Genomic DNA, 56,473 nt, shown 5'->3' with positions numbered 1-56,473 from the left:
GGCCTTCATCGTCTCCCGGGCGGTACTGCCCGCCATGGCGGCGGCGGGCTACGGGCGGCTCCTGCACCTTTCGTCGACGGCGGGCAAGGAGGGCGTGATCAACATGCCCGCCTACTCCGCCAGCAAGGCCGGCATCCTGGGCCTCGTGAAGTCGCTGGCCAAGGAATTTGCCCTCACCGGCGTCACCGTCAATGCCCTGGCCCCCGGCAACGTCATGACACCGCTGTTCCAGGAAGTCCCGGCGGAACAGCAGGCGGCACAGGCCGCCAAGATCCCCATGGGCCGTTTCGGCACACCCGCCGAAGCCGCTGCACTTATCGAATTCATCGTCTCGCCCGCGGCCTCCTACACCACCGGAGTCGTGTTCGACCTCTCCGGGGGCCGCGCCACGTACTAGCTGCGCTAGCACCTTAGCCCACCACATTTCTCCACGATCCCCGGATCAGAAAGACGGCTCTTCCGATGACCCCCTCAGCATCCCCGGCCCCCCGCACGCTCCGCGTTGGAATAGCCGGCTGCGGCGCCATTTCGCGCAACCACCTGGCGGCCTTCCGTGCCCTCGACAACGTGCAGATCACGGGCGTGTGCGACGTCGACCTGGACCGGGCGCAGGCCACCGCCGCCGCCTGGGGTGTTCCGGCGGCCGTCGCCACCGTGGGCGAGCTGCTGGACCTGGACCTGGACCTCGTGTCCGTCTGCACGCCGCACCCCACCCACGAGGACGTCGTGCTGCAGGCTGCCGCCGCCGGGGTCCACGTGCTCTGCGAGAAGCCGATCGCCATCGAACTGGCCTCCGCGGAGCGCATGGTTGCCGCCTGCGATGCCGCGGAAGTGAGGCTGGGCGTCCTGTTCCAGCGCCGCTTCTGGCCGGCGGCGCAGCGCATCCGCGCCGCGATCGACGACGGCACGCTGGGCCGGCCCATCATGGGCCAGTGCTCGGTGATGCTGCACCGTGACCCCGAGTACTACTCCCGGGACGCCTGGCGGGGGACCTGGGCCAACGACGGCGGCGGAGTCCTCATGACCCAGGCCATCCACTACATCGACCTCCTCCAGTGGTTCATGGGCGACGTGGCCGAGGTCTACGGCAGGATCAACACCTACAAGCACGGCCATCACATCGAGGTGGAAGACTCGGCCGCCGCCGTCATCACCTTCACCTCCGGGGCCATGGCCACCCTGGAAGCCTCGACGGCGGTATCCCCGAGCCTGGGCGTGCAGCTGCGCGTCACGGGGGAGACGGGCGCTTCCGCCTCCCTCACCGAATTTCCGGAAGGCAGCGACGGCCGCGTGGACTTGTGGGCCGTGGCGGAGACGATCAGCGCGGAGCCCGCCCACCCGGAAGGCGTCCACCCGAATGTGGACCTGGCCACCATCAACGGCCAACTGATCCCGCACCACACCACCCAGGTCCGTGACTTCGTCCAGGCCCTCCGCGACCGCACGGACCCCGCCATCACCGGCCACGACGCCACCAAAGCCCTGCGGATCCTGCTCGCCGTCTACGAGTCCTCACGGTCCGGGCAACCCGTGCGCTTCGCCGCTCTACCGTCCACCAAGCAAACACCGGCGCCTGTCGCCGGCTAAGGAACAGTCATGGAACTCAACACCCGCCGCGCCGCCCAAACCCTGAGCGCCCAAACCCTGAGCGCACAGCCCCTGACGCTGGGCCGCAACGGCCGCACCCCGAAAACCCTCCGCAACCGCCTCGCCTCCGCCCCGATGGAGCGCAACTACGGCACCACCGAGGGCGCCATCACAGAGCAGTACATTGACTACCTCGTCACCCGGGCCAAGGCCGGCCTCGGCCTGGTCACCACGGAAGCCACCTTCGTCCGAGCCGACGGCAAGGGCCGCACCCACCAGCTGGGCCTGCACACCGATGCCATGATTCCCGGGCTGCGCCGGCTCACCGACGCCCTGCACGCCGAGGGTGCGCTCGCCGCCGTCGAACTCAACCATGGAGGCCGTACCGCGCAGGCCGCCGTCTCCGGGTTCAAGAACCTGGCACCGTCGCCGGTCCCGTGTGCGACGGCGGGCGGGGAGGTTCCGCGGGAACTCACCGCCGCCGAGTGCTATGAGCTCGCGGACGCCTACGCCCAGGCCGCCCGCCGGGCCGTGCAGGCAGGCTTCGACGTCATCAACATCCACGGAGCCCACGGCTACCTGATCCACCAGTTCATGTCGCCGATTTCCAACCACCGCACCGACGAGTTCGCCGCCCCCGAACGCTTCATGAACCTGGTCATCGACGCCGTACGGGCAGCTGTCCCGGACACGATCGTGGGACTGCGCGTCTCGGTGGTGGAGGGTCCTGCCGAGGGAATCAGCGCCGAACAGCAGCTCGGGATCATCGCCAAGGCCCACCTGGAACACCTGGACTTCCTGGACATCTCCGCCGGCAGCTACGAAGCCGGCGAATGGATCGTGCAGTCCGGCGAATGGAAGCCGGGCATCCTGGCCGACTACGCCAAGGCGTACCGCCAATTCGGGCTGCCACTTGGCATGGCCGGCCGGCTGAACTCCCCGGAGATCATCGAGGAGGTCCTCCGCGAGGGGACCTGCGACTTCGTCAGCCTGGCCCGCGCCATCCACGCCGACCCCGCCTTCGTGGGCGGTGTCCTGCGCGGCGAGCGCTACCGGCCCTGCATTGCCTGCAACGTCTGCATCGACAACCTCGGACTTGGCCAGGTGACCTGCACGGTCAACCCGGCCGTGGGCCGTTCCCGCGTCCCCGTCCCCACCCCCGCCGTCCGCGACGGCTCCCGCGTTGTGGTGGTCGGTGCCGGGCCCGCCGGCCTGACCGCCGCCCGCGAACTCGCCGAAGCCGGCGCCCACGTGACCGTGCTCGACGCCGCCGCCCGCCCCGGCGGTCAGTTCGCCCTGGCCGAACGCATGAAATCCACGCCGGACTTCCACCGCTTCGCCGAATGGTCCGCGGAGGAGAACGCGCGGCTCGGCATCGACGTCCGTCCGGGCACTCGCGTGGACACCGACGCCCTCGGCGAGCTGGTGCGTGACACCGCGGCAGACGCCGTCGTGATCGCCACCGGCGGGCTACGGCCGGCCGCCGGGTTCCCCGGTGACGACTCCCCGAACGTCCTGGACGTGCGGGCGTGGCTCGCCGCCCACGCGGACATCCTCGACGGCAGCGCCGCCGCTCCGGAGGCCGTGACCATGTGGGGCGCCGATTCCGTCGCCATGAGCGTTGCGGACACCCTTGCCGACCGCGGGACTGCGGTTCTCCTGGTGGGACCGCAGGAAGTCATCGCCCCGGAATCGGGCCGCCGCGCCAAGATCCTGGCCGTGCCCCGGCTGACCGCCAACCCCCGGGTGCGGATCCGCCTGGGCGCGGCCATTGAGGAGTACGACGGCGCCCGGGTCCGGATCAGCGGGCCGGGCCTTCCGGCCGGAGGCGAATGGCTGGCCGCTCCGGGACCTGTCCTGGTCTCACGCTCAGTGGTCCCGCTGGATGGCTCGGTCCCGGCCGACGTCCGGGACGCGCGACTGACCGGCACCGCCGGAGTGCCGGTGACCCTGGCCGGGACCGTCGTGGACCAGACGCCCGCGATCGCCTCCAACGCCGTCAAAAGCGGTTACGACGCAGCCCAGCGCATCGCCGCGCTCCTGACACCCGGCACCACTGGGAGCCCTACCGAGAACACGACTGAGAACAAGACGATGAGCCTGAACGGAGCAGCATCATGACCCACGGCACCCGGCGACCATTGGGGCTCGCCCAACTGTCCCTCCTGAACACCGCCCCGCCGCAACTGCTCGGCATCGCGGCTGCAGCAGGCTTCGACTTCATCGGAGCCCGGGTCCGTCCCGTGACTGCGGCCGAACGGCCTTACGACCTCCAGCCCGGCTCGCCGATGTTGCGGGAAACCCTGGCCCGGATGCGGGACACCGGCGTGAGTGTCCGTGACATCGAATTCCTGCTGCTGGACGGCACCGACCAGCGGGACGCCTGGCTGCGGATGATGGAAGCCGGACAGGCCTTGGGGGCCGTATCCCTGACCGTCGCCGGAGCCGATCCGGACAGTGCCCGGCTGGTCCACACGCTGGCCCGGATGACCGACGACGGCCGCGGTTTCGGAATCACCCCGACCCTTGAGGCGATCTCCTACCAGCCCGTGGCCTCGATCGCCCAGGCCGCGGACATCGCCCGGCAGGCCGGCTGCAGGATCGTGGTGGACACCCTGCACTTCAACCGGTTCAACGGCTTCACCTCTGTCACCTCTGTCAACTCGGTCAACGGCCGGGATGGCCGGGACAGCGGGGAAGCCGGGCAATGGGAGCAGCTGCGCGCCAACGCGGACCTGGTGCCACTGCTGCAGCTGTGCGACGGGCCGGCCCGGCGGCCGGCCAGCCGCGAGGATCTCGTCACCGAATCCCGCTCGGAACGCGAGGTGCCCGGCGAGGGCGACTTCGACCTCGCCGCCGCCGTGGCCGCCCTCCCGGAGTCCCTCCCGCTGAGTGCGGAGACGCCGTCGGACCGCCGCGTGGCCGAACTCGGCGAACTTGGCTGGGCGCGCCGGCTCAAATCCGGCGTCGAGGCGGTGCTGGCGGCCGCCAGCACCCTCCGGGACGCGGAAATCCTCCAGGAAGCAGGCCTCCGATGAATGAAACGAAGGACGACATCACGACGGCGGAACTGGCCCCCGGCGTCCGCATCCCGCTCATCGGGCTGGGAACCTGGCCCCTGACCGGCGAGGACGCCGCGGCGGCGGTGGTCCAAGCGATCGGCAGCGGCTACCGGCACATCGACACGGCCGAGAACTATGCCAATGAGGCCGCCGTGGGGGAGGGGATCCGGCGCAGCGGGATCGAGCGCAGCCGGCTGTTCCTCACCACCAAGTTCAACACCGAATGGCACAGCCGGGACGGCGTGCGCGAGGCCTTCGGCCACGCCGTGAAGCGCCTCCGGACCGACTATCTGGACCTTTTCCTGGTGCACTGGCCCAACCCGGCGCAAGGTCGGTTCGTCGAGGCCTGCGAAGGACTTCAACGCCTGGTGGAGGAGGGCTCCATCCGGGCCTGGGGCGTGTCCAACTTCAAACCGGCCCACCTGCGGCTCGTTCAAGCCGCCGGGCTGAAGGTTCCGGTGAACCAGGTGCAGATCGACCCCGAACACGGTCAGCCCCGGCAGCTTGCCTACCACCGGGACCACAGCATACTGACCGCCGCCTACAGCCCGCTCGGCCGCAACGGCGCCTTCCTCAGCCACCCTGCCGTGACGGGCCCGGCCCGGGACCTCGGCAAGACCCCCGCGCAGATCGTGCTGCGCTGGCACGTTCAACACGGCCGGGTGGCCGTGCCCAAGTCAGCAAGCCTTGACCGTCAGCGCGAAAACCTCGACGTCTTCACCTTCGGCCTGAGCCAGGAGCAGCTCGACGCGATCGACGCACTCGACACCGGGGCGCCCCCGCGCCTGGACTCCGACACCTTCTTCCACTGAAAGAGAAACACCATGCCTGCATCCCTAGACACCCATCATGACCGCACCAGCCTGGACTGTGACGTCCTGGTGGTGGGCTCCGGAGCCGGCGGCCTGTCCGCCGCGGTCACGGCCGCCTACCACGGGCTGAAAGTCATTGTTGTTGAAAAGGCCGATGTCTGCGGCGGCGCCACCTCGTGGTCCGGCGGCTGGGCCTGGACCCCGGGGAACCCGCTGGCCAAGGCCGACGGCGTCAACGAGGACCGCGAACTCTTCCGCACCTACCTGCGCCACCGGCTGGGCGGGAACTACCGCGACGACAAGGTGGACGCGTTCCTTGAGGCCGTCCCGCACATGGTCGGCTTCTTCCACGACAAGACCAGCCTGCAGTTTGTCCCCGGCGCCAAAATCAAGGACATCTACGGCAGCACGCCCGGTGCCGGCACCGGGCACCGCTCGGTGGGGCCCAAGCCGTTCAACGCCCGGCGGATCAGGCCCGAGTTGCGCGCCAAGATGCGCCACCAGCTCTACGAGACCTCCTTCCTGGGCATGGGCATCATGGCCGGCCCGGACCTCACCAAGTTCCTCTCCGCCTCCCAGGGCAACGTCCAAGGACTCTTCCACGCCGGCTGGCGGGTGGGCCTGCACCTGCTGGATCTCCTGATCCACCGGCGCAACATGCAGCTGGTCAACGGCACCGCGCTCACCGGCCGGCTCATGAAATCCGCCGATGACCTCGGCGTGGACATCCGCGTCTCCACCCCCGCGAAACGCCTGATCACGGACGCTTCCGGCAAAGTGACCGGAGCTGTGGTGAGCTCACCGGAAGGCGAGCTGCAGATCAACGCCGCGCGCGGCGTCGTGCTGGCCGCCGGCGGCTTCCCGAACGACGTCACCCGGCGCGCCGCGCTGTTCCCCAAGACCCCCACCGGGCGCGAGCACTGGACGCTGGCGCCGAAGGAGACCACGGGCGACGGCATCACCATGGCCCAGGCCGTGGGCGCCAGGTTCGACACCGACATGAACTCCCCGGCCGCCTGGTGCCCGGTCTCCCTGGTCCCGTACCGCAGCGGACGCACCGGGACGTTCCCGCACATCATGGACCGCGCCAAACCCGGCAGCATCGGCGTGCGCGCGGACGGACGCAGGTTCGTGAACGAGGCCAACGGCTACTACGACTACGTCGAGGGAATGCTCAACGCGACCCTGGACGGCGAACCCGTCGAGGCCTGGCAGATCGCCGACGCCGCGTTCGTGCGCAAGTTCCCGCTGGGCATGGCCAAGCCGCTTCCCGTGCCGCTCTTCCCCTTCCTGCGCTCCGGCTACCTCAAGAAAGGCCGGACCATCGAGGAACTCGCCGTTGCCTGCGGCATCGACCCGGAAAGCCTCGCAAAGACCGTCGCAGACTTCAACAAGAACGCCCGCAAGGGCGTCGACCCCGACTTCGACCGCGGCGCCAGCGAATTCAACCGCTACGGCGGGGACCCGAAGAACACGCCCAACCCGTCGCTGCGCCCGCTCGAAAAGGGGCCGTTCTACGCGGTAAAGATCGTGCCGGGATCCTTCGGCACCTTCGCGGGACTCGCCGCCGACTCGCGCGCCCGGGTACTGGACACCGCCGGAAGGCCCATTGCAGGCCTCTATGTCGCCGGAAATGACCAGGCATCCGTCATGGGCGGCCATTACCCGGCCGGCGGCATCAACCTCGGACCAGCCCTGACGTTCGGCTACATCGCAGGCCGCGACCTCGCCAACGCGACACACTACGAAGACGACAGCAGCCTGGCCCCTGAGCGTACCGCGGGGGATGAGGAGCCCGCGGACCACGTGACCGCCTCGGCGTAGGGCCGGCCCTACCCACCGCTGCGGCTTCCGTGCAAGCATGGGGACTCAGCGATGATGCACCGTGAGGGGACTCGATGAAATCCAACGAACTGCTGCTGGACGCCTTCGGCCGCATCCATGAGACCGTGGCCGCCGCGCTGGAGGGCGTCGACGACGAGACTCTGGTGCGCCGGCCGGCGGGTAACGGAAATTCGATGGCATGGCTGATCTGGCACCTCAGCCGGGTCGAAGACGCGCAACTCGCCTCCGCCGCAGGCCTGGAACAGGTCTGGACCTCGCAGGGGTTCGCCGGCAGATTCGACCTTCCGCTGCCCAAACGCGACACCGGCTACGGCCATTCGAGCAGCCAGGTCGACGCGGTGCGGGTTTCCCGGCAGCTGTTGTTCGACTACTACGACGCCGTTCACCGGCAGACCGTGGGGTTCCTGACGCCGCTCGGCGACGAGGACTTCGACCGCATCGTCGATACGCGATGGGACCCGCCCGTCACGCTTGGGGTGCGGCTGGTCAGCACGATTGCCGACTGCCTCCAGCACGTGGGGCAGGCGGCATATGCCAGGGGTTTGAATCCCGCCTAAGCCCGAACTCCGGGCCTCACGGCGTAAGCGGGCCCCGAAGGACGCGAAGGGCAACGGCGGCGTCACCTTCGATGATGGCAGTATCCTCGAGCTTGGATCGGCCCCAGAGGCCGAGATACATCCCAACCGCCGGGGCCGTAATTGATGCCACGGCGGGACCCGGGCCCAGGGTCCAGCTCGCGGCCCCGGGCACGTGGAAGGTTACGGCCTTGTCCGGGGGCGGCATCCGGCCCAGTCGAAGTTGGCGCGGGGTGAACATCGTCAGGACCTCGGCGATCCCGTCGAGCATGAAGTCTTCGCCAAGAGCGGGGCTTTCCAGGCCCAGCGCCTGGCATGCGTCGATGAGGTGGATGGCGTGTTCGTGGGCTTGGCGTCGAAGCCAAAACCCGGCCGTGCGCGGCGGTGGTCCAAAAGTCCAGCACCGTGTCTCTGGATCAAGGGCCATGAGCGTCTCGAAGAAGGGTCCAACGCCGTCGAGGAACCAGGCTGCCGCGCCTTCGACAGGCGGGGCCGGTTCCGCAACGAACGTGCCCTCACGAACCACTGCGGCAGCCCACCGCTCAATTGAACCGAGATGCCCGAAAAGTTCCTCGAGAGTCCATCCGGCGCAGGCCGGAACGGAGCGGGCCAGCACGTCCACCGGCTGGCGGGCGAGCGTGCTGAGGCGGTCAAGAGAGCTGGCAAGCTCGGCCTGGTAGCGATCGGGGACCATGGGATGAGCCTAACGCGACACCCGGCGAGGGCCCCACGCGCGCTGCCTGGGACCGGGGCGTCATCCGCGATGCCCGCAAGGATTGCGGCACGCCGACGCTCCCTCCTCGCGGTGTGGGCCATCGACGCGTAGGCTGCCTCGCATGCGTCCCACACCACAGCCGCAGCCATGATCGCAGACCCCGCGCCTGCGCTGCTCACCGAGCGATTTGCGGCGCAGTCCGTGATCGAGGAACTCCTGGCAGTCCAGGCGCTCGTACCGCCGCGTTCGCGGCTCCGGCGGATATTCGGCGCCAGCCCGTTGAACGACGCCAGCTGGCCCTGGTACAAGGGTGCACTGGGCGAGATTACCGTGGGACGGATTCTGGCCGGGCTGGGGCCCGAATGGCTGGTGCTGCATGCCGTCCCGGTCGGCTCAGACTGGTCGGACATCGATCACGTGCTTGTCGGTCCGGCCGGCGTCTTCACCCTCAACACCAAGAACCATGCGGATCAATCGATCTGGGTGGCAGGGCAGACCCTGATGGTGTCAGGAAAGAAGCAACGCCATCTCTACAACGCCGCGCACGAGGCCGCCCGGGCCTCGAAGCTCCTCAGCACCGCAGCGGGCGCGGCAGTCGAGGTGACCGGCGTCGTGGTGATCGTTGAACCCCGGCGGCTCACGGTTAGGGAGAAGCCGCGCCAGGTGATGGTGCTGAGCGAACGGCAGCTCCTGGGCTTTCTCCAGCGGCGCCACCCCGTCTTGAACGCTGAACAGGTACACGGTATCGCCGCCGCGGCCATGCAGCCCCGGACCTGGCACACGAAGCCGACGGCGCGCGGCAATCCTGATGAACTCAAACGGAATTTCGCCGCCCTCCGGGACCTGGTGGATCAGGCACGACGGCGCCGGGTCGCCTGGGCGCTCGGCGTGCCGGCCGTCGGCGTCCTGATGCTGACCGGAGGCCAGTGGGGCGCCGCGATCATGCACGCTTTGACCAACCGGTAGGGGAGACCCTCCAGCGCGGCGCTTGCGTCAGCAGTCCCGCGCGGCGACATCTTCACAGCAGGAGCGTATCCTCGGCCTAACAGATTTGAAGGAGAACGCGTCATGGCTGACTGGCAGGACACCCTTCCGCTCTGGGCCGCCGCCTGGGCCGCCGTCCGCGGACAATCCTCAGCACCGGATGGCTCCGGAATCGTCACCGCACCGGACACGGAGCCGGCCCCTCCGGAGTACATCTTCGCCTGGCCCGGAACCGACGCGGACCGCGCCGCAGAGACCGTCCGCGAGCATCCGGGGGCGGTCCTCACGCTGGTCACCGCGGAGTCCGGGGACGCGTTGGACTACGCCGCAGCCCGGGGCCTGGAACCTGTAGACCACGCGGTGCTGCTCACTGCCCCCACGGCTGAGATGAACGCTGCTCCTGAATTACCCGAGAACGCCGAGCTGGCCCAGGCGCCCCTGGAGCGGTACGACGTCGTGGAAATATCCGTTTTCGACCACCCCGTTGCCGGCGGCCGTATCAGGATCGAGCAGGGCCTGGCCGTCATCGGCGGCCTGCAGACCCTTACGCCGGAATCCGCGAAGAGCCTTGAGCCGGCGGTTGTGGCGGCACTCGCGGACGAGGCCTATGTGCACGGCGCGGACACCCTCTACACAGTCCTCGCCCCGCACCGGGTGGCCGACTACACCGCCTCGGGATGGACCGTGGCCGCCCATATCGTCAACCTCAGCGCACCCGAATGAACGACCGCCATTGACGGCCCGAGCCGGCGAACCTTAGCCCTGACCTCCGAATCGGCGGGGCACATGATGAAACGACGAAAGCCGCTTCCACTGAGGTAGCGGCTTTCGTGCGTTGGGCGAGGATCCGGGCCCAGCAAGTAGGCATCCGGGTGGGCCCGCACGACGGGCAAGTAGCGCCCGCAAGAAAGCAAGAGTCACCCCGTGGAAGTCGAGTAGGCCTCACTCGCGCGCCGTTCCTGCCCGACTTCTAGGCTCCTGAGTACTGGGTTAATAAAGTCAATGTAGTGGTCAGAAACGGGTCTCAACCATGCATGATCAAACAGTACCTTCGGTGTTGTCCGGCCATTCCGCTGGCCGTCTGCGTGGTGGGCGAAGGGGCGAGGCGCCACATGCCCGGAAGGAACGGGCGGCGAGGCTCCTGGCAAAGCAGTCCGTGCACCGCCCGTGGTCCCGACACGCATGGGCCGCCCTCGTGTCGGCCTCGCTCACACTGGCCGGGCTGACCGTCAGCGAGATCGCCGCTGCGGACGTCGGGACAATCTCCACCGATTCGCTGCGGACAGGCTGGGATCGAGACGAGCCAGGGCTCTCGCCGTCGGCGGTCGCATCATCGAACTTCGGTAAACTGTTCTCTGCGACCGTGGACGGGCAGGTCTACGCCCAGCCCCTTGTGGTCGGCGGCACCGTGATCGCCGCGACGGAAAACAATGCCGTCTACGGACTGGATAGCGCCACGGGTGCGAAGAAGTGGACGCGCAAACTCGGGCCGGCGTGGCCGGTGTCGACCGTCAGTTGCGGTGACCTCACCCCCAATATCGGAATCACGTCGACGCCGGTCTATGACCCTGCCACGAAGAGCGTCTTCCTGCTGGCGAAGACAAACGACGGCGCAAGCAAACAGCTCCCGCACTGGTACATGCATTCCCTCGACGCGGTCACAGGAGCGGAGCGGCCCGGATTTCCCGTGACCATCGAAGGCGCCCCGACGAACGACCCCACCCGCCCGTTCAACCCCATGACCGCGATGCAGCGGCCCGGGCTGCTGCTCCTGAACGGCGTGGTCTACGCCGGATTCGCCAGCCACTGCGACTACACCCCGTTCGTCGGCTACGTCGTCGGTGTGTCGACGGCCGGGCGGCAGACGACGATGTGGGCGACCGAATCCGGCAACGCCAACGCGGAGGGCGGCATCTGGCAGTCCGGCGGCGGACTGGTGTCCGACGGCCCCGGCCAGATCCTGCTCACCACCGGCAACGGCATCTCGCCGAAGGCCGGCCCGGGCACGAAGCCTCCCACTACCCTGGCGGAGTCGCTGGTCCGGCTCCGCGTCGGCACCGACGGCAACCTGAAGCCCACCGACTTCTTCAGCCCGGCCGACAACGCGAAACTGAACCGCAACGACGCCGATCTGGGGTCCGGTGCGCCGGTCGGGATACCGGACGGCTACGGCACAGCGGCGCACCCGCACCTGATGGCGCAAATCGGCAAAGGCGGCCAGTTGTACCTGCTGGACCGCGACAATCTGGGCGGCATGGCGCAAGGGCCGGGGGGAACTGACGCCGTCCTCGACAAGGCCGGTCCGTACAGCGGAGTATGGGGAAAGCCCGCGTTTCTCGGGACCAGCACCGGCGGATACCTCTACGTCGTCGAGAGCAACGGGTATCTCCGGGCCTTCAAACTCGTGCCAGGCGCCACCGGCGGCGTCAGCCTCGCCGCCGTCGGCACCTCCGCCGGAACCTTCGGGTTCAGTTCCGGTTCCCCGGTGGTGACGTCCTCCGGTACGGACGGCTCGTCCGCCTTGGTCTGGGTGGTCTACGTCAGCGGAGGCACCGGGGCAGACGCGGAACTGCGCGCCTACCGTGCACTCCCGGATAACACCGGGAACCTCCAGGAAGTGTTCAGTGCCCCTCTGGGTACGGGGGCCAAGTTCTCCTCCGTGGCCACTGACAAAGGCCGTGTGTATGTAGGTACCCGGGACGGGCACGTCCTGGGCTTCGGCGCTCCGACAACATCAGCGGTCGGGGCGAAGGACACCGACCTCGGCCAGGTCAAGGTTGGTTCCTCGGTGACCGGAAGCGTGACGATCACGGCGTCGCGGGCGGTAACGATCAACTCCATCACCGCCGGTGCCCCGTTCAAGGTCGGCACCACGCTCACGCTGCCCCGGAAGCTGTCCAAAGGGGCCAGCATGACGGTTCCCGTGACCTTCTCGCCCACGGTCGCGGGACAGGCCGATGGCACGCTCACCGTCAAAACCGCCGACGGCGAGACCGACCTCCTCGGCGTCCACGGCGTCGGCACGAAGGAGGGCCTGGGCGCGACCCCGGCCCTGGTCCAGTTCACCGACGTACCCACCAAGACGGTCAGCCGGCAGACGGTCAACATCGTCAATACCGGAACGACCGTCGTCAAGATCACCGGCGTCACCTTGCCGGTCAACGCACAGCTCAGCGTCGACCCGGCCACGGTGCCTGCCGTGGGTCAGACGATCCAGCCCCTGGCGTCGGTGGCCGTATCCATGATGTTCAGTCCCACGACGGCGACGCCGGTCACCGACTCGCTCGTCGTCGCCAGTGACCGCGGCAAGGTGACAGTCAAGGTAACCGCGACCGCCGTCGAAGGAGCGGCGCACCTGCAAATGCCGCGCTCGCTGGACTTCGGTGACGTCCCGGTCGGGACCTCGGCCACACGGGCGTTCCAGATACAGAACACCGGCAACGTGCCCATGACCATCACCAAGGCGAAGGCGCCGCAGGGAGCCTTCTCGACCACCACACCCATTGCCGAGGGACTGAAGATTCCCGCGGGTGAATCCGCATACCAGAGCGTCACCTTCACGCCGTCGGCCTTCGGCCAGGCCGGGACGACGGACACTTACTATCTGATCACCGCCGACGACGGCCAGGGCGCGCTGAAGGTGATGCTCACCGGGAACGGCACCGACGACCCGATTGCGGCCTACGCGTGGAAGACCAACGCAGGACGTCCGGGGTCAATCCTCGGCCGCTCGCTGACCCTGGAATACGACGTTGCAGGAGGGAAATGCCAGGACTATTTCCGAGGGATGATCTGCTGGTCGCCCAAGACCGGCGCACACGCGGTGGTCGGCGAGATCAGCAGCCGGTTCAGGGCCGCCGGCGGCGCAGCGGGCATCCTGGGCTTCCCGACGACCGATGAGCAGCTTTCCCCGGACGGAGCAGGGAAGTACAGCAACTTCTCCGGTTCGGGCGGCGCCTCGATCTACTGGTCGCCGACAACCGGGGCGCACTATGTCCTGGGTGCGATCCGGGCCAAGTGGAGGGCGCTGGGGGCTGAAACAGGAGCTCTGGGCTATCCGATCACCGACGAGAAGGGCACCCCGGACGGGGTGGGGCGGTACAACCACTTCTCGGGCGCTGGCGGGGCATCGATCTACTGGACACCGACGACCAAGGCGCACTCGGTCACAGGTGCGATCCGGGCCAAGTGGGCGTCCCTGGGCTGGGAAACGGGCCTGGGCTATCCGACCACGGACACGACCGGTTCTGCGGACGGCGCGGGGCGCTTCAACCACTTCTCCGGGGCCGGCGGAAACTCGATCTTCTGGTCGCCGGCCACCGGGGCGCACTTTGTCCTGGGTTCGATCCGGGCCAAGTGGGCGTCCCTGGGCTGGGAAACCGGCGCGCTGGGCTACCCGATCACGGACGAGAAGGGCACCCCGGACAAGAAGGGGCGGTACAACCACTTCTCCGGTTCGAACGGTTCGTCGATCTACTGGTCGCCGGCGACCGGGGCGCACAATGTCCAGGGTGTGATCCGGGCCAAATGGGCATCCCTCGGCTGGGAGACGAGCCGGTTGGGCTATCCGACCAGCGACCAGTATTTGATTTCCACCGGTCGGGTGTCGGAATTTGAAAACGGCCGGCTTACCTGGAACTCGACCACCAAGAAAGTGATCGGTTAGCGGTCCGCGGCGTCAGTACAGGAACTCCCGGATCAGTCCGGCTGTCTCCCGGGCCCGTTCAATGTGTGGCATGTGTCCCGTCTGCTCGAACAGATGCGTTTGGGCCTCGGGCAACAATCTGCGGGCCTCGTCCAAGTGCCCGGCCGGCAGAATGAGATCGGAGTCGCCCCACAGGATCAGCACGGGCTTCCCTGCCGCGGCGACCTCGGCGATCAGGCGCGACCGCCACCTCGGCCGGATCCCCCTGAACGTGCCAAGATCGCAGGCCACTTCGCGGAAAGCCCGCATGGCGCCCCGCTGCGAACCGCGGGCCACGCTCGCGGCAATGCGCTCCTGCGAAACGAAGGAACGGTTCACAAAGAGCGCCCGCTCCGTCCGGTACGCGGCCTTCGGCGAGGGCCGCAGGAGCAGCCGGCCGAGCACGGGCACCGCGATCAGCCGCAGCGCCGGGGTCACGGTCGCGCCGAATCCGGCGCTGTTGATCAGCACGAGGCGGCGCACCTTCTCCGGGCGCAGCACCGACAAGCGCATCGCGACGGCGCCCCCGAGCGAGTTGCCGACGACGTCGACGGCCCCCAACTCCTCTTCAGCGTCCAGGGCGTCCAGGAACCGGGAGACCCACGCGGCCAGGACGTCGAGCGTGTGCCGTCCGCGCAACGCCGTCGAGCCGCCAAACCCGGCGAGATCCACGCTGATCACCCGATGGCCGGCCCCCAGCAGCGTGTGCTGCTCATCCCAGTCCGCAAGGCTCCGGCCGATGCCATGGAGCAACAGGACCGGGGACCCGGTACCGGTGTCGCGGTAGGAGACCGGGCGGCCGTCCACGGCGATGCTCCGCGGTGCCGCCAGCACCGGGTCCGCACTCACAACGCCGCCAACTTGCGGGGTTTCCTTGAACGAGGCGCTGCGCCGTGTCCACTGAACAGCACGTCCGCTGAACAGCAAGCCGTTGCCGTGCAGCCGGCTCAGCCGGAACATCCTGACGTCCCGGGGGTAGTTCTGGTGCAGCCGCCACGGCGCGTGCGCGCCTTGTTTTGGCATCTGGTCGATGCCGCGGCGGATGTAGCCGGAGGTAAGGTCGATCAGCGGCCTGAGTTCGCCGACGTCGGGCGGGGCCACCGGCGTCACAGTGGTGTGACCGCTCCGGTCAAGGTGGCGCAGGATCCGGGCCACGTAGTGCACCACGAGATCGATCTTGAGGGTCCAGGACGCGTTCGTGTAGCCGATCGCGAAGGCCAGGTTCGGCACGTCGGCCAGCATCATGCCCTGATAGGTGACCTTCGATGCCGGGTCCACCGGGACGCCGTCGACGCTGAGGGCCATGCCGCCGAAGAGCAGCAGATTCAGGCCGGTGGCCGTCACCACGACGTCGGCGGCCAGTTCCGCGCCGGAGGCAAGCCGGATCCCCGCCGGCGTGAGGGTCTCGATCGTGTCGGTAGCGACGTCGGCGCGGCCGGAGCGAATGGCCTTGAAGAGGTCGCCGTTCGGCACGATGCACAGCCGCTCGTCCCAGGGGTTGTACTTCGGCTGGAAGTGCTTCTCGACGTCGTAACCGTCGGGCAGGCGCTTCGTGACCTGGTGGCGCAGGATGCTCTTCATCTTTTCCGGACTCCGCCGGCTGATCTGGTAGCTCAGCAGCGCCCGCGCGATCCCCTTCCAACGCGAGACGACGCCGGCCAGGCGCCGGGGGACATGCCGGGATACGAGGGTGTCGAAACCGTCGTCGGTGTCCGGGAGGACGGCCATGTAGCCGGGGGAGCGCTGCAGCATGGTGACGTGCTCCGCGGTGGCTGCCAGCGCGGGAACGAGGGTGACGGCCGTGGCCCCGCTGCCGATCACGACGATCCGCTTGCCGGTCGCGTCGAAGTCCGCCGGCCAGTGCTGCGGGTGGATGATCTCGCCGGTGAAGCTGTCCTGGCCCGGGAACGTCGGGCTGTAGCCCTCGTCGTAGCGGTAGTAGCCCGAGCAGATGAAAAGGAACGAGCTCGTGAAGGTGACCGGCGCCTCGGCGCCGCGGCCGACCTCGACCGTCCACAACGAGGTTTCGGAGGACCAATCGGCCCTCACCACGCGGTGACCGTAGCGGATCAGGCGGTCAACGCCGTAGGCCGAAGCGGTTTCGCGCACGTACTGCAGGATGGACGCGCCCGGGGCGATCGACGTCGACGTCTCCCACGGACGGAACGGATAGCCGAGCGTGAACATGTCGCTGTCCGAGCGGACCCCCGGGTAGCGAAAGAGATCCCAGGTGCCGCCGCTGGATTCGCGGGCCTCGAGGATCGCCATCGATTTCGACGGAAACGCTGTGGTCAGGCGGCATGCAGCGCCGATGCCGGAGAGCCCGGCTCCGACGATGAGGACGTCGAGATGTTCGGCGATGATGGTGCTCCCTGATAGTTGCGCGGCCGATGGGTGCCGCCCCGATTTCCCGCAGTCTATGAACAGGGTGTTGATGAAGTCAACACCCTGTCGAGAGGGTGCTACGCTGACCGCATGAACCCAGCATCCGCCGCAGAAACTGCGCCGCCGTCGTCCGGACCGGCGGCGGCGAAGGCCGCGCCCGACGACGCCGCACAGGGCGTTCCGAACCGGGGACGCCGGGCGGCCAGGCCGTCCGGCGACGAACGCCAGCGGGCCATCCTGGTCGCGGCCGAGCGGCTGCTCGGCGAAAAGGACTTTGCGGACGTCACGATCGACGACCTCGCCCGGGGCGCCGGCATCTCCCGTCCGACGTTTTACTTCTATTTCGCTTCGAAGCAGGCTGTTCTGCTGACCCTCCTGGACCAGGTGGCGCACGAGGCCGAGAAGCGCACGGCCGATGTCTTCAGCGACCTCAGCGCGGCACCGTCGGCCGCCTGGCGGAAGGCAATCGAAGCCTTCGCCGGGACGTTCGCGGCGCATCGGGGGGTCTCGGTGGCCGCTGCGGCCGCGCGTTCCTCGGAACCCGAACTCGCTGCCGAGTGGGCCACGCTGACGAACCGCTGGATCGACGCCACAGCGGCGGCGATCGGTGCTGAACGCGACCGTGGCGCTTCACCCGCCGGACCGGAGCCGCGGCTGCTCGCCAGCGCGCTCAATCTGCTCAACGAGCGCGTCATCACGGCGGCGCTGACCGGGCTCGAGCCGACGGGACCGGCGCTTCGGGCACCAGCCCTCCCGGGCGCCGTTGAGGACACCATTGAGACCTTGCTCCACATCTGGCTCACCAGCATCTACGGAGCGGTGCCGGCTGACCCTTAGGAATGCCTACGCCTGAGGAAACTCCACTCACGCACTGCCGCTTTTCGAAGGAGAGATCATGCTCGCAGGCCGACTCGACGTTGGGACCGCCACGTTCGCGGTTGAGGACGTACCGGAGCCTGAGGCCGGCCCCGGACAGGTACGGATCGCCGTCGCCGCGGCCGGCGTCTGCCTCTCTGACGTCCACCTCATCGAAGGAATGCTCAAGCCGCAGTACCTCCGCGGCGATACCGTGACCCTCGGGCACGAAGTCGCCGGGGTGATCGACCAGCTCGGCGACGGCGTGGAGGGGTTGCGGCTCGGCCAACGGGTGCTCCTCCAGGCCGGCGAGGAGCGCGGCGGCACCGTTCTGACCCGCGGCGTGGACTACGACGGCGGATGGGCGGAGTACGCAGTCGCTTCGGCCGGAACTGTTGTTCCGCTGCCGGACAGCCTCCCCTTTGAACAGGCCTGCTTCATCCCCGACGCCGTTTCGACGCCGTGGGCGGCCATCACCTCGACGGCCAGGATCCAGCCGGGCAAGCCGGCCGGGATCTGGGGTGTGGGCGGTCTCGGTGCCCACGCGGTGCAGCTGCTCCGGCTCGTGGGCGCCGCTCCGATCATCGCCGTCGACCCGCTCGAAGCGGCCCGCGCCCGGGCCCTCGAGTTCGGCGCCGACGTCGCCCTTGACCCCAACGACGCCGGATTCACCGCCGCCATGAGGGCGGCGACGCGCGGCCGCGGACTCGCCACGGCGTTCGACTTCGCCGGGGTGCCGGCCGTCAGGGAGCAGGCGGCGGGATCGCTGGGCGCCGGCGGAAAGATGGTGCTCGTGGGTCTGGCGGATCAACCCCTGAACGTGAGCAACGGGACGCTCTTCAGCTACCTCCGGCAGCAGATTCTCGGGCACTACGGTTCGGCCCCCGCCGACGTGGCCGATCTCGTCTCGCTCTACGAGCTGGGCCGGATCGAGTTCTCCCGCTCCGTGAGCCGCATCATGCCGCTCGCCGACGCCGCCGAAGCCGTGCGGATGCTCAGCGAGAAGGACGGCAACCCGATTCGGATCGTGCTCAAGCCATAGCGGCTTCCGGTGACGTGGCGGTCTGGAAGCGGGAAGTCCCGGGGCGTAGATTGAAGCTCGGGGCACGCCGATTTCCGGGCACAGTCCCGACCAACAACGAGGCAGGGCACAAAGCCGCGCACGAGCATATGCGCAAGCCCCCTGCCGCGGGGAGGAGCGATCACATGAGCGAAGTCATCCAACGCCTGCTGGCTGCGATGAATGCCCACGACCTCGAGGCAGCAGCCGCGTTGTTCCATGAGTCCTACAAGAGCGTGCAACCGGCCCACCCGGCCAGGGCCTTCGTGGGAAGGCGGCAGATGCACGCCAACTGGGCAGCGATGTTCGCTGGCATTCCGGATTTTCACGCCGAGGTGATCAGTTCGGCGGACCACGGCAACACCGCGTGGAGCGAATGGACCTGGGCCGGCACCCGCAGCGACGGACGGCCCTTCGACATGCGTGGTGTGACGATCTTCGAGGTCGAGGACGGCCTCATAACAGGCGGACGGCTGTACATGGAAGAGCTTGAACGAGAAAACGTGGGGATCGCCGAGACGGTGCAGTCGTTGGCGGGGCGCCGGCCGGATCAGCCCGCGCGGCCCGCGGACTGATAGGGCTGGCCTCATGACGAGCCGCATCACTTGCCGGGAGTCGGCCTTCGGAGGAGGATGAACGGCAAAGTCCAGGAGGTCCACCATGATCCAGCTTGGCAAGTTTGAGAAGTATCTGATTGAGGAATTCTTCGACGACTACCGCGCCGGCGCCATGAGCCAACGCACGTTCACGCGCCGGGTGGCGTTCATTACAGGCAGCATGGCGACAGCCTCGGCAGCGATGCTCCTGGTCGGCTGCACGCCCGACGAAGTTCCGCGCAGCACGGACCCCATGCCGACGCCGGCTACGTCATCGGCCGGGCCGGGGCAAGGGACACGTGCGTCGTCCGCGGGTGCGGTACCGGGCGCCAAGAGTCCGTTGTCCGTCCCCGAGGGGGCGGCCGGACTCACGACGGCGACGGTGCGTTTCACCGCTGGCGGCACCGATATCAGCGGCTACCTTGCGCGGCCGGATCATGGACCGGCCGGCCCGGCCGTGCTGGTCTGCCACGAGAACCGCGGGCTGACCCCGCATATCCAGGATGTGGCGCGCCGCTTCGCCAAGGCCGGGTATGCGGCACTGGCCCTGGACCTGCTAAGCCGGGAAGGCGGAACGGCGAGCATGGACCCGGACGCCGTCCCGGGAGCGCTGATCCGGGCCGGAGCCCGGCGCCACGTCTCCGACTTCGCCGCGGCCTTCGATTATCTGGGAGCCCAGGACTTCGTCGACCAGGGCCGGATCGCCATGAACGGTTTCTGCTTTGGCGGGGGAATCACCTGGCAGGCGGCGACGGCGCTCCCCGGTTTGAAGGCTACATCCGCGTTCTACGGACCCGCGCCCGATCTGGACAAGGTGGCGGCCATCAAGGCGGCCGTCTTTGGTGTCTACGCCGAACTGGACCAGCGGATCACCGGCGCCATGCCGGCGCTCCGGGATGCCCTGGCCAAAACCGAGGTCCGGCATGAGCTCAAGGTCTATCCCGGCGTGGACCACGCATTCCACAATGACACGGGGGAGCGTTACAACCAGGAGCAGGCCACCGCCGCGTGGAACGACACCCTGGCCTGGTTCAGCAAGTATGTCTGAGGGCATGGTTGCCTCAGCCGGTCATCATTCCAGACTCCAGCTATCGCAGACACCAGGAGGCCCGATGTTGGCAAAGCGCACGGTTGCGGTATTGACCGCGGCAGGCACGTTGGCCCTGAGCGGGTGCGGCGCCGCGCCCGCCCTCGAGCGGTCGGCCGCCGTGACGGCAGTATCCGACGGGATCCAAGCCGCCGTCGTCCGTGGCTGGGGGCCGGTGGTGGCGGGCGATGAGTTCAGCTACGCCGGGGCCCCGGACCCCGCTAAATGGAAGGTCTACGACGGCCCCGGGCACGCGGGCAAGGGGATCCGGAGTCCGAAGGCCTGGGCGGTAGGCGGCGGCGTGGTGACCGTCAGCGGCAACGCTGCGGGGACCACGGGCGGCATGTCCGCAACGTTTGCCCAGCAGAAGTACGGCCGCTGGGAAGCGCGGATGAGGACCAATGCGCGGGACACGCAATACCATCCCGTCGTGATGCTGTGGCCGAACAACAACATATCGCCCACCTGCGCCGAAGTTGACTATGCGGAAGGCACCGCGGACACCACCAAGATCAAGTTCAACCTGCACCACGCGTGCAGCGGCCCGAACTTCCAGACCCGGGCCGCACGGACCATGGACACGACCCAGTGGCACAACTATGCCGTGGAGTGGACTCCCGCCGGGATCACCGGATACCTGGACGGGCTGCTGTGGTTCAGCGACACGAACCCGGCGCATCAGCCCACCGTGGGGATGCACCAATCCGTGCAGCTTGACTGGTTCCCTAACGGGAATCCCACCCATCCGAGCCAGATGCAGGTCGACTGGATCCGCGTCTACAAGTGAGGTCCCGTACGTGAGCCGGTGAAGCCGCGCTTACTCTCCGACGGCAGCCTTCAAGGCGGCAAGGTGTTCCACCAGCGCCCGTTCCGGGTGTCCGGGATGGGCGTCAAGCTGCCGGCGGAGCAGTTCCCGGGCCCGGTCGTGCTCCGGCGTGGTGTCGGCGAGCACGGCTTCGATGATTCTGGCGGCCTGATGTCGGATTCCGGCCGCACCTGCGGCATGCTCTGCGCCGAATGCCAGGTCATCGCGATCCTGGTCTTCCTGCAGTCCTGGAGTGGACGACGGCTCCACCGACATGGGCTATTCCTTTGGTCAATGTTCCGGCTGAGCCCGGAACCGGTGTTCCGACTTCCCCCCATCCCGGGTATGGGACCCGGATCCGAAGGCGGACCACCGAGACACACCATACAACGGCGCCGGACGCGCTTGCCCAGTGCTGGCGAAGTTTTTGCCAAGCTGATGCACAAGTTACGGCGTCGGGGCCTTGAGCGGCCCCGCATCCGCGATCACCACGTCCAAAATGCCGGCAGCGCGTGCATTGGTCATCTCCCCGAAAACACATGGAAATACTCGCCGGGTAGCCTCGCAGCAAGGTATCCGTTCGGAAAGGTAGTGCGCCATGCGTGTTGGACTGATCCGGGTAATGACGACGTCGGACCGCCGCCTGCTCCACGCCCACGGCAAACTCCTGCAGGAAGCATTCGGATTCACCGTCACCTCCCGCTGTATTCCGGACCAGCCGTCCGGCGTCTACGATCAGGCGTCGCTTGAGTCTGCGGCTCCCAAGGTGGTCCAGTTGGCGCAGGAAATGGCCGGGGAGGCCGACGCCCTGATTATCAGTTGCACGTCGGACCCGGGGCTGGCCGCAACCCGGGCGGCCGTGGATATCCCGGTCATCGGGGCAGGAGCCGCAGCCGCGGCCGCCGCGCTGACGTTCGGCGGAAGGATCGGGGTCCTGGGATTGGGCGCCCATGTGCCGGGCCCGATCGCGGAGTCGCTGGGCGACCGCATGCTGCTCATTGACGGCGAAGGGCGGCTCGAAACGCCCGATGCGTTCCTGATGCCCGCCGGGATTTTCGATGCCCTCGCCGCGGCCCACATGCTGGTTGATGCCGGCGCCGACGTCATTGTCCAGGCGAGCACGGGCCTGAGCAGCATCGGCATGGCGGACGTGCTCCGCCGCCGGCTCGGGGTGCCGGTCATCGACGCCGTGACGGCGGCCGGCTCCATGCTCGTCTCAGCGGTGTTTGCCCGCGAAGTCCAGAAGGTTTGAAGCCGGCGACCGAGGCCTACTTGTAGACGCGGACCCAGTCGACCTGCATCTGTGAAGGCTTGGTGGCTGATCCGTCAGGGAACCAGTCCAACTGCAGCGTCTGGTGCATGCCCACGGAGGGCAGGTGCGCCGGGTTCGTGTCGGAGAAGGTCTTCACGCCGTCGATGTAGCCGGTGATGCCGCCAGGAGTCCACTCGACGGCGTAGTTATGCCACTGGGTGGTGTCGATGGTCGTGGCCGCCGTGGTCTGGAAGTTCGAGCCGCTGCAGGCATAGTGCAGGAAGAACTTGATCTGGGCGGTGTTGGTGCTGCCCTCGGCGTAGTCGATCTCGGCGCAGTTGGGGGAGGTGTTGTTGTTCGGCCACAGGATCAGCACAGGATGGTACTTCGGGTCCCGGGCGTTGGTCCGCATGCGGGTCTCCCACTTGCCGTACTTTTGCTGCGCAAATTTGGCCGACATGCCGCCCGTGGTGCCGGCCGAGTTACCGCTGACTGTGGCCACGCCGTTGGCAACTGACCATGCCTGCGGGCTGCGCAGGCCCTTTCCGGCATGTCCGGTTCCGTTGAAGACGCTCCACTTGGTGGAGTCCGGGGCGCCCGTGTTGGAGAACTCGTCGCCCGCGACAACCGCACCCCAGCCCCGGGCCGTGGCGGCCTGCGAACCGTCGCCGGTGGCGGCGACGGCGGCTTGGGCGGAAACGGGCGCGGCGGCCGGCGCGACCGACGTCGAACCCGCGGCGGCTGCCGCCGGAGCGGCACCCCCTGCGGCCGGATCGACCGGTGCGGCTGCGGGTGTGGCGGGGACTGCCGGCGCCGCCACGATTCCGGGATCTGCCGCTGTAGTGGCCGACCCGCCGACCGGCTTCAGCGCAGACCCGGTGGCCGGCGCCTTAGTCGCTGCGGCCGCCGACGGCGTCGACGCCACGGCAGGATGTGAGGCCTCGCTGGCCGGGGAAAGGGCTGCGGCTCCTGCCGTGGGAGCAGCGCCGCACCCGGTCAGGGACAGCGCGCCCATGGTCAGCGCAATGGCGATTTTGTTGAAGTGTGTCGTCTTGAACTGTGCTTCTTTGGACGGTGCATCTTTGGACGGTGATTTCGTGAACAACGGACCCCTCCGGGCTTGGTGACTGGCGCACACAACCGTCGCTGCCAGGGCGGCGGCCAGTGCGGGAAGCTTCATCCGGCCCCTGCCGCAAGGGCACGGGCGAGCAGACGCCGAACGGCGCAACCGGGCCCGGCAAGGGGCAGTCCGGGGCCCTGCGTTCGGGCCAGGCCTTCGCGGCCAGTCGCCTACGTTACTGGATCGTTACCTTGGCCCGCAAACCTGCGCTTGTCGCCGCAAGTGCCGGAGTCGGCCGGCTTGATCCGATGCGGCGGCCTTGCGCCCCCTCATTCTCCAGACGGAAATTCGTAGGCGGCCGGGATCTTTGCCGGGGGAGTGCCGTAGCTCAGGACGATCTCGTCGTGTGCCTTCAACGGGAGGTCCCGGATGCCGGCGTCGTACTTCTGGCCGTTCACGTAGAGGGTCCAGCCGTCCAGCGGTCCCGCCCCGGTGCCCGGGGCGCCGCTGCCTCCGAGGACGCCCCATTCCGTGAAGAGCTGCCCGAGGGTGAAGACCTGGCCGGCTGTGGGGGACTCGATGTGGACCACGCCGGTGGTGTCGTGGGTGTGGAGCGCGGAGATGCCGTTGGCCCTGTTGTCCGGGCCGGCCGTGATGCCGATGTTGGCCGGCACAGCTACGGCCTTGCCGTCCTTCAGAACGTCCAGATGCGCATGGTAGTGGTCCACGTTCCCCTCGGCTGTCAGCACCGAGAGACCGGCCTGGGCGATCCGTCCGGGAGCCCCTGCGATGTCGAGGCCAAAATCGGCGGCGGAGGCTGTGGAGGTCGTCGGCGCCGCCGACGTGGCAGGCACCTCGGGGGACGGCCCGGAAGCAGCACACGACGCCACCCCCAACGTCACGGCGGAGAGTGCGACGGCAAGTGCCAGCTTGGGGTGCCTGGTGGTGGTGTGCATGGCTGCGAGAACCGCTTTCAATCGGAAACTTGTCCCAATCAGTCTAGGTAGGCGCAGCCGGCAGGGCACGATTACGCGTTTTCCCGCCCGCGCGCCGAGGGGAAAGAATGGACCTGTGAGTGATGCTGGCGATTTCATTGACCTCGCGCTGCAGCGGGAAGGTTCCTGGAGCCGTGCGGAGGCGCTGCGGTACGGGCTGGGAAAGAATCCGGGGGGCGGTGGCCTCGGTTTCTACGGCGCCTCCGTGGGTGCCGTGCGCGGGACCGTCCGGGATGCCGGCCGCCGGTATTCCGGACTCGCGCATGATGAGATCACGGCTCTGAGTTCCGAACTCTGGGCGGTGCCGGTCTTCGAGCGCCGCCTCGCAGCGGTCGTGCTGCTGCAGGACAACGTGAAGCTGTTGACCAACTCGGATCTCACCCGGCTGGAGGGCTTCATCCGGGAGGCTCGGCTGCCGGACCTCGTGGATCCGCTCGCCGTCGACGTCGTCGGGCCGCTCGTGCACGGTCTGGACGTCCTGGGCAGGGTGCGGGCCGACAGCGTGCTGGACCGGTGGGTGCGCGAGCCCGATCCCTGGCTGCGCCGGGCCGCGCTTCTTTCGCCGCTGATGGCGTTGCGCGCCGGCGCCGGGGATTGGGACAGGTTCGTCCGCCACGCGCGCGCGGTGCTCGGCGGGGACGCGGCGGGTTTCACATTTGACTCCGACACGGAGGCCGACGGCGCCACAACCGACCGCGCCACAGCCGACCGTGACACAGCCGACGACGCCGCGGCGGTGCGGGACGCCGTAACGCGGGTCCTGGCGGAAATGGCCAAGAGGAGACCCGAGCTACAGTTCACGCCCGTCGGAAGGTGACGTTCCCTTACTCGATCCCGTTCAGTGCTTCGGAGCGCTTGGATCGCCTGGATCACCTTGGCCGGCGGTGCTGCCGGCTTCGTTTGACCCGCCGCCGGCCTTCGCGGGCAGTGCGAACCTCTTGGCTGCCCGTGACCCGGCCACGGCGCTCGCGGCGATGGTGATCAACGCCCCCATCAGCAGGGCTGCTGCCTCGCCGGGAAACAGAACGTCAAGCTGCGTGCCGATGCTCGCAGCTGCCACCGGCACGCCGAGCTGGGCCGCCGACAACACGCCGAGCGGCAGGGGGAGCCCCAGGAACGCCAAACCGGCGTGTGCCAGCAACGTTCCGGCTCCCAGTGCCAGACCGAGCGCAATCATGTCCGGATGCCCGGCCAGGTCCTTGAGCGTCAGGGATGCGCCCAGCCAGACAAAGAACAGCGGGCCCAGGAAGCCGTCGCTGAGGGCAAAAAGTTGCCGGGCCAGCCGCCTCGGCTCGCCGACGGCCGCCACCACCAGGCCGAAGGAAAAGCCCGCCATCATCACGGACACGTTGCCGAAAGTCGCGACACCGGCCAAGGCAAACAGCACCGCCAACTGGATCCTCAGCTCCAGGGCAAACTTGCGGTTCTCCGAGAGCCGGTGCACGTGGCCGCGGATTCCCGTGCTCTCCAGCCAGCGGAGTATAAAAAAGAGCGCCGCAGCGCAGCCCGCTACGGTGAGCACGGTCAGGGCCGCCCGGCCCGCGTGCGGCGGATCCACCAGGAGCGGCAGCGCCACAATGCAGGCTATGTCAGCGATCGCCACCTGGGCGGTCATGGAAACGACGTCGGGTCCGCCGAGGCGCAGAGAATCGACGATCGGGAGGACCAGTGCGGCCGACGAGGACGCCAGCAGCACGACGTAGAGGGGAGCATGTCCAGTCCCGAAGAGCAGGCCGATGCCGGCTCCGACGACCACTGCCGCCGCTGCGGCCGCTGCGGCCCGGCGCGTGCCTTTGCCGAGGGCGGAGCGGATTTGGGGATCCCTCACGGGAACATGGGTTCCGGCCACGAACATCATCAGCGCAAACCCGATGTTGGCCAGGAAGCTGAACGTCGGATCTGCCGGGTTCACCAGGCCCAGGCCCGTCCGTCCGATCGCGATCCCGGCCAGCAGTTCGCCCAGTACCACCGGCAGCCGCCAGTGCACCGGCAGTGCCAGCAGGGGACCAGCCAGGGCGACGACGGCGATCAGCGCCAGGGTCAGGAAGGTCATGGCTCGAGACTGCGGGACGGCCCCGGGCCAATCGGGGCAACAAGCTTCACCGGAATGTCGGTGTTCTCGTCCGTGAGGTAGGAAGCGCAGACCCGGTGATAGCCGTCGGCAATCTGGGCCGCGACTCCGGCGTCGAGGTCCCCGCGGACCAGGAGGACGGGAGAGAGCGGACGGCCGTCGGCAATCTTGGCCAGGTCGGAGGCCACATGGGGGTTGTCCCGGGTCAGGAGCGGCAGGCCCGAGGCCCGCAGGATGTCTTTGGCCACGTGATGGGTTAACGGCGCCAGGCGCAACGACTCCACGATGGCGGCGGCCCTGGCGTCATCGGTGAGCAGCGAGAGATAACGAGCGGCGGCCGGATAGTCGTGTTCCTCGGGATCCCCGCGCCACAACACCTGCTGGCCCTCATGGCCCTTGTCCGAATCCTTTGTCATGGAATGAGACTAGTCCCGTGGACGGTGCGGCGCGCCTACGTTCCTTACCGCCGTTCCACCACCGCGTAGGCCTTGCCGTCCAGGAAGGCCCAGTCGTTGACAACCATGAACCCGAGGGCGTCCACCCGGTCGTTCAGGACGTGTTCGTCGAAGCCGCCGTCCCGTGGCTCCGCATCCCATGTGGACACATGGACGTCCGGGCCGTCCAGGATCAGCAGTTCGGTGTTGACGTCGAAATCCTCCTGGGGCTGGTTGCTCAACTGGCAGATGGCGACACAGTGGCTGTTCATTTCGGGCCTCCGCTTCCAAGGTGGTGCTGATGGCATCATCTTATGGTCGAAAAGCTGCACCGCCCTATGGGCAACTGCCAGACCGCACCGTGGCGGCCGTTACCTGAATGTGACATTCGCCTGCGGTTCGCGCTACGGTGGATAAGTGCCTGTTGTCTCCGATACGGGCGCTCCCCAGCCGATTGCCTAACTCTGCCGCGGCCCGGGGGTAACTCGCACCAACGACCGGCAGAGACGGGGAAACCACTTTTGGCCTGCTGATACGCAGGCCTTGGGGTGAAGCCGCACAGTGCCCGCAACGACGGGCCCCGGAGTGCGGCCGGGTGACTCCCATCCGAATCCGACAGCTCACCTCGCAGGCATTGGGAGAGGCTACATCCATGTCTTCAATCAATACTTTTGCGCGCCATGCCGCCGTCCTCGCCGCCGCATCCGGCCTGGTTCTTACCAGCGGAATGGCCGCCAACGCAGCCCCGGCACCCGTGCAGCGGGACGCCGCCCCGGCCTCCGCCGCGGACGTCAAGGGACTTCTCAGCGCGCCCGTCAGCGCCGATTCAAGCGTCAAGATCAGCTTCGACCGCCCCGCAGTAAGCTCTGTCGCCGTGCCGGTCATCGAACAGCCCAAGCCCGTTGCCGCTGCTTCCGCAGCAGCACCGGCGGCAGCACCCAAGGCAGCCGCGGCGCCGTCCGTACAGGTGCAGGCAGTTCCGGCGGCCGCCCCGGCCGCGGCTCCCGCCGGTGGCCGCAACGCCATCATGCTTTCTGCCGCGTACAGCCAGCTGGGCATCACCCAGGACTGCACCGCGATGGTGGAAAAGGCCCTTGGCGCGGCCGGTAAGCCCGTCGGCGACATCGGGCCCCGGGCCTTCCTCGGCCTCGGAACCGTTGTGGCGGCCCCGCAGCCCGGTGACATGGTGGTCCAGTCCGGCCACGTCGGCATCTACGCCGGCAACGGCCAGGTGATCAGCGGCGGCATGAACGGCGCCAACCAAACGATCGTGCACCCGCTGTCCTGGCTCACCGCGACCGGCGGCGTGACCTTCGTCCGCGCCTAAACCCCGCAGGGGCCAGGCGGCCCCTCCCGGGGCCACCCAATCCGGAAAGACCGGCGATCGATTTTCCCTTGGGGGCAAGCGATCGCCGGTCTTTCCCTTACCCGGATTCTCACGGATTCCCCCGGTTTTTCAGTCAATTTCGCCCGCGGCGAGCGGAAGCGTCATCTTCATGACCGTGCCGGCGTCGCCGGTGGAGGCAACCTCGACGGCGCCTCCGGCAGCCACGGCGATCTCCCGGACCAGGGCCAAGCCGATGCCAAAGCTCCGTTGTCCCTGTGTTCCGCCGGTGCTGGCGGTCCGCACGAAGCGGTCAAAGATCCGGGCCTGGTCCACTCCGGTGATCCCGGTCCCTGTGTCCGCCACGGTGATGACCGCGCGGTTCTGCTCGATCGCCGTCGTGATGGTCACACGGCCGCCCGGCGGGGTGTGGGAGAGGGCGTTGTCCGCCAGAGCCAGGACGGCGCGGCGCAAGGCGTTGGCGTCGATCCTGGCCAGCGGTCGGGCAACGGCGGAGAAGTCCAGGCGCACGTCCCGTTGCTCCGCGACCAGCCGGAGGCTTTCGGCGACGCCGGAGGCGGTGTCGGCGAGGTCAACAGGCGCTGCCGAGCGGTCAGGGGCGTCGGTGGTGGCCGCGAGGAGCAGTTCGTTGACGATCCCGGTCAGCGTTGCCGCGTCCTCCCGGATCCGGGCCAGGTCCTGGGCCTGTTTGGAGCCGGGCTCGGTGTTGCGCTGGGCAAGCTGGATCCGGGTGTCCAGGATGGTCAAGGGAGTGCGCAGTTCATGGCTGGCGTCCTGGACGAAGCGCCGCTGCCGGGCCAGGGCGTCCCCGAGGGGGCGGATGGCGCTGCGCGCGCTGAGCCATCCGACGATGCCCGCCAGCACGATTCCCGCGACCCCGGCGATGAGCATGGCTTCGAGCACGTCCCGGGAATCCAGGTAGGCGTAGGCGGTCCCGGCCGATGCCGAACGCGGAACTTCAGGATGGGCCAGCTGGTTGACGAGGTACAGCGCCGTGGCGGCGAGGAGTCCGAGGACCATGACCGCGCAGGCGGCGCTGATCCGCAAGGCGACTTTGAGGGAGGCCTTGCGCAGTGTGGAGTGGTCCGGGGTTTCGCCGGCGCCCCCGCCGTTACTCATGGGCATCGCCGATCTGGTAGCCGACGCCGTGCACGGTGCGGATGACGGCCTTGGAGATCTTCCGGCGCAAGTGGTGGACGTAGGTATCGATCACCCCGGGCTGGTCGGAGGCATGGAAGTGCGCTGAGAGGAGTTCGTCCCGGGTGAAGACCCGGTCAGGTTCCGCGGCCAGGGCTGCCAGCAGCTGTCCTTCCTTTGCGGTCAGCGACACCGTGTGCCCGTAGACCGACCGGATCGAGCGCTGCGCCGGGTCCAACTCCCAGTCCCCGATGCTCAGCGGTGCCGGCACGGCGGCATAGGTGCGCGTCAGTGCGCGCAGTCGTGCCGCCAGTTCGCCGGCGTCGAACGGTTTGGTCACGTAGTCGTTGGCGCCGGCGTCCAGACCCCTGACTTTCTCCTCTGCGTCGCCCAGCGCGGTCAGGATCAGGATGGGCGTGCCGATGCCTTTGGACCGCAAGGCCGCGATGAGGGCGATGCCGTCCATCACGGGCAGACCGCGGTCGATCACCATGACGTCCCAGGCCTCGGTCAGCCCCACGTGCAGGCCGTCACGACCGTTGGTGACCAGCCGGACGTGGTAATCCGGGTACAGCAGCTCGGCGATGAGCGGTCCCAGGGCGGCGTCGTCCTCGACGAGCAGCAGGGACGGCCGGTCAGCGGTTGTCATGTCAGCTATTCTTCCGTGACCATTTCCCGGGCCGGCAGTCCCTCCCCGGTTTCCGCCTCCGTGTCGCCGGCCGCCGCCCCCGCGCGCCGGCTGGTGCGGCGGCGCCTGAGGAACTGCACGATACCCGGCACGACGGAGAGCAGGACCATGCCCACGGCGATGACATCGATGTTTTTGGCGACGATGTCAAAGTGTCCCAGCCAGGTGCCCAGCATCGTCACGGAGATTGCCCACGCCGCCGCGCCGGTGATGTTCCAGAGGATGAAGGACTTGTACTCATAGCGTGCGATCCCCGCACTGAGCGGCGCAAAGGTCCTGACCATGGGGACGAAGCGCGCGAGCACGACGGCGGCGCCGCCGTGCCGCCGGAAGAAGTCTTCCGTGGTGGTCAGGTGGGCCGTCTTCAGGATCCGGGCATCGTCCTTGAACCATCGCCGGCCGAAAGTGCGGCCCAGCATGTACCCTACCTGGTCCCCGACGACGGCGGCCGCGGTGACGACGCCGATCAGCACCGGCAGCGTCAGGTGCAGCTGCTGGTGCAGGAGCCCGGCGGTGAAGAGCAGCGAGTCTCCGGGCAGGAAGGGAAAGAGCACGCCGGACTCGATGAAGACCATGAGCGCGATGACGCCCAGGGCTCCCGGGCCCAGACCGGCGAGCAGGCTTGCCGGATCCAGCAGCGACGGTGACCCGGCGGCCTGCGCGGCCGGAAGGAGGGCTGAAATGTCCACGGTGTGCAGGGGTTACTTCCTCTCAGATGCCGGCTCAGAGGCCAGCGGGCGGGCGATGGCACGGGCAGGTAGCCGGTCCGCGATCTTCGGCGCGGCAACGTTCCAGAGCCCGGTGAGCATCACCACGGCTGCGCTCGCAGCCAGGAATGATGCCGTGACGTCGGAGGGGTAGTGGACGCCGATGTACAGCCTGGACCACGCCACGATGAGCGCCATCGCCGCGGCCGCGAAGGCCGTTACCTTGGCCCAGCGGGTCCCGCGGGCCAGGAAATACAGCGCGAAACCGAGGGCGACGGCAAAGGACACGTGGCCGCTCGGGAAGCTGTTGGAGCCGGTTTCCGGTGCCAAAGGATCGAACAGCAGCGCGGGGTTCGGCCGCTGGCGGGCCACGAGGATCTTGAAGAATTCGCTGGCCACCCAGCCGGACACTGCCACCAGGCCGAATGCTATCGCCTTGACCAGTCCGCCGCGGAACAGCCAGATGCAGAGGGCGACGGCAGCGATCAGCGCGACGCCGGCCACCGGGCCAAACACGACGTTCAGTATCATCGCGACGGCGGTCAGGGCCGCGGCGTGATGCTGGCTGAGGTCCTGATCGACGCCGAGCTCGGTGGCGCTGAAGCCCGGCGTCAGCTGCGCCGCCAGGCCGAGAGCCAGGACGGCGGCGGAGAGGAGGAGGCCCAGCAGCAACCAGTGGCGGACCTGGGGGAGGGCCAGCAGCTGCGGCCGCGCGGCGGTACGACCTAGTGCTGTATCGCGTTCAACAGGGGCGGGTCCAGTCATGGGATCCTCCGACTCGGGACAAGGGCGCCAGGTTGGCGCCGGTTTCCACTCTTCCGCGAGGCAATTAAGAAACGCTTAAGAAGTGCCGCCCGGACGTTCCGCAGGGCTGATTACGCGGCGTAGCGCAGCAGGGTCACTCCGTTGCCGAAGGTCCGGGTCTCCAATAGCCGGAGCCGGACCGTTTTGTCCCCAGGCTTGAACAGGGGACTACCCCGTCCTACGAGAACCGGATGGACGTACAGCCAGTATTCGTCGATCAGTCCGAGCCGCCGGAAAGTGTCCGCGAGATTCGCTCCGCCAAGGGCCAGGTCGCCGCCCGGCTGCGACTTCAGCGCCAGGACTTCTTCGGCCACGACCTCCGGCACCACAGTGGTGTTCCAGCCGGCTGTCGTCAGCGTCCGGGAATACACGATCTTGGGCATCTCCCGCCAGATGTGGGCGAACTCGGCCATCGGGGCGCTGACATCAGGGTCGGCGTCCGCCGTCGGCCAGAACTCCGCCATCAGCTCGTAGGTGACGCGGCCGTCCAGGAAGGCGCCCATGGCGGCGAGCTGCTCGTTGAAGTGGCGGTGCAGTTCGTCGTCGACCATGTGCCAGTTCAGGTCCCGGTCCGGGCCCTCAAAGAACCCGTCCAAGGACACCTGCATGGCCATAACGATTTTCCGCATCGGGCGCTCCTTGCGTTTTTTCCAGCGTACCCCGGCAGAATCCTGCCGGTTGGGGGTTTCGGTCATGTCCAGCCCCCGCCCCACCGCCGATCCGGCAGGATCTTGCCGAATTGCAGCCGCTGAGGCAGGATGGGAGCCACGACTCGCCCAAGCGGCAGCATCCTGCCTCTTCAGGTGCGGGAAATACGTGCGGGGAATACGGGAGGCAGGCGCGGCTATGAGTGATGTTTTGTCAGTGGCTGCGGGCATCCGGAGCGCCCGCAAGGACGCTGGAATCACGCAGGAGGACCTGGCCCACCTGGCGGGAACTTCGGTGCGCACCGTCCGGGCCATCGAGACGGGAAGCGGCAACCCGTCGCTGCAGGCCGTCATCGCCGTCAGCAATGTCCTGGGCCTGCATCTGACGGTGCAGTGATGGGGGTCCTGGCGCCGGGGGACCTGCAGGACCTGAAGTTCGTCCGGTCCGCGGACGTATATAAGAGCGGCATTTTGGCCGGACACCTGAGCCGGACCGATTCCGGCGCGGTGAGGTTCGACTATCTCCCGGACTATCTCACGTCCGGCCTGCCTCCCGTGGCTGTCTCCCTCCCGCTGTCCGCGGCAGCGGTGGAGAGCACTGCCGGGGCGTTGCCGGCGTTTTTCGCCGGACTCCTGCCGGAGGGGCACCGGCTCACGGTCTTGAAGAACGCGACCAAGACCAGCTTCGACGACGAACTCACCCTCCTGCTTGCCGTGGGGGCGGACGTGCCGGGGGATGTTCAGGTGGTCCCCGCGGGTGCCCCTCCGGCGGAACCGCCCAGCCTGGCCGACACGTCCCGGCCGGAGGAACTCGACTTTTCCGTGCTGGCCAACACGGTGGACCTGCACGGCCTGCCGGGGGTCCAGCGGAAGACCAGCGCCTCGATGCTGACGACGCCGCTCGCCCTGCGCGGGCACCGCTACGTGCTCAAACTGGACCCGCCGGAACATCCGCATCTGGTGGTCAACGAGGCCGCTCATTTGCGCGCCGCGAAGTCGCTGAAGATCCCTGTGGCCAAGAGCCGGGTCATCGCGGACCGGAACGGCCTCCCCGGTCTGCTGGTGGAACGGTTCGACCGCGTCAGGAATCCGGCCGGCGACTGGATCCGGCTTCCCCTGGAGGACGGCACCCAGGTGCTGGGACTGCCCCCGGCGGCGAAGTACGGCGTCAGCTCGGAGCAGGTGGCAGCGGCCCTGGCCGGGATCTGCAAGGCACCGGTGGTCGCGAGCCGCAACCTCTACCTGCAGTTTGTCTTTGCCTGGCTGACCGGCAACGGTGACCTCCATGCCAAGAACCTGGCCGTCCTCGGGGACGGACCGGGACGCACCATCGCCCCGGTCTTCGACGTCCCGTGCACCCTCCTCTACGGCGACGAAACCCTCGCGCTGCCCGTCTCGGGGAAGACCAGGAACCTCAAGGCGAGGCACTGGGCAGAGTTCGCCGCCACGCTGGGCCTTCCGCCGAGAGCGGCGGCCTCGGCCAACAGGACCGCGCTCGCCGCCGCAGGCACCGTCAGGCTGGAGGACCTGCCGTTCACCGGGTCGCCGCTGCGCGGTGCGCAGCGGGAACTGGGATTTCGACGGCGGGAGCTCACCGGCTGATCGCAGCTTTTCCCACGGCCAGGCCCTTGCGCGGGGTCAGGGGAGGGTGCAGAATTCAGGGACTTTAGTGCCCCACAGCGGCCAGTCGCCGTCCGAGGGAGAAACATGCCTGCGAACGTTTTCGAACAGATGCCCCGGGGAATTCCGCATGACTGAGCCGGCGCGCCATTACGGGTCCGGCGGGCACCGGGCCGCCGACGGGTCGAAGCCCGGGCCCTGGCCCCTCGCCTGGCGGGTGGGAAGGATCCGGCCGCAGTACCTGACGGCGGCCGCCGTCGCAGTCGCCCTGGCGATGACCGGCAGCGTCTACGCGAGCGGCCAGGCGGGGCTGCCGGGGATCCCGGATGAGCCCGCGGCCGCTGCGGCTTCCGGTAGCGCCGTCACGGCCCCGCTCACGGCGCAGGCATCGCCGGCAGTCACTGACGCCAGCCAAGCGGCCGCGCCGGAAGCTACCGTGCCGGAAACTACCGGGCCGGAAACCACTGCTCCGACCATCCCCGCCTCGTCCGCGACTGCCGCCCCCACTGTCACGCCGCCCGCGGCCTCCGGTACTGCCGCTCCCTCCGTCACGACGCCTCCGGAAATCGCCGGCGAGCCCGTCGCTGCCGTCACGGTCCCGACGATCACTCCCGAACTGGGCAGCCGGATCAACGCGATCATCGCGGCCAACAGCGCGTATGCACTGGGGGTGTCGTTGATCGATGTCTCGGACGGCGTGGTCCACGGCTACGGGGTCGAGGGCAATTTTGTGGCCGCCAGTACAGCCAAGATCCTTGCCGCGTCGGCCTATTACCACCTCGTCGAGACCGGCCGCGCCTCGCTGAGTGCCCCGTTGGGCGCCTCGACGGCCGGGGCCCAGATCCGCCAGATGGTTCAGCAGAGCAATAACGATTCATGGCTCCTGATACTTCGGGCTGTCGGTCAGCAGCGGATGACGGCTTACGCCGCGTCAATCGGGATCGGCTACGACTTCACGGTGAACCTGCTGACCCCGGAGGAGATGGCGCGGACCCTCTACCTGCTCTACACGGGGCAGCTGCTCAATGCGCGCAACACGGCCCAGTTGTTGTCCTACATGCAGAACACCAACTACGAGACCCTGATCCCGCCCGCGGTTCCGCCCGGCATAGGGGTTCACCACAAGTACGGGCTGCTGTTCGGAAACCTGCATGATGCCAGTGTCCTCAACAAGGACGGCCGCGCCTTCGTGTTCGTCGTGTACACGCGCGGCCGCGACTACTCGGACATGGGCCCCCGTACGGCGATCATTCAGCAGCTCACCCGGACGGTGACCGCCGCGTTGTTCTGAGCAATGACGGCTGTTAGGAACCGGCACAGGCCCTTTCGGTGGTGCCGTAGACGTCAGGACTGACCGTATAGCCGTGGCGATCCTGGGCCAGCGCACGCTTGTTGACGGCGGCCAGGGCGGCCGCATCAAGCATCGTGGTCGAGACGAGGTTGAGGAACTCCTGGCTGTCCCCGCTGGACGCCGTGACTTTGAAGCTCCCCACGCCGGCGCGGTAGTACTTTTGCTGGTGGCCGACAGATGCCCCGTCCAGCGGGTTGAATTCGTCGATCTTCAGGATATTGGCTTTCCGGCTGACCACCTGGGCGCAGTCCAGGAAACCAATCGAGGGCGCTGACGCCTGCGTATAGGGTCCAAATCCTTTTGCGGGGTGCGCCAACATGGCGATGCCTGCCCGTGCCTTGTCGACTCCCGAGATGAACGTGTTCGGAGCGCCGGTAAACTTTCCGGCGTCGAACTCCTCCGGGTACTCACCCAGGAGCCAGACGGCTCCCTTTTCGGTCTGAGCGAAGAAGGCCAGTTCGGATTCCCCAAGGACTCCGTCCGAGTAATCGCGGTCCCACAGGACCACCGTGCGGACTCCGTCGATCTCCTTTGTCAGTCCCGTCACGATCGACACCACGCGGTGCGTGTGGACCTCCGGCGGACTCGTGGTGAGGTCCGTGACGGTGCCGGTGAACTCGGAGCGGGTTCCCGGCTTCATGGGAAGCCAGGTGTTGTCCACCGTAGGCTCGTGGGGGAAGCTTCCGGCGTTGAAGTCGGGCAGCGAACCCGGGCCGCAGTCTGTCGCGGTCGCGGTCGAGGCGCGGGCCGGCGCGGGGCCGGTGCCGGCCTCCGCTGCACCAGCCGTGAAGAGTGACAGCGGTAACGCCACGAGGCAACTGACTACGGCTATGTTCTTGTGCAACATCGGACATTCCTTTGCGGGGTTCCAGGCCGGCCCGTAGCCGGGGTCAAACGGTCGCCGGGCCGGCGGCCGCGCGTTCCTTCTGACGTGTCTTCTTGGATTTGGCGAACCGGAGATAGAGCGAGGGAACGATGAACAGATTGAGCAGGGTGGAGGTGACCAGGCCGCCCAGGATGACGACGGCCATGGGGTGTTCAATTTCATGGCCGGGGATGTTGCCCATGACAACCAGCGGCACCAGCGCCAGCCCGGTGGCCAGGGTGGTCATGAGGATCGGCGAGAGCCGCTCCGCCGCCCCGCGCATCACCAGAGGCCGGCCGAAGGTCTCGCCCTCATGCATCTCCAGATACTGGCAGTGGTTGATCAGCAGGATGCCATTGCGGGCGGCGATCCCCATCACCGTGAGGAAGCCAACGAGGGACCCGAGGGACAGGACCCCGCCGGTCATGTAGGCGGCTATGACGCCGCCCACCAGGGCCACCGGCAGCGTCAGCAGCGACAGGAATGCCAGCCGCCAGCTCCGGAAGGACGCCTGCAGCAGCAGGAGGATCACGGCAAGCGCCGCCGCGGAGAAAATCATCAGGCGGTTGGTTGCCGCTTCGCGTTCGGTGTACTCGCCGAGCAGCTGCACGCTGTAGCCGGTCGGCAGGTTCAGGTTCTCCAGCCGCGACTGCAGCGCCCCAACCACCTTTCCCAGGTCTGCCCCCTTGGCCAGGAAGGATCCCACTTCCACGCGGCGGGATCCGTTGGTGCGGTCGATCTGGTTCGGCGTCGGCACCAGGCTCACGCTCGCGACGTCGGCCAGGCGCACCCGCTGTCCGCTGGGCGTGTCGATGGGCAGGTCTTCAATGCTGGTGACGCTGGACCGGGTTGCCGGGGTGCTCCAGACCTGGACGTCGTAGGCCCGGCCGTCGCGGAAGACGTCCCCGACTTCTTCGCCCGCCACGAGCGTCGCCGCTGCGCGCCGGACGTCGCCGGGCTTGAGCCCGTACTTTTGCGCCGCGGCCAGGTTAACCGTGACGGCGATCTGGGGGACCTCCACTTCAAGGGAGACATGCGCGTCTTCGGTGCCCGGAATCCCGTCCAAAATTGTCTTGACCCGCTGCGCCTGTTCCCGCAGCACGTTCAAATCGTCCCCGTACACCCGGACCAGGATGGGCTCGCTGGCGCCGGTGATGACCTCTTCGATGCGCTCCTTCAGATATGTTTGGACGTCGCGGTGCAGTCCAGGGTAGCCGTCGACCACTTCCTGGATGGCGGCGACCGTCTTGTCGTAATCGGCGTGGCGGTCGATGCTGATCCAGTGTTCGCCGGCATTGACACCGACGATCTCGTCCGCGGCGAACGCCTGCCCAATGTGCGTCCCGCAGTTCAGGACACCGGGGACCTTGAGGAATTCCTCGCAGCCACGCTGCGCGATCCGGTATTCCTCCGCGGCAGAGGTTCCCGGCTGCGAGACCCAGTGCATCAGGAAGTCCCGTTCCTTGAAAGTGGGGAACAGGGACGAGCCCATCAGGGGAGCGATGACCAGGCCCACCACCGCCAGCACCCCAAAACCCGCATAGCCGTACCGGGGCCTGTTCATGGTCTTGGACAGGGCGGCGTGGTAGCCGCGTTTGAGCACACGGACCAGGGGAGGGTCGCGTTCTTCGAGTTTGGCGTTGCCCAGAAGGATCAGGGCCAGGGCCGGTGTGACAGTCAGCGCCACGAGCATGGAGGCGAGGACAGCCAGGGTGTAGGCGACGGCGAGCGGGCGGAAGAAGACGCCCGTGAGCCCGTCCAGGAAGAAGATCGGCACGGCCGCGACAACGATGATCAGCGTCGCGTACACGATCGGGCTCCGCATCTCGAGCGAGGCCCGCAGGACCACCGACGACGCGGATTCGTCACCGCCGGAGCCCTTAGCACCCGCGGCGCGGTGTTGCCGGAGCCGGCGCATGATGTTCTCGACGTCGATGATCGCGTCATCGACCACGACGCCGACGGCGATCACCAGCCCCGCCAGGACCATCGTGTTGATCGAACTGGACGTGAAATACAGCACCAGTGCGGCTGTGAGCAGGGACAGCGGAATGGCGATGAGGCTGATCAATGCCGTGCGCCATTGGAAGAGGAACGCGACGAGGATCATGACGACCAGCAGGCAGCCCAGCAGCAGCGCGACACTGAGGTTGGAGATCGCCTCCTCAACGAAGCTGGCGGGGCGGAAGATCGTGGTGTCGAAGTTGATGCCGCTCAGGCCCGGCTGCAGTTCGTGCAGGGCCTCCTCGACGCCCTTGGTCACATCCAGGGTGTTGCCCCAGGGCAGCTTCTCGACGATCAGCATGAGCCCGTGGCCGTTGTTGATCACGGCGTCACCAATGAGCGGCTGATGGTCCTCCACGACCTGGGCCACATCGCCCAGATGCAGTGCCACCCCGTCCTTTTCCCGAATGGTCACCTGGGCCAGGTCTGCAGGGGTCTGGATCGGCTGGACGTGACGGATGCCCATCCTCTGGGTGGGGCTGTCGATGAAGCCGCCTGTTCCGATGAACCGTCCGGGCGAGTATTTCAGCAGACCGGCGTCCAGGGCGCCGGCGGTGACTTCCATAACCTGGTTGAGGGAGACGTTCTGGGCCTTGAGCTTGTCAGGTTCAACCTGCACCTGCAGCATCTGGAGCCGCTCACCCCAGATGGCCACGTTGGCCACACCAGGTACCCGCAGCAGCCGGGCCCGGATCGTCCAGTAGGACAGCATCGACATTTCGATGAGCGAGTGCTCTTGGGATGTCATCCCGATCTTCATGACCCGGCTGGTCGAGGACAGCGGCTGCAGCATCACCGGCGGGGCCGCCCAGGTGGGCAGCGCCGCGGTTACCGAGGCCATCCGTTCCGACACCAGCTGGCGGGCGTTGAGCAGGTCCGTGCCCTGGTGGAAAACCAGCACGATCGACGACAATTGCGGCACGGACTTTGACCGCAGCTCGTCCAGACCCGGCATGCCGCTCACGGCGGCCTCGATCGGCACGCTGACGAGCTCTTCGACTTCCTGGGCGGTCAACCCCAGGCACGCGGTCTGGATTTCCACGCGGGGCGGGGCGAATTCGGGGAAGACGTCCACGGACGCGGCACTCAACTGCAGGGAACCTAGCAGCATTACGGCGCAGGCGAGGGCGACGACGATCGTCCTGAATCGGAGGCTGATCCCGATGAGCCAGCGCATGTCAGTGGGCCGTGTCGAATTCAGCGCCGAAGAGTTCCTCGGCCCCCGTCGTGACCACTACGGTGCCGGCCGGAGGCCCCTCCGTCAGGACGGCGACGTCGCCGTTGATGCGCTCGACCGTGATGGGCTGGCGGATGTAGACCCGGGGCTCGGGGTTGGTGTACACCCACGTCTTGCCCGTGCTGTCATAGATTACGGCCCCGTAGGCGACGGTGAGCTTCTTCGTCTGGGGATCCGTGGCCGTCGCGGCGGTTTCGATTCCGACGCGTTGGACGGCGTGCTCGGTGAGGGTCAGCCGGTGCAGGTCCGTGCCGGGCACTTCGGCAACGACCGCAGGGTCGCCGTCGGCCGGGGCGGCTGCCGGCGTCGGGCTGCAGCCGACGACGCTGAGTGCCGTCAACGCCGTCACAAACGCCCCGATGATGAATGACGCAACCTTGGTGCCCCGCTGCTGCGAAGGTGTCGAATTCATGATGCATCCTGACTTTCCGTCCGTACAGCGGAGCCCTGGCCGGTCTCTGCGCCGGGTGCCGGCTTCGGCTCGAACCGGAGCAGCACGGCGGGCACGACTAGCAGGGTGAAGAAAAGCGTTGTCAGCAGGCCGCCCCAGATGATTACGGCGAGCGGCTGGATGATTTCCGTTCCGACGACGCCCCCGAAGAGAACCAGGGGCAACAGCGCCAGGCCCGATATCACGGTCGATATCAGCACGGGACCAAGCCTCTCCCGGGTCCCGCGGACCACCAGGGCAGGCCACGGTGCAGTGGCGTCCCCGGCACGCAGGCTCCGGACGTGGCCCGTCAACAGGAGGGCGCCGCGGACGGCGATCCCCAGGACGGCGGCGAAGGCGACCAGAGCCACCAGCGAGTTGACCCCGCCCGTGGCCTGGGCGGCCAGCACGCCGCCGGACAGCGCGAGGATCAGACCCAGGAAGAGCGGTGCGGCAAGCCGCCAGCTTCCCGTCGCCGTTTGCAGCAGGACCAGGATGCCGGCCGCGGCAACTGCCGCGAGGAGCCAGAGCCACTGGTAATTGCTCTGCTGCTGGGCGTATTGAGTGAGGATTTCCGCGTGGTACGACATCGGGAACTGCATCTTCTGCAGGCTTGCGTCGATGTCGCGCTGGATGTCGCCCAGGGGGCGGCCCTGGATCTCGGCTTTGACGTCGATGCGCCGCGACGTGTCATCGTGCAGGATGACGGACTCGTTCCCGACCATGGTCACTTGCGCGATGTCGCCGAGGCGGGCATGGCCGCCGTTGGGGGTGTCGATGACCAGGTCGCGGACGCTGTCCAGGCTGTTGCGGGTGGCTGCAGTCCCCTTCACGATGACCGAGAAGACTTTCTGCTGTTCGTAGAGGTTCCCGACTTCAATGCCCTGCAGCAGTGCGGCGGCCGCACGCCGGACGTCGCCGGGGACGACGCCGGCCTTTTGGGCCGCGGCGAGGTCCACCTTGACCTCGGCGATCGGCTGCTCGGCCGGCAGGTCGACATGGGGGTTAACGACTCCGGCCGTGTGCTCCAGCAGCTGTTGCACCTCCGCGGCCTTCTGCCGCAGGATCGCCGGGTCGAGTCCAAAGACCCGGACGGCAAAGCCGCTGTCCGCCTCTTCCCGGATCTGGTCGATGCGCTCCTGGGGGTAAGTGGAGATCTTGCTTGTCAGGCCCGGATAGCCTGCGATCACGCGGTCGACGGCGGCGGCCGTGTCGGCGTAGGAGGCGTCGTCGGCCACGGTCACCCACAGCTCGCCGGAGCTGACGTCGCCGACCTGATCGGAAGTGATGGCCCGCCCGACGTGCCCACCGACGTTGGCCACGCCAGGGAGGGCGCGCAGCTCTGCGGCTGCTGCTGCGGTGACCCGGCTCATTTCCTGATCGGAGGTGCCGGCACTCGCGTTCCAGTGCACGACCAGGGTCTTGTCCGCCAGCACCGGCACGACGGGATTGCTCCCGGCCAGCTGGGGAACGAGCGCGAGTCCGGCCAGTGCCACCACCGCCGCAGCGGCGAACACCCACCGTGTCTTCCCCGCCAGGCGCGTCACGAGCCGGCCGTACGCGCCTTCGAGCCGCCTTAGCGACCGCCGCTCCGGCGCGTTGGAACCGACAGGAAGGACGAATGCCAGGGCGGCCGTGACGGTGATCGCGATGATCATCGAGACAACCAGGGCGATGAGGTAGCTCTGCACCAAAGGCCCGAAGAGGGCGCCGTTCTCACCGGAAATGAAGAGCGCAGGCATGACAGCCAACGCCATGATCAGCAGCGAGTAGAGGATCGGCGTGCGGACAGCCCGCAGGGCCGCCGGGATCACTGAATCGCCCGGTTGCCGGTCCTGTGCCTGCTGGCGCCGTGCCCGGGCAAGGCCGTTGACGTCCTCCGCGACATCGCCCACGATGACCGCCAGGGCCAGCACCATGCCGGCCAGGACCATGGTGTTCATCCCCGTGCCGCGCCAGTCGAGCACCAGCGCCGCCGCGGTCAGCGACACCGGAATGGTGATGAGGCTGATCAGGGCCGTGCGCCAGGAACGGAACAAGACGCCGAACAGGGCAACGATCAGCAGGAGAGTAATGAGCAGAGCGATGCCGAGCGTCCCGACCTCGTTGTCGATAAATGAGGCCTGCCGGTACACGCTGGTATCGATGGTGACCCCTGGCAGGCCCGGCTGGAGCGCGCGGAGTGCCTCGTCAACGCCGCGGGTCACGTCCATCGTGTTGGTCTCGGGGAATTTCTCGATGACCAGCAGCAACTCGGCGTCCCGGCTCAGTAGGGCGTCGCCGATCAGCGGCTGGTGGTCCGTGGCCACGGTGGCCACGTCCTTGAGCAGGAGATTGCCGCCGGCCCCCTCGATGGGAACCTGGCCCAGATCCTCCGGCGTGGTGATCGGCAGGACATGCTGAACACCGATCCGCTGGTGGCCCGTCTCGAAGAAGCCTCCGGTGCCCGGTGTGGATGCCTCCAGGTAGCTCAGCGGCGAAACCCACACTGAGTTGCCGGTCGTCTTGATGACCTCGTCCAGCGTAACCCCCTTGGCCTGGAGCTGCGCCGGATCCACCAGGACTTGAAGTTGTTGGTCCCGCAGGCCCCAGATCGCCACGTTCGCGACGCCGGGCACGGCCAGGAGTCCGGGCTTCATGGTCCAGCGGGCCAGCACTGACATGTCGATGGCCGACATGTCTTTGGAGGTCAGCCGGATCATCATGACCCGGCTCGTCGAGGACAGCGGCTGCATCAGCACGGGCGCCGCCGACACGTTGGGGAGTGCGCGTGCCTGGGTCAGCCGTTCGGAGACCAGCTGGCGAGCGCGGAAGAGGTCGGTCCCCGGCTTGAAGACCATCTGGATTGAGGAAAGGCCCGGCACGGACTTGGACCGGATCGCCTCCACCCAGGCAACGCCGTTCAGCAGGTCGGCTTCCATGGGCGAGGTGATGAGCTGCTCAACCTCGGCGGCCGAGAGTCCCAAGGCTTCAGTCTGGATTTCCACCTGCGGCGGGGCGAATTCCGGAAAGGCGTCCACGGACATGCCCGGCAGGCTGGTGAGCCCGAGGGCCAGGATTCCCGCCGCCGCGGCGAGGACCAACAGCCGGAACTGCAAGACCCAGCGGAGGATTGCACCCATCATGGCCGGTACCGCGCAGGCTCCACAGGAGTGCACACATCAGGGGAATCAGGGTCGAGTCGTCGGCGTCGTCTGTATCCGGGGCCGTGGAGTGGCCCCGCCGCGAAACCGATCACCGGGAAAAGGGTTTTTGAGGCTTTTCCTGTTTGCCAAATTGCCTGTTTGCTTCGCACGGCTTGGCTCCTTGGTTCAAGGCCATAGCGCCCCCCAGCCGTCAAGAGCAATAATGATCTTCGGGCACACAGGCGTCAATAGAAATGCAGGTGACCGCCATGAAGGCAGCCGCAGGAGACCGCATCATCATCCGTGGGACCACGGTGGAGTCCACGGACCGGCACGGTCTGATCCTTGAGGTCAAGGGAGCCGATGGGGCGCCCCCGTACCACGTCAGATTCGACGACGGCCACGAGACGATCATGTTCCCCGGCGGGGATTTCGTCGTCGAACGGGCCGGGAACGGGCCCTAAAAGGCACCTTCGGAGGGCGCCGGGAACTGGGCCCCAGGACGCTCCGCCCTAGAAACCCGACGAGCTCCCGGAGCCGGAAAAGCTGCCGCCGCTGGATCCGTACCCGGTGGTGGCTCCGCCGCCGCGGGCGGTGCTGACGCTGCTGACGCCGGTGCTGAAGCCGGAATTGAAGCTCGGCACCGAGAAGAAGTAGTAGGACGGATACACGGTGCCGAGGATGCTCGGCTCGTAGGAGCGGCCGTACCTGGCTTTGGTCCCGGCCTGGGCGCTCTCCATGTCCTTGCGCATGAGCCCGGCCTCCTTCTCGTTGCGGGCGTAGGCCCCGATCACGGTATCGGCGTGCTGCTTCAGCAGTTCGGACAGCCGGGTCCGGGCATCACGCAACCGGTCCAGCGCCGTCTCGGGCGTGATGGAGCCGTCGGCCAGTTCCGATGACCAGCGTTCAAGGTCGCTGCGGCTTTCATCGCGAAAGGACCGCAGGGCAGCCGCCGTCGCTGAGGATCCCTCGGCACGGCGCTGGCTGAGCATCTCTTCCAGGCCGTTCAGGTCGCTGCGGAAGGGTGCGAGCTGGTGGTCCCAGGCGGCCGGCCAGGATGCTCCGCGGTTGAGCAGGGCATTGGTATCGGCAATCACGTCGTCCAGCACGTCCAGTTCCGCCGCCGCGTCGGCGTAGTTCCGGATCAGTTTGAGGTTGGGCCGGCGGCTAAGGTCCCGGCGGCTGAGGGCATGTACCTGATTGGAAAGCTCGGTGGCCATGTTGTAGCGGTTCATGAACGTGCGGTGTTTTTCCAGGACCGTGCTGCCGTACCGCGAGGATTCGGGGATGGTGCTGGCGTTGAGCTCGGTGACCTGCAGGTCCATGCTGACGTTCGCGTAGCTGGCGTCGCCCCGCGCGAGTTCCTTCCGGCAGGACACCCTGGTCCGCCACCGGACGATCAGCCATGCTGCCGCGCCGCAGACCGCGGCGGTCACCGTCAGCCAGGCCGAGGCAACGAAAGCCGTGGACCGGTACCATGGCTGGTTGATGAGTTCGGCGCCGCGGCGGACCCCGGCAATGGTCCCGTCAGTCCACTGGGCATCGCGGAACAGTTCCTTGGAGGCGTTCTGGATGTCCTCGCGCTGTTCGGGGGAGACCTTGCGGTCCTCACCCATGTAGGTCCCGACATGCCGGCCGACCGGGTCCAGGGCAAAAATGAACAGCCCGTCCGCCCACTTCTGCCCGTCGGGACTGATCCATTCGGGATGTTCGGCGCGGGCGAACCTCAGGACTTCCTCGTTCAGGTTGTCCGCGGCCGTGCCGTTGTATGTGTAGATCGCAACCTTGGTGGGCTGATAGAACTCGGTGGACCGCACCGCCGGCAGGAGCGTGTTTTGGTCCAGGACCCCGGCGCGGTCCTCAACCACGACGGCGGTCGGTGTCACGGCGAGCGCCGCGGCGGCTCCGCCGAGCAGTCCGACCATGAGCAGGAGCACAGCGGCGAGGGCATTGCGCATGATTCCCATTTTCCGAGCGTAGTGGGTGGCCCCGGCCGCGTCGATGCAACCGCCGCGGGAACGGGACGAAAGACACCATGACCGCGCACCGGCCCGGCGTCCATACTTGCGGCATGAGTTCTCCGCCGGAAGGATCCCAGCCCGAACGACCTCCAGGAGAACCAGAACCGGAGGAAACGAAGCCCGGTCCGGCGCGCCCCGCCAGACCCGACCGGACCCTGCTGGCCATCATGGTCGCGATCGCGGTGATTGTGATCGTTGCCCTGGCTGTCGTCCTGACCCGCGGAGAACCGGCGCCGCTGGCCGAGTCGACGCCCGCCGGCGTCGTGCAGCGCTATGCCGCCGCTGTCATTGCCGGGGATGAGGCGGCCGCGTCCGCCTACTTGACCCCGGCCGCCCGGAGCAAGTGCAACAACGAGGCCCGTCCGGCCGCGCAGAACCTGCGTGTCACGCTGGTCTCCACCACCGAGCGGCCGCAGTCAGCCGACGTGCGGGTGCTCATCACCGTGTCCGAGCCGGGCGGGCCGTTCGGCAGTGCTGAATACCAGGTGGAGGACGTCTTTGACCTCGTTCGGTCGGGGAACGGCTGGCAGATCGACAACGCACCCTGGCAGCTGACGGTGTGTCCCGGTCAGGTGAAGCAATGAGCGCCCAACGGACAGTGCGCCGGCTGATCACCTACGCGCTGCTGTTCGCGCTGGTGGTGATCGCCGCCGTCGGGCTCGGCGGACTGCTGGGCCGCCTGTTCGTGGCGGGAACGGAACTGGCCGTGGACGATGTCGCGGGGCTGGCGCGCTCGCTGGCCTTCGCCCTCATCGGCGGCCCGCTCGCGGCCGTCTTGTGGTGGGTGGTCTGGCGGCGGCTCGAGGACCCGGAGGAACGGTCCGCCGTCGGGTGGGGCCTCTATGTGACCGGCGCCTACCTGGTTGCCCTGCTGATCGCGTCCACCAATCTGATCAACACGCTGTCCTCGCTGATCGGCGGCCCGGGCCAGGAGTGGCGGCTGTCGCTGGCCACGGGACTGGTGTGGGCGGCGGTCTGGGTCTGGCACCGCTGGATGTGGCGCCATCCCCGGAAGGGTCCGGCCGAGCTGGCCGAGGTCCCCACGGTGCTCGGCTCGGTGCTGGGGCTCGTGCTGGGCGTCGGCGGCGCCGTCTCGGCCCTGTCCACCCTTCTGGATGCCGCCCTGCGGGGCGCCGCGGTTGAGGCATCGGTGGGCAAGCCATGGTGGGTGTCGGCGCTGCAGTCCCTGGTTTGGGCCGTCGGCGGAACCGCCGTCTGGTGGTGGCACTGGAAGCACGACGGCGGTCGGCGGCTGCGCACCGGGCTGGCTGACGTCGCACTCATCACCGTCGGGGTGCTCGGCGCCGGCATCCTCACCCTGGCCGGGTCCGGGGTGGCACTCTTTGTGGCCCTTCGCCTGCTGTTTGACCGTACCGAACCGCTGGAGCTGTTGCTGGAGCCCCTCGCTCCCGCCGTGGCGGCGGCTGCCATCGGTTGCCTCGTCTGGGTCTACCACCGCAACATCGCGAGCGGGCGCTCGGAAACCACCCTTCAGGGCGGCAGGCTCGTGACCTCCGGCGTCGCGCTGGTCGCGGCGGCGTCGGGGATCGGCGTGATCGTCAATTCGGTCCTGGCCATGACGGCGACGCCGCTGGCCGGCGCCGGGGCGCGGACGCTGCTGCTCGGGGGAATCAGCTCCCTCCTGGTGGGCGGGCCTGTCTGGTGGCTCGCATGGCGTCCGCTGGAGCAGGCGGCGGGGACAGGCACCGCAACCGGCGCCGGACTGAACGCCCGGCGGATCTACCTGGTCGCCGTGTTCGGCCTGAGCGCCGTCGTTGCGGTGGTCACCCTGCTGGTGATCGGGTTCCGGCTGTTCGAGTTCTTCCTGAGCGATGTCAGCGGCGGAAGCCTCATAGACCGGATCCGCGCCCCGCTGGGGCTCCTGGTCGCCACGGGGCTCGTGTTCGGCTACCACTTCGCGGTATGGAGGCAGGACCGGGCCGTCCTCGCCGCGGCCGGTCCGGTCCGTCCGCGAACGATCGGCCACGTGATCCTGGTGGCGGGACCGGATTCCGCGGCCTTGCGCCGCGTCATCAGCGAGGTCACGGGGGCAGCGGTCACTGTCTGGACGCGGGCGGACGCCAGGGCTGCTGACCTGACCGGTGTACCTGCACTTCCCGGCGGGCCGCCCGGGCCACTCCAGGGGGCCGCCGCGGCGCAGGAAGAGCAGCTGGCGGCGGCACTGCACGGCGTGTCAGCGGCCCGGGTTCTGGTGGTTGCGGATCAGCACGGGGGGATCGACGTCATCCCGTTGCAAGGCTGACCGCCTGTCCTGCGGCCGGTGGGGCCGGCCACGCCCTAGGATGGCGGCATGTCTACCTTTGAAGTCACGCGCAGCGCAGTCATTCCCGCACCGGCAGAGGACATCTTTCCGCTGGTCGACGACTTCCATGAATGGACCAAGTGGTCGCCGTGGGAGTCGGTTGACCCTGCCATGGAGCGCAGCTATTCCGGCGTCGAATCCGGCGTCGGCGCCAAGTACGCCTGGAGCGGCAACCGGAAGGCCGGCTCCGGCACCATGGAGATTGTGGACGCCGCCGCGCCACGCAGCATCAAGATCCGCTTGGAGTTCACCAAGCCCTTCAAGGCCGTCAACCCCACCACGTTCACTTTCACGCCGTCGGGCAGCGGCACTCAGGTCACGTGGACCATGACCGGGGAGAACAAGGGCATCGGCAAGGTCTTCGCCCTCTTCATGAACATGGACAAGATGGTTGGTGCAGACTTCGAGAAGGGGCTCGCCGCGCTCGCCACGGCTGCCGCACAGCCAAAGGCCTGAGCAGGGAAGCCCCGCCCGGTGACGTTGCCCCGCCGCCGGGGCAGTTCAGGACCCGGTGGGCGGGACCAGTTCGGGGTGATGGATCCGGGCGACCTCCGGGTGGGCGCGCAGCCAGCCCTTGAGCACGTTGGCGCCGTAGGATGCGAGCATCGGGTTGTCCGGGTCATCGGTGATCCCCCGGGACCGGGCCGCGAGCGCGGGCGGGAGGGGCACCGGATCTATGACGGCGTCGAGCCGGGGCGACCAGAAGAACGGGACCGTGTAGCGGTCGACGCCGGGCGGGGGCGCCTCGACGCGGTGGATGGTGGCCGCCAGGTAGCCCTGGGTCGCGACTTCGAGCATTTCTCCGAGGTTGACCACCAGGGCCCCCTGAACCGGCTCCACCGGAATCCAGTTGTCGCTGCCCGGCGGGAGCACCTGCAGGCCGCCGACCTCGTCCTGAAGCAGCAAGGTGACGAAGCCGTAGTCCGCATGGGCGCCGACCCCCTGGGGACCGGCATCGGCGACGACGCCGCCGACATAGTGGACGAGCTTGGCCATCCAGGCCGGCGAGTCCCGGAACGGTTCGTCGAAGTAGTCTTCCGGCAGTTCCAGGGACACGGCGATGGCGCTCAGCAGTTCTGCGCCGATCCGTGACATGCGGTCCGCCCAGGCCATGCACACGCTCCGCAGCTCAGGCAGCGCGCGGTCCGGCATCAGGTTGGGCCCCTGCACCAGCCAATACGGCTGATCCGGCGGGTAGCCCTCGACGGCGGGGCGCTCCGGTCCAAAATCGAGCTGTTCACGGGCGTCCGGCCGCCCGCGGGTGACTTCGTGGCCCAACCGCGTGTAGCCGCGGAAATGCGGTGAGAGCCGGTTGTCCAGTTCCAGCCTGGACTCAAGCGGAAGCTCGAAGAACCGCCGGGTGACGTCGAAGAGTTCGTCCACCTCGCCGGGAGTGGCCCCGTAGCCCGTGAGCTGGAAGAAGCCCACCCGGTGCGAAGCATCGCGCAAGGCTTCAATAAACGCCGGGTCAAAAGTGCCGTCCCGCCCTCTGGCTGCACTGAGATCCAGCAACGGAATCGAATCCGATGGTGCGTTCATGCTTGCAAACTACCACCACGTCTTCCCCTACTGAACGGTAGGCCGGTTCCGGTTGTCCGGACGCCAGCCGAATTGGCGGTGCCGGTTCCCAGCTATTGCCTAGGCTCCTCGCGGGCTTTCTTGATCGCGGTGTGTAAGAGTTCAACAACGAGGGTTGTCAATGCCACGCTGATCGGGTTAGCGAGAAAGCCGGAATCCATGCGCCGGAACGCCACGAAAGCTCAACGTCGAATCGCCGCGCGGCTGCTTGTTGCAGCAGTCCTGGTGCTGTCAGCAGCAGCGTGTCAGCCCTCGCCGCCCGGTGGCAGCCCGGGAACGGGATCCGGCACGCCTAGTGCCACGCCGAGTACCGGCGCGTCAGCGGGCACCAGCAGCCCCGGCACCACGTCCGGGGGCTCTGCCTCGGCGCAGGCGGGCTCAAAACCGGGGCATGTGTTCGTGATCAACCTCGAGAACAAGGGCTACAACAAGGTGTGGGGTGCCGGTTCTGAGGCCACCTATCTCTCCCAGACGCTCCGCAGTCAGGGCGTCCTGCTGTCCGAGTACTACGGAATCGCCCACAACTCGAACCCGAACTACCTGGCCCAGATCTCCGGCCAGGCATCCAACGCCATGACCCGCGACGACTGCCCCACGTACGTCGCTTTCAAGCAAACGGGGACGGCCGCGCTGGGGCAGGTGGAGGGAACCGGCTGCGTGTATCCGGCATCGGTCCCCACGGTCGCCGGACAGCTCAGCGCCGCCGGCAAGACGTGGAAGGGCTACATGGAGGACATGGGAACGCCGTGCCGGCATCCCAAGCTCGGCGCGAAGGACACCAGCCAGGGTGCCAAGGTGGGCGACCAGTACGCGACCCGGCATAATCCGTTCGTGTATTTCGAGTCCATCACCTCGACCCCGGACTGCCAGAGCAACGTGGTGGACTTCAGCCAGCTTGCCGGTGACCTCCAGTCCGTCGACACCACACCGAATTTGGCCTACATCTCGCCGAATCTGTGCAACGACGGCCACGATAGCCCCTGCGTCGATGGCAGCGCCGGCGGGCTGGCGGCCGCTGACAGCTGGCTGAGCCAGCAGGTCCCGGCGATCCTGGACTCCCCGGCGTTCAAACAGGACGGGATGCTGGTCATCACCTTCGATGAAACCGAGGGAAAGACGGTAGGACCATCAGCCCTGCTGCCGGGCGGGACGGCCGGCGGCAAGATCGGTGCGCTGGTCATCTCGCCGTTCACCAAGGGCGGCACGACGTCGGACCAGGCGTACAACCACTTCAGCCTTCTGGCCAGCATCGAAGACGCCTTCTCGCTGCCGCGGCTCGGGTATGCCGGGGCGCCGGGCCTGAACAGCTTTGGCGCGGACGTCTTCAACGCCGGCTCCTAGCGGCGGCGCCCCGCCCTCGTCGCTGCCACGGCGCCGTTTAGACCCCCGCGTTGTAGACGTCGAGCCCGAAACGGTTCAGTCCCGGGGTTCCCGCATAGCCCAGGTACGGCAGGCCAAAGCTGTCTTCGATACTGGCCAGCAGGCTGTAGTGGTTGTAGGGGGTGGTGGACCACGTTCCACCCTTCGTGAAGGGTGAGATCACGAGGGAGCCGACGCGGCCGCCGCCCGGGCCGGTGATGCCAGGCTCGGGGGTGTTGGGCCCGGCGGTTTCGGCGCAGCAGGCAGTGGCGTCGGACTGCGGCCCGTCGGATTCGTCAAACGTGATCACCAGGACGCCGTCCTCCTGGAAGGCCGGGGACGACGTAATGACAGGTACCCACTGCTTCAGCCATGCGTCCGCGCTTGCCAGGCCGCCGGGTTGTCCGTCGACGCAGGGGGTGTCGTGGCCGTCATGACAGAGGTTTGGGGTGATCATCGACAGGTTCGCGGTGGTGGCTGCCGAGGTGAGGTCCTTCGTCAGGGCGGTGAGGTCGACGTCGTTCTTGGCGCAGTCCGGGGAGCCAGTGATCCCTGCGAAGTAGACAAAGGGGTTGTGGCGGGCCGCGTACTGGTCGCCGACCCTGGCCTTCTGCGTGTCATCCACCGCGCCGAGGGCCGGGTGGCGGCACGGCGTTCCCATGTCTTCCATGTAGCCCTTCCACGCCTTGCCGGCGGCGGTGAGCTGCCCGGCGACGGTGGGCACCGTGTCTGGGAAGACGCAGCCGTCCCCGACGGCCTGGCCTTGGCTGGCCGTTCCTGCTCCCGCGAAGGGAGAGTAGGTCTGGCAATCGGCCTGCATCTGGGGGTTGGGGCCCTGACCGGAAATCTGGGCGACGTAGTTCGGCTGTGAGTTGTGAGCCGTGCCGTAGAACTGATTGAGCAGCACGCCCTGGCTGCGCAGCGTCTGCGAGAGATACGGTGCGGCCGACGCCGGGCCCCAAGTCTCGTCGTAGCCCTTGTTTTCGAGGTTGATCACGAAGATGTGCTTTGCACCGGGCAGGTAGCCCTGGCCCGCGGTGGTTGCGGCCGGCGCGGCCGCATTGGCTGGCGTGGCCGCCGTGACGGCCGACGGGCCGTAGCTGAGCGCCGCGGCGGCCAGCACGAGCAGCGCGGCGGAGGCGAAGCGCTTCAGGGTGCGGCGGCTCGCGCGCCGTTGCCGTGCGGCGCGTGCGGCGGGGGCTGTTTGGGTAGTGGGGTTCACGGGAGTTTCCATCCGTCGGCGAGTGCTTTTTCTTTGAGTCCAGACCATTCCTCGGCCGGCGGTGGTCCGACGGGAGTGCAGGCGGGGCCGGCCACGAACGGCGGGACAAAGTATTTGGGAGCGGCCAGGTTTGCCGGCCTGCTGAAGTCCAGGACTTCGGCGATGTTGCGGGCCGCCCGGTCGCGCGGGGTCAAGGGCTGCAGGTTCCAGCGCCATTCGATGGCCTTGAGGACCGAGGTGTGGTCGTAGACGTCGTGGGCAACGTACCGGCGTCGTGCGCGGGGTGAGACCACCACGGAGGGAACCCGGAAACCGCGCAGGGCGGTTTCCGGGTTGGTGTCCGGTGCGGTGGCTGGCACGACGTGGTCGTAGAAGCCGCCCCACTCGTCGTAGTTGATGACCAGCAGGGTGTTCGCCCAGGCCGGCCCGGTGGTGACGGCGTTGTACACCTCTGCGAGGAAGAGCTCGCCGGAGCGGATATCGGCGTGCGGGTGGTCGTCGCCGGAGGTCCCGGAGCCTTCGTCGGTGAACCGCGGGTCCACAAAGGACACCGCGGGCAGGGTCCCTGCGGAGCAGTCGGTGAGGAATTCGGAGTAGTGGTGCGAAATGCCCTGATACTTGGCGCCCCAGAGCGCGGTGAAGGGGATGTCGCCGTAGTAGTACTTGCCGGAAACGCCGGCGGCAGCCAGCCGGTCCCAGATGGTGGGCAGCGTGCAGGTGGCCGTGGAGTTATGGATCCGGTCGGTGGCCGCGGCGTGCTGGTAGAACCGGTTGGGGTAGGTTTCAGCCATGGTCGCCGCGAAATACTGGTCGCAGACCGTCCAGTCCGGGCCGGCCTGCCGCCAGAAGTCGAGGTCGGCGGCGTTGTAGTACCCGACGGCGAATTCGTCGTTTTCGCCGGCCCGCAGCCAGCCGTTGTTCTTGCCGTTGTTGTACTGGATCCGGCCGCCTTCGTAGGAGTGGTCCGGATCCGGGTGGCCACAGCCTTGGAAGTCTGCCAGGTGGTGCGTGGTGTGCGGAATACCGTAGCGGTCCGTGAAGGTCAGGCCGGCCTGGGCGCCGTCAGCTCCGGGGAGCCAGCCCAGGAAGTGGTCAAAGGAACGGTTTTCCATCATCACGACGATGATGTGGTCGATGCCCGATGCGGCGGCCGGGGGCAGGACGGCCGTGGCGGCCTCCGCCGCGCGCCAGCTGGTGCCGGCAGCTAGCGCGGTAGCCATGGCCGTTCCGGCAGTGGTCAGGAACGTGCGTCTGGAGAAGTTCACGCCCAGCAGTAGATCACGGCAAGATTACGATAAGCCTGCTTTCGATACCCGGTTCACCGTTTGTTCACCCGGTGTTCTTGACCGCGGGATGGCCCGCTACGGAGCGGCGGGTCCCGAACCGTTTCCGGACGCCTCCTGGCCGTATTCGGCCGTGATCAGGATGGGAAGGTGGTCCGAGGCGCCGCGGGGCAGTGTCTCCACGCTTTCGATCTCCAGCCCCTGGGAGGTGGCGAAGTCGAAGTGGCCCTTGAAGACCTTGTAGCGGGTGTACGTCCGGCGGTCGCTCATGGTGAGGTCGTAGCCGGCGTCCTTCATCTGCGCTGTGAGGGATTTGGTGAAGAACGGATAGTTGAAGTCACCCACCATCAGTGACATCAGCCCGCCGCCCATGCTGAGCAGCTCGGCGTGGGCGGCATGAATCTGGTTCCGCCGCAACGAGTTCGACGCCGTCAGCGGTGCGGCGTGGAAGGAGGCGATGACGAGCTCGTGGTCGGTCTCGTTGTCCGTGACACGCGTTCCGATGAGCCGCTCATGCGCGGGTGCCAAGACGCGGTCGTGGAGGGACTTCTTCAAAGCGAAGGTCTTGGTGTCGTAAGCGGTGAAGCGGTCCTTGCGGTAGTAAATCGCCAGGCCCAGCCGGTTCCCCCGGGTGGCGTCGGCCAGGTGGAGGTTGCCGATGGTGGCCGGCAGGTCCTCGGTATCGCACTCCTGGAGGCACAAAGCGTCAATCTCGAAATCGCGGGCCAGATCGACCAGCTCGCCACTGGCCTTGTGCTTGCGGAGGTTGTAGCTAATGACTCGGATCAGGAGAGCACCCCTTCGGATGATAGTTGCGAACGCTGTGATCGAGTCTACCCAGTCCGGCTGGCCGAACGCTGAATATTGAGCATGGCGTCCGGCCCTTCGGGGCGGCCGCCCGGCTATCAGTCTGCTTCCGGCCGTCAGTCTTCCTGCCCGGCCGGCGGGGCATCCGCCCCCTGCGGGACGGGCAGGGGAAGGACGAGGCGGACACGGAAGCCGGCACCCTGCGGGTCCGCTTGGACCTCTCCGCCCGCCAGCCGTGCGCGTTCGGCCATTCCGGTGAGGCCGAAGCCGCCGTCGGGAGCCTGTGCCGTCCCACGGTTGGGCGTCCCGGCGTGGGGAGCCTGTGCTGACCCCGTGTTACTGATCGTCAGCCGCACACCGGCCGGCTGCCACTCCAGCTGGACGTCGACGCCGGCTCCCGGGGCATGCTTGCGCACATTGGACAGTGCTTCCTGCGCTGTCCGGTAGACGGCGAGGGCGGCATCCGCCGGCAAGGCCGCCGGGACGCCCAACGTGGTGAAGGATATCCGCCCCGTCGACGCCAGCCGGTGCTGTTCGACCAGCGAGTCGAGGAGCTCGGGACCGGGCACCTGGTCCTCCCGCAGGGCCCGCACCGCCCGCCTGGCCTCGGACAGTCCGGCCCGGGCCAGCGCGCTGGCCTGTTCGAGCGTCTCGCCGACCCGCGGGTCCGCCCCGGTGTTCCGCGCCAGGAGCCGTGACCCTTCCAGATGCAGGGACAACCCGGAGAGGGTATGGGCCAGGACGTCGTGCATCTCGCGCGCCATCCGGCCCCGCTCGGCGGCAGCGGCAGCGGCCCGCTCGGCGTCGCGTCCTGCTTCCACCTCCCGCAGCAGCCCCGTGATGCGCTCGCGCTGCTCCCGCTCTGTGCGGAGCAAGACTCCCACCAGGAAGAAGAAGGCGGCACCGGCGTCCGTGGCAAGGATGAGCGAGATCGCAGTCTGGCCGGAGCCCAACTGGAGGACGTTGACGGTGCAGACAGCCAGGAGGGCGACGGCGGGCAGTGCCAGCCGGGGCGGGCGCAGCGGCGCGAACGCGGCGATGAGGAAGAGTGCCGTGACATCAGCCTGCGGATTGGCCGCTCTCAGGCCCGCCACACCTAGTGCCATGGCAGCCATCAGGGCCACGTTGACAGCGGGTGCCAGCCGGTCCTTGAGCAGATAGGGGACTGCGGCCACCGCGAACAGGGCCGCGGACGCGGCGTTCAGCAGCCCGGGACCGGCCGCCGCGAACCCCACCGCGCCCAGCGCCGCGCCCGCCACCACGAGACCCGCCATCGCCAGCCCCAGGAGGATCAGCCACTGCCGGGCGGACGCCCGTGCGGGGGACGCGGGAGGAGCAGTGGCAGCAGTCATGGCAGGAATCCTGCCATGAGAAGCTTGGACTCAAAAATCACTGATGAAGGGACACAGCCGGTGGCCGGGACGCAGGTGCAGGTGCTGATCGTTGATGACCAGAAGGTGGTCCGGGACGGCCTGGCCATGATCCTGGGATTCCTGGACGGCATCACGGTGGTGGGCACCGCCGTCGACGGTGCGGACGCGGTGCGGCAGGTCAGTGCCCTGCGGCCCGACGTCGTCCTGATGGACCTCCACATGCCGGTCCTGAACGGCGTGGAGGCCACCACGCTCCTGAGCCGTGACGCCCCGGCCTGCCGCGTGGTGGTGCTCACCACCTACGCCGATGACGAGTGGGTGTTCTCGGCGCTCCGTGCCGGCGCGAAGGGCTTCCTGACCAAGGACGCCGACGCCGAGGACATCCGCCGGGCAGTACTGACGGTCGCCGGCGGTGACGCCCAGCTCGATCCCACGGTGCAGCGGCGCCTCCTCGATGCTTTGCGGCGCGGCGATCACGCGGTGCCCGGCACGCCCGGCACGACGGCGGACGGAACGTCCGGCCCGAACGCCACGATCGCGGGGGCACTGGCGGGGAGGCCCGCCGGTGCCCCGAACGCGGCGTTTGCCGGGCTGACCCCGCGGGAGCACGAAGTGTTGGGGCTGATTGCCGAGGGGCTGTCCAACGCGGAGATCGCCGGGCGGCTCTTTGTCTCGGATTCGACAGTCAAGACGCACATCAACCACCTGCTGGCCAAGACGTCCCTGCGGGACCGTGCCCAGCTGGTGGCTTATGCGTTCCGCAACGGGCTGACCACCGGCTGACCCCTTCCCCCAACGGCCTGTGCACGCGGTTCTCCACCCACGGGTGGAGAACCGCGCTGACAAGATCCATCCGGGGGCCGAATCGCCGCGGACGCGGCCTGCGTAGCGTGAAACCAACGCAATCAACGCAGGCTGACACCCCAGCCCCGGACCCTTGGGAGAATCCCGTGACCACCACACACTTGAGCATCGAACAATGGCTGCTCAACATCGGACTGCTCATCTTCATCCTGGGCACCAACCTCGGACAGCGGAGGATCACCGGGCGTCGGCTGGTCCTGCCCGTGGCTCTCGCCGCGCTCGCAGGCGTACTGCTCCTCTCCGACGCCCCGGCCCGCGGCAATGACACGGCGCTCGCCGTCATCGGGGCCGTCGCCGGGATTTCCCTGGGCATCCTGGCCGGGATCTTCATGGACGTGGAGCGGAAGGCGGACGGGACCGTGGCAAGCCGGGCCGGCGCCGCCTATGCCGTCTTGTGGGTCCTGGTGATCGGCGGCCGGGTCGCCTTTGCCGAATCCGCCGGCGGGTGGGCTTCGGCCGGCGTCCGGGACTTCTCCATCAGCAACCACATCTCCGGCAGCGCCGCATGGACCGCGGCCTTCGTCATCATGGCCCTGGCGATGGTGGCCTCCCGAGTGATCACCACTCTTGTGCGGTGCCGCGCGCGGGGCGGGCGGCGCGCCCGGCCGGCGCGGTGGGGCGGGGGGGGGGGGTGGGGGGGGGGGCGGGCGGCGGCTCGAGGACCCGGCGGAACGGTCCGCCGTCGGGTGGGGCCTCTATGTGACCGGCGCCTACCTGGTTGCCCTGCTTATCGCGTCCACCAATCTGATCAACACGCTGTCCTCGCTGATCGGCGGCCCGGGCCAGGAGTGGCGGCTGTCGCTGGCCACGGGACTGGTG

General features: G+C 68.0%; 51 protein-coding genes and 1 riboswitch (1 of these 52 cut by a window edge). Of the genes, 28 read left to right on the top strand and 23 right to left on the bottom strand.

Annotated elements, in window-relative coordinates; all coding sequences use genetic code 11:
• The 7 genes from C9424_RS18480 to C9424_RS18450 form a co-directional block, all read left to right on the top strand.
• Nucleotides 1-397 carry the 3' portion of an SDR family NAD(P)-dependent oxidoreductase gene (locus C9424_RS18480; RefSeq protein ID WP_237563555.1) on the top strand. The gene continues 359 nt to the left of window position 1, outside the view, so 397 of the gene's 756 nt are visible here — the last part of the coding sequence; the start codon falls outside the window, past its left edge; its stop codon occupies nt 395-397.
• Nucleotides 398-462: 65 nt separating this feature from the next.
• Entirely contained in the window at nt 463-1,587 is a 1,125-nt protein-coding gene (locus C9424_RS18475; protein ID WP_116768322.1) for a Gfo/Idh/MocA family protein, read from the top strand.
• A gap of 9 nt (nt 1,588-1,596) precedes the next feature.
• Entirely contained in the window at nt 1,597-3,708 is a 2,112-nt protein-coding gene (locus C9424_RS18470) for an FAD-dependent oxidoreductase (protein ID WP_116768321.1), read from the top strand.
• The gene (locus C9424_RS18465) at nt 3,705-4,625 is read left to right on the top strand and encodes a sugar phosphate isomerase/epimerase family protein (RefSeq protein ID WP_116768320.1); all 921 of its coding nucleotides are present in this window, start codon (nt 3,705-3,707) and stop codon (nt 4,623-4,625) included. Before C9424_RS18470 ends, C9424_RS18465 begins: the two co-directional genes overlap by 4 nt.
• Nucleotides 4,622-5,461, top strand: coding sequence for an aldo/keto reductase (locus C9424_RS18460; RefSeq protein WP_116768319.1), 840 nt, complete (start codon nt 4,622-4,624; stop codon nt 5,459-5,461). The genes C9424_RS18465 and C9424_RS18460 overlap by 4 nt, the downstream gene beginning before the upstream one ends.
• A 12-nt stretch (nt 5,462-5,473) precedes the next feature.
• On the top strand, nt 5,474-7,285 hold the full coding sequence (locus C9424_RS18455) for an FAD-dependent oxidoreductase (RefSeq protein ID WP_116768318.1): 1,812 nt from the start codon (nt 5,474-5,476) through the stop codon (nt 7,283-7,285).
• 74 nt (nt 7,286-7,359) lie between these two features.
• Complete coding sequence (locus tag C9424_RS18450; protein ID WP_116768317.1) at nt 7,360-7,863, top strand: mycothiol transferase; 504 nt, start codon at nt 7,360-7,362, stop codon at nt 7,861-7,863.
• 16 nt (nt 7,864-7,879) lie between these two features.
• Here C9424_RS18450 and C9424_RS18445 read toward each other — a convergent pair whose 3' ends face one another.
• Nucleotides 7,880-8,575: a maleylpyruvate isomerase family mycothiol-dependent enzyme gene (locus tag C9424_RS18445; protein WP_116768316.1), complete on the bottom strand. Its 696-nt coding sequence runs from the start codon at nt 8,573-8,575 to the stop codon at nt 7,880-7,882.
• A 168-nt stretch (nt 8,576-8,743) separates the two neighbouring features.
• Here C9424_RS18445 and C9424_RS18440 point away from each other — a divergent pair, with 168 nt between their 5' ends.
• From C9424_RS18440 to C9424_RS18430, 3 genes are all read left to right on the top strand, one after another.
• Complete coding sequence (locus C9424_RS18440; RefSeq protein ID WP_116768315.1) at nt 8,744-9,562, top strand: nuclease-related domain-containing protein; 819 nt, start codon at nt 8,744-8,746, stop codon at nt 9,560-9,562.
• A 102-nt stretch (nt 9,563-9,664) separates the two neighbouring features.
• Nucleotides 9,665-10,303, top strand: a complete 639-nt coding sequence (locus tag C9424_RS18435; RefSeq protein ID WP_116768314.1) for a hypothetical protein — start codon at nt 9,665-9,667, stop codon at nt 10,301-10,303.
• A 472-nt stretch (nt 10,304-10,775) separates the two neighbouring features.
• Nucleotides 10,776-14,246: a choice-of-anchor D domain-containing protein gene (locus tag C9424_RS18430; RefSeq protein WP_161958251.1), complete on the top strand. Its 3,471-nt coding sequence runs from the start codon at nt 10,776-10,778 to the stop codon at nt 14,244-14,246.
• Nucleotides 14,247-14,258: 12 nt separating this feature from the next.
• On the opposite strand, the gene C9424_RS21490 is transcribed toward C9424_RS18430, so the two are convergent.
• A complete protein-coding gene (locus C9424_RS21490) occupies nt 14,259-16,601 on the bottom strand; it encodes an alpha/beta fold hydrolase (RefSeq protein ID WP_272914161.1) in 2,343 nt (780 codons plus the stop codon).
• A 138-nt stretch (nt 16,602-16,739) separates the two neighbouring features.
• Here C9424_RS21490 and C9424_RS21985 point away from each other — a divergent pair, with 138 nt between their 5' ends.
• The 5 genes from C9424_RS21985 (at nt 16,740) to C9424_RS18400 (ending at nt 21,034) form a co-directional block, all read left to right on the top strand.
• Nucleotides 16,740-17,486: a TetR/AcrR family transcriptional regulator gene (locus C9424_RS21985; RefSeq protein ID WP_116768349.1), complete on the top strand. Its 747-nt coding sequence runs from the start codon at nt 16,740-16,742 to the stop codon at nt 17,484-17,486.
• A 58-nt stretch (nt 17,487-17,544) separates the two neighbouring features.
• Nucleotides 17,545-18,546: a zinc-binding dehydrogenase gene (locus C9424_RS18415; protein WP_116768312.1), complete on the top strand. Its 1,002-nt coding sequence runs from the start codon at nt 17,545-17,547 to the stop codon at nt 18,544-18,546.
• Between the two features lie 164 nt (nt 18,547-18,710).
• The gene (locus C9424_RS18410; protein WP_161958249.1) at nt 18,711-19,139 is read left to right on the top strand and encodes a nuclear transport factor 2 family protein; all 429 of its coding nucleotides are present in this window, start codon (nt 18,711-18,713) and stop codon (nt 19,137-19,139) included.
• An 85-nt stretch (nt 19,140-19,224) separates the two neighbouring features.
• Nucleotides 19,225-20,208 (top strand): dienelactone hydrolase family protein, encoded by a 984-nt coding sequence (locus C9424_RS18405; protein WP_116768310.1) that lies wholly within the window; start codon nt 19,225-19,227, stop codon nt 20,206-20,208.
• Between the two features lie 64 nt (nt 20,209-20,272).
• Nucleotides 20,273-21,034, top strand: a complete 762-nt coding sequence (locus C9424_RS18400) for a glycoside hydrolase family 16 protein (RefSeq protein ID WP_116768309.1) — start codon at nt 20,273-20,275, stop codon at nt 21,032-21,034.
• Between the two features lie 30 nt (nt 21,035-21,064).
• Here C9424_RS18400 and C9424_RS18395 read toward each other — a convergent pair whose 3' ends face one another.
• Nucleotides 21,065-21,328 (bottom strand): hypothetical protein, encoded by a 264-nt coding sequence (locus C9424_RS18395; RefSeq protein WP_116768308.1) that lies wholly within the window; start codon nt 21,326-21,328, stop codon nt 21,065-21,067.
• 322 nt (nt 21,329-21,650) lie between these two features.
• On the opposite strand from C9424_RS18395, the gene C9424_RS18390 reads away from it, so the two are divergent.
• Nucleotides 21,651-22,304: an aspartate/glutamate racemase family protein gene (locus C9424_RS18390; protein ID WP_116768307.1), complete on the top strand. Its 654-nt coding sequence runs from the start codon at nt 21,651-21,653 to the stop codon at nt 22,302-22,304.
• Between the two features lie 16 nt (nt 22,305-22,320).
• On the opposite strand, the gene C9424_RS21980 is transcribed toward C9424_RS18390, so the two are convergent.
• Nucleotides 22,321-23,484: a glycoside hydrolase family 16 protein gene (locus tag C9424_RS21980; protein ID WP_237563554.1), complete on the bottom strand. Its 1,164-nt coding sequence runs from the start codon at nt 23,482-23,484 to the stop codon at nt 22,321-22,323.
• Nucleotides 23,485-23,693: 209 nt separating this feature from the next.
• Nucleotides 23,694-24,341, bottom strand: coding sequence for a DUF4430 domain-containing protein (locus tag C9424_RS18380; protein WP_237563553.1), 648 nt, complete (start codon nt 24,339-24,341; stop codon nt 23,694-23,696).
• 94 nt (nt 24,342-24,435) lie between these two features.
• Here C9424_RS18380 and C9424_RS18375 point away from each other — a divergent pair, with 94 nt between their 5' ends.
• Complete coding sequence (locus tag C9424_RS18375; RefSeq protein ID WP_116768305.1) at nt 24,436-25,176, top strand: DNA alkylation repair protein; 741 nt, start codon at nt 24,436-24,438, stop codon at nt 25,174-25,176.
• Nucleotides 25,177-25,197: 21 nt separating this feature from the next.
• Here C9424_RS18375 and C9424_RS18370 read toward each other — a convergent pair whose 3' ends face one another.
• Genes C9424_RS18370 through C9424_RS18360 form a run of 3 tightly spaced genes read right to left on the bottom strand, consistent with a single transcriptional unit; the run spans nt 25,198 to nt 27,136 of the window.
• Complete coding sequence (locus tag C9424_RS18370) at nt 25,198-26,412, bottom strand: cation:proton antiporter (protein ID WP_116768304.1); 1,215 nt, start codon at nt 26,410-26,412, stop codon at nt 25,198-25,200.
• Complete coding sequence (locus tag C9424_RS18365; RefSeq protein ID WP_116768303.1) at nt 26,409-26,846, bottom strand: hypothetical protein; 438 nt, start codon at nt 26,844-26,846, stop codon at nt 26,409-26,411. The genes C9424_RS18370 and C9424_RS18365 overlap by 4 nt, the downstream gene beginning before the upstream one ends.
• 44 nt (nt 26,847-26,890) lie before the next feature.
• Nucleotides 26,891-27,136, bottom strand: coding sequence for a hypothetical protein (locus C9424_RS18360; RefSeq protein ID WP_116768302.1), 246 nt, complete (start codon nt 27,134-27,136; stop codon nt 26,891-26,893).
• A 177-nt stretch (nt 27,137-27,313) separates the two neighbouring features.
• A riboswitch (cyclic di-AMP (ydaO/yuaA leader) is annotated at nt 27,314-27,512 on the top strand.
• A 4-nt stretch (nt 27,513-27,516) separates the two neighbouring features.
• Between C9424_RS18360 and C9424_RS18355 the strand changes: the two genes are divergently transcribed.
• The gene (locus C9424_RS18355) at nt 27,517-28,191 is read left to right on the top strand and encodes a hypothetical protein (RefSeq protein WP_116768301.1); all 675 of its coding nucleotides are present in this window, start codon (nt 27,517-27,519) and stop codon (nt 28,189-28,191) included.
• A 129-nt stretch (nt 28,192-28,320) separates the two neighbouring features.
• On the opposite strand, the gene C9424_RS18350 is transcribed toward C9424_RS18355, so the two are convergent.
• The 5 genes from C9424_RS18350 to C9424_RS18330 all read right to left on the bottom strand — a co-directional run bounded on the left by C9424_RS18350 (nt 28,321) and on the right by C9424_RS18330 (nt 32,174).
• Complete coding sequence (locus C9424_RS18350; RefSeq protein ID WP_116768300.1) at nt 28,321-29,328, bottom strand: sensor histidine kinase; 1,008 nt, start codon at nt 29,326-29,328, stop codon at nt 28,321-28,323.
• Nucleotides 29,321-29,995, bottom strand: coding sequence for a response regulator transcription factor (locus C9424_RS18345; RefSeq protein ID WP_116768299.1), 675 nt, complete (start codon nt 29,993-29,995; stop codon nt 29,321-29,323). Before C9424_RS18345 ends, C9424_RS18350 begins: the two co-directional genes overlap by 8 nt.
• A 5-nt stretch (nt 29,996-30,000) precedes the next feature.
• Nucleotides 30,001-30,732, bottom strand: coding sequence for a VTT domain-containing protein (locus C9424_RS18340; protein ID WP_116768298.1), 732 nt, complete (start codon nt 30,730-30,732; stop codon nt 30,001-30,003).
• Nucleotides 30,733-30,735: 3 nt separating this feature from the next.
• Nucleotides 30,736-31,506, bottom strand: a complete 771-nt coding sequence (locus C9424_RS18335) for a phosphatase PAP2 family protein (protein ID WP_237563552.1) — start codon at nt 31,504-31,506, stop codon at nt 30,736-30,738.
• A 110-nt stretch (nt 31,507-31,616) separates the two neighbouring features.
• Entirely contained in the window at nt 31,617-32,174 is a 558-nt protein-coding gene (locus C9424_RS18330; protein WP_116768297.1) for a dihydrofolate reductase family protein, read from the bottom strand.
• Nucleotides 32,175-32,391: 217 nt separating this feature from the next.
• Between C9424_RS18330 and C9424_RS18325 the strand changes: the two genes are divergently transcribed.
• From C9424_RS18325 to C9424_RS18315, 3 genes are all read left to right on the top strand, one after another.
• The gene (locus C9424_RS18325; RefSeq protein ID WP_091252213.1) at nt 32,392-32,589 is read left to right on the top strand and encodes a helix-turn-helix transcriptional regulator; all 198 of its coding nucleotides are present in this window, start codon (nt 32,392-32,394) and stop codon (nt 32,587-32,589) included.
• Entirely contained in the window at nt 32,589-33,794 is a 1,206-nt protein-coding gene (locus C9424_RS18320) for a type II toxin-antitoxin system HipA family toxin (RefSeq protein WP_116768296.1), read from the top strand. Before C9424_RS18325 ends, C9424_RS18320 begins: the two co-directional genes overlap by 1 nt.
• Nucleotides 33,795-33,942: 148 nt before the next feature.
• Nucleotides 33,943-35,103, top strand: coding sequence for a serine hydrolase (locus C9424_RS18315; RefSeq protein WP_237563551.1), 1,161 nt, complete (start codon nt 33,943-33,945; stop codon nt 35,101-35,103).
• A 13-nt stretch (nt 35,104-35,116) separates the two neighbouring features.
• On the opposite strand, the gene C9424_RS18310 is transcribed toward C9424_RS18315, so the two are convergent.
• The 4 genes from C9424_RS18310 to C9424_RS18295 are packed head-to-tail and all read right to left on the bottom strand — an operon-like array spanning nt 35,117 to nt 42,824.
• Nucleotides 35,117-36,010 (bottom strand): hypothetical protein, encoded by an 894-nt coding sequence (locus C9424_RS18310; RefSeq protein ID WP_237563550.1) that lies wholly within the window; start codon nt 36,008-36,010, stop codon nt 35,117-35,119.
• Nucleotides 36,011-36,053: 43 nt separating this feature from the next.
• Entirely contained in the window at nt 36,054-39,209 is a 3,156-nt protein-coding gene (locus C9424_RS18305) for an efflux RND transporter permease subunit (RefSeq protein ID WP_116768295.1), read from the bottom strand.
• 1 nt (nt 39,210) lies between these two features.
• Nucleotides 39,211-39,681, bottom strand: coding sequence for a hypothetical protein (locus tag C9424_RS18300; protein WP_116768294.1), 471 nt, complete (start codon nt 39,679-39,681; stop codon nt 39,211-39,213).
• Entirely contained in the window at nt 39,678-42,824 is a 3,147-nt protein-coding gene (locus C9424_RS18295) for an efflux RND transporter permease subunit (RefSeq protein WP_237563549.1), read from the bottom strand. The genes C9424_RS18300 and C9424_RS18295 overlap by 4 nt, the downstream gene beginning before the upstream one ends.
• Nucleotides 42,825-43,093: 269 nt before the next feature.
• Here C9424_RS18295 and C9424_RS18290 point away from each other — a divergent pair, with 269 nt between their 5' ends.
• Nucleotides 43,094-43,288: a DUF1918 domain-containing protein gene (locus C9424_RS18290; protein WP_091252400.1), complete on the top strand. Its 195-nt coding sequence runs from the start codon at nt 43,094-43,096 to the stop codon at nt 43,286-43,288.
• Between the two features lie 48 nt (nt 43,289-43,336).
• On the opposite strand, the gene C9424_RS18285 is transcribed toward C9424_RS18290, so the two are convergent.
• Entirely contained in the window at nt 43,337-44,791 is a 1,455-nt protein-coding gene (locus tag C9424_RS18285) for a DUF5129 domain-containing protein (RefSeq protein WP_116768293.1), read from the bottom strand.
• Between the two features lie 104 nt (nt 44,792-44,895).
• On the opposite strand from C9424_RS18285, the gene C9424_RS18280 reads away from it, so the two are divergent.
• The 3 genes from C9424_RS18280 to C9424_RS18270 are packed head-to-tail and all read left to right on the top strand — an operon-like array spanning nt 44,896 to nt 47,624.
• Nucleotides 44,896-45,429 (top strand): hypothetical protein, encoded by a 534-nt coding sequence (locus C9424_RS18280; RefSeq protein WP_116768343.1) that lies wholly within the window; start codon nt 44,896-44,898, stop codon nt 45,427-45,429.
• Nucleotides 45,426-47,108, top strand: a complete 1,683-nt coding sequence (locus C9424_RS18275) for a DUF5671 domain-containing protein (protein WP_237563548.1) — start codon at nt 45,426-45,428, stop codon at nt 47,106-47,108. Before C9424_RS18280 ends, C9424_RS18275 begins: the two co-directional genes overlap by 4 nt.
• A gap of 48 nt (nt 47,109-47,156) precedes the next feature.
• Nucleotides 47,157-47,624 (top strand): SRPBCC family protein, encoded by a 468-nt coding sequence (locus C9424_RS18270; RefSeq protein ID WP_116768291.1) that lies wholly within the window; start codon nt 47,157-47,159, stop codon nt 47,622-47,624.
• Between the two features lie 45 nt (nt 47,625-47,669).
• Here the strand turns inward: C9424_RS18270 and C9424_RS18265 are convergent, their stop codons facing one another.
• The gene (locus tag C9424_RS18265) at nt 47,670-48,707 is read right to left on the bottom strand and encodes an isopenicillin N synthase family dioxygenase (protein WP_116768290.1); all 1,038 of its coding nucleotides are present in this window, start codon (nt 48,705-48,707) and stop codon (nt 47,670-47,672) included.
• A gap of 438 nt (nt 48,708-49,145) precedes the next feature.
• On the opposite strand from C9424_RS18265, the gene C9424_RS18260 reads away from it, so the two are divergent.
• Nucleotides 49,146-50,087 carry an alkaline phosphatase family protein gene (locus C9424_RS18260; protein WP_237563547.1) on the top strand — a complete coding sequence of 314 codons (942 nt, stop codon included), beginning with the start codon at nt 49,146-49,148 and terminating at the stop codon, nt 50,085-50,087.
• Nucleotides 50,088-50,124: 37 nt separating this feature from the next.
• Here C9424_RS18260 and C9424_RS18255 read toward each other — a convergent pair whose 3' ends face one another.
• From C9424_RS18255 to C9424_RS18240, 4 genes are all read right to left on the bottom strand, one after another.
• A complete protein-coding gene (locus tag C9424_RS18255) occupies nt 50,125-51,327 on the bottom strand; it encodes an alkaline phosphatase family protein (RefSeq protein WP_237563546.1) in 1,203 nt (400 codons plus the stop codon).
• Nucleotides 51,324-52,592 carry an alkaline phosphatase family protein gene (locus C9424_RS18250; RefSeq protein ID WP_116768288.1) on the bottom strand — a complete coding sequence of 423 codons (1,269 nt, stop codon included), beginning with the start codon at nt 52,590-52,592 and terminating at the stop codon, nt 51,324-51,326. Before C9424_RS18250 ends, C9424_RS18255 begins: the two co-directional genes overlap by 4 nt.
• A 96-nt stretch (nt 52,593-52,688) precedes the next feature.
• On the bottom strand, nt 52,689-53,396 hold the full coding sequence (locus C9424_RS18245) for an endonuclease/exonuclease/phosphatase family protein (RefSeq protein WP_116768287.1): 708 nt from the start codon (nt 53,394-53,396) through the stop codon (nt 52,689-52,691).
• Between the two features lie 137 nt (nt 53,397-53,533).
• On the bottom strand, nt 53,534-54,769 hold the full coding sequence (locus C9424_RS18240) for a sensor histidine kinase (protein WP_116768286.1): 1,236 nt from the start codon (nt 54,767-54,769) through the stop codon (nt 53,534-53,536).
• A gap of 15 nt (nt 54,770-54,784) precedes the next feature.
• Here C9424_RS18240 and C9424_RS18235 point away from each other — a divergent pair, with 15 nt between their 5' ends.
• Together C9424_RS18235 and C9424_RS21485 are read left to right on the top strand one after the other, a co-directional pair.
• The gene (locus tag C9424_RS18235) at nt 54,785-55,573 is read left to right on the top strand and encodes a response regulator transcription factor (RefSeq protein ID WP_116768285.1); all 789 of its coding nucleotides are present in this window, start codon (nt 54,785-54,787) and stop codon (nt 55,571-55,573) included.
• Between the two features lie 167 nt (nt 55,574-55,740).
• Nucleotides 55,741-56,473: hypothetical protein (locus C9424_RS21485; protein ID WP_116768284.1), on the top strand; the 733-nt coding region annotated here is incomplete at its 3' end.

It is taken from the genome of Arthrobacter sp. H-02-3 (genome assembly GCF_003097355.1).
Lineage (GTDB): Bacteria > Actinomycetota > Actinomycetes > Actinomycetales > Micrococcaceae > Arthrobacter > Arthrobacter humicola.
The sequence above is the reverse complement of the archived record's forward strand: the minus strand, read 5'-3'. Positions and strand labels throughout refer to the sequence as shown.

Bases quoted from the DNA above. Each gene is read 5' to 3' on its own strand.
- C9424_RS18475 (WP_116768322.1), top strand. From the start codon at position 463: ATGACCCCCTCAGCATCCCCGGCCCCCCGCACGCTCCGCGTTGGAATA.
- C9424_RS18470 (WP_116768321.1), top strand. From the start codon at position 1,597: ATGGAACTCAACACCCGCCGCGCCGCCCAAACCCTGAGCGCCCAAACC.
- C9424_RS18465 (WP_116768320.1), top strand. From the start codon at position 3,705: ATGACCCACGGCACCCGGCGACCATTGGGGCTCGCCCAACTGTCCCTC.
- C9424_RS18460 (WP_116768319.1), top strand. From the start codon at position 4,622: ATGAATGAAACGAAGGACGACATCACGACGGCGGAACTGGCCCCCGGC.
- C9424_RS18455 (WP_116768318.1), top strand. From the start codon at position 5,474: ATGCCTGCATCCCTAGACACCCATCATGACCGCACCAGCCTGGACTGT.
- C9424_RS18450 (WP_116768317.1), top strand. From the start codon at position 7,360: ATGAAATCCAACGAACTGCTGCTGGACGCCTTCGGCCGCATCCATGAG.
- C9424_RS18445 (WP_116768316.1), bottom strand. From the start codon at position 8,575: ATGGTCCCCGATCGCTACCAGGCCGAGCTTGCCAGCTCTCTTGACCGC.
- C9424_RS18440 (WP_116768315.1), top strand. From the start codon at position 8,744: ATGATCGCAGACCCCGCGCCTGCGCTGCTCACCGAGCGATTTGCGGCG.
- C9424_RS18435 (WP_116768314.1), top strand. From the start codon at position 9,665: ATGGCTGACTGGCAGGACACCCTTCCGCTCTGGGCCGCCGCCTGGGCC.
- C9424_RS21985 (WP_116768349.1), top strand. From the start codon at position 16,740: ATGAACCCAGCATCCGCCGCAGAAACTGCGCCGCCGTCGTCCGGACCG.
- C9424_RS18415 (WP_116768312.1), top strand. From the start codon at position 17,545: ATGCTCGCAGGCCGACTCGACGTTGGGACCGCCACGTTCGCGGTTGAG.
- C9424_RS18410 (WP_161958249.1), top strand. From the start codon at position 18,711: ATGAGCGAAGTCATCCAACGCCTGCTGGCTGCGATGAATGCCCACGAC.
- C9424_RS18405 (WP_116768310.1), top strand. From the start codon at position 19,225: ATGATCCAGCTTGGCAAGTTTGAGAAGTATCTGATTGAGGAATTCTTC.
- C9424_RS18400 (WP_116768309.1), top strand. From the start codon at position 20,273: ATGTTGGCAAAGCGCACGGTTGCGGTATTGACCGCGGCAGGCACGTTG.
- C9424_RS18395 (WP_116768308.1), bottom strand. From the start codon at position 21,328: ATGTCGGTGGAGCCGTCGTCCACTCCAGGACTGCAGGAAGACCAGGAT.
- C9424_RS18390 (WP_116768307.1), top strand. From the start codon at position 21,651: ATGCGTGTTGGACTGATCCGGGTAATGACGACGTCGGACCGCCGCCTG.
- C9424_RS21980 (WP_237563554.1), bottom strand. From the start codon at position 23,484: ATGAAGCTTCCCGCACTGGCCGCCGCCCTGGCAGCGACGGTTGTGTGC.
- C9424_RS18370 (WP_116768304.1), bottom strand. From the start codon at position 26,412: ATGACCTTCCTGACCCTGGCGCTGATCGCCGTCGTCGCCCTGGCTGGT.
- C9424_RS18365 (WP_116768303.1), bottom strand. From the start codon at position 26,846: ATGACAAAGGATTCGGACAAGGGCCATGAGGGCCAGCAGGTGTTGTGG.
- C9424_RS18360 (WP_116768302.1), bottom strand. From the start codon at position 27,136: ATGAACAGCCACTGTGTCGCCATCTGCCAGTTGAGCAACCAGCCCCAG.
- C9424_RS18355 (WP_116768301.1), top strand. From the start codon at position 27,517: ATGTCTTCAATCAATACTTTTGCGCGCCATGCCGCCGTCCTCGCCGCC.
- C9424_RS18350 (WP_116768300.1), bottom strand. From the start codon at position 29,328: ATGAGTAACGGCGGGGGCGCCGGCGAAACCCCGGACCACTCCACACTG.
- C9424_RS18345 (WP_116768299.1), bottom strand. From the start codon at position 29,995: ATGACAACCGCTGACCGGCCGTCCCTGCTGCTCGTCGAGGACGACGCC.
- C9424_RS18335 (WP_237563552.1), bottom strand. From the start codon at position 31,506: ATGACTGGACCCGCCCCTGTTGAACGCGATACAGCACTAGGTCGTACC.
- C9424_RS18330 (WP_116768297.1), bottom strand. From the start codon at position 32,174: ATGCGGAAAATCGTTATGGCCATGCAGGTGTCCTTGGACGGGTTCTTT.
- C9424_RS18325 (WP_091252213.1), top strand. From the start codon at position 32,392: ATGAGTGATGTTTTGTCAGTGGCTGCGGGCATCCGGAGCGCCCGCAAG.
- C9424_RS18320 (WP_116768296.1), top strand. From the start codon at position 32,589: ATGGGGGTCCTGGCGCCGGGGGACCTGCAGGACCTGAAGTTCGTCCGG.
- C9424_RS18315 (WP_237563551.1), top strand. From the start codon at position 33,943: ATGACTGAGCCGGCGCGCCATTACGGGTCCGGCGGGCACCGGGCCGCC.
- C9424_RS18310 (WP_237563550.1), bottom strand. From the start codon at position 36,010: ATGTTGCACAAGAACATAGCCGTAGTCAGTTGCCTCGTGGCGTTACCG.
- C9424_RS18305 (WP_116768295.1), bottom strand. From the start codon at position 39,209: ATGCGCTGGCTCATCGGGATCAGCCTCCGATTCAGGACGATCGTCGTC.
- C9424_RS18300 (WP_116768294.1), bottom strand. From the start codon at position 39,681: ATGAATTCGACACCTTCGCAGCAGCGGGGCACCAAGGTTGCGTCATTC.
- C9424_RS18295 (WP_237563549.1), bottom strand. From the start codon at position 42,824: ATGATGGGTGCAATCCTCCGCTGGGTCTTGCAGTTCCGGCTGTTGGTC.
- C9424_RS18290 (WP_091252400.1), top strand. From the start codon at position 43,094: ATGAAGGCAGCCGCAGGAGACCGCATCATCATCCGTGGGACCACGGTG.
- C9424_RS18285 (WP_116768293.1), bottom strand. From the start codon at position 44,791: ATGGGAATCATGCGCAATGCCCTCGCCGCTGTGCTCCTGCTCATGGTC.
- C9424_RS18280 (WP_116768343.1), top strand. From the start codon at position 44,896: ATGAGTTCTCCGCCGGAAGGATCCCAGCCCGAACGACCTCCAGGAGAA.
- C9424_RS18275 (WP_237563548.1), top strand. From the start codon at position 45,426: ATGAGCGCCCAACGGACAGTGCGCCGGCTGATCACCTACGCGCTGCTG.
- C9424_RS18270 (WP_116768291.1), top strand. From the start codon at position 47,157: ATGTCTACCTTTGAAGTCACGCGCAGCGCAGTCATTCCCGCACCGGCA.
- C9424_RS18265 (WP_116768290.1), bottom strand. From the start codon at position 48,707: ATGAACGCACCATCGGATTCGATTCCGTTGCTGGATCTCAGTGCAGCC.
- C9424_RS18240 (WP_116768286.1), bottom strand. From the start codon at position 54,769: ATGACTGCTGCCACTGCTCCTCCCGCGTCCCCCGCACGGGCGTCCGCC.
- C9424_RS18235 (WP_116768285.1), top strand. From the start codon at position 54,785: ATGAGAAGCTTGGACTCAAAAATCACTGATGAAGGGACACAGCCGGTG.